Below are 57,671 nucleotides of genomic sequence, written 5' to 3'. Positions count from 1 at the left end.
ATGAATAAAAATATCCAAAGCTAAGCTGCCATAATTGGCAGCTTTTTATTTTTTTACAGCGCTGACAGGAGAGCCTCCAGCTTCTGCATTTGTGGACGATTTCGAATTCGGTACACAATCATACATTTTTTTTGGATTCATATAATGCTGTAAGGGGTGTAAACTCCACAGCGAAAACCGGAGGGATCTAAATGGTAAAGGTTACCGAGTTTCAAGTCAAAGATGTCGTCAATGTATCCGATGGGAAAAGGCTTGGGAACATTGAAGATTATGAAATTAATTTAACTACCGGTAAAATTGAGGCAGTCGTCATTGGGAGTGCTGGCAAAGTACTAGGTTTCTTCGGGAAGGACGATGAGGTTGTCATTCCATGGAGGAATATCCTGAAAATTGGGGAAGATGTTATTTTGGTCCGCTATAAGGACAGCGGCGAAGGTCTGCAGCACGACGATCGGGAAGAGTAGTATCATAACACTGTTGATTGCGGCATGTGTGTGGTAAACTAGACAAAAACATGTGAGGGATAAAGATATGGAGCCATTCATCTTAAAAAACCCGGAGTTTTTTATTTTAAAAGAATGGATGGAACGATTTCCTGGACTTGAGGCTGGGTTTACGACAAAAAATGGTGGAGTGAGCCAGCTGCAGGCTTTTTCAGGGTTGAATTTTGCTTTCCATGTGGGGGATGATCCGTCCTCCGTTTGCGAAAATCGCCTGCTATTGGCGAATAAGATTGATTTTCCCCTTCCTAGCTGGGTTGGCGCTGAACAAACACATGGCATCCAGATTGCAAAAATCGACAAAGCGGACCAAGGAAAAGGCTCCAGCGATTATCGCTCCTCGTTCCTGGCCACGGATGGTTTTTTGACGTTACAGCGAGGCATTCTGCTGACACTTTGTTTTGCGGATTGCGTACCTTTGTATTTTATAGAACCAGAAACGAAAATGATTGGCATTGCTCATGCTGGATGGAAAGGTACCGTCCACGGCATTGCAGCAGAGATGATTAGCAAATTTAAACAAAATGGGGCGAATTCGGACAAAATTTTGGTCATTATTGGCCCATCAATATGCAAAAAATGTTATATTGTTGATGAGAGAGTTATCAATTTAGTAAAAAATAGACTAGATGGTGTCGAGAAATTGCCATATAATCAAATTAGTGAAGGACAATATTCTCTCGATTTACAAGAATTAAACCGCGATATTTTAGTGAAGGCCGGAATCAAAGACGAGAATATTGAAACAACCGAATACTGTACCAGCTGTCATAGCGAGCATTTTTATTCCCACAGAAGGGATAAGGGAAATGCAGGCCGCATGATCGCATATATCGGGTGGAAGGAGGACAGCCGTCCATAATGAATGTCGCAAAAAATCTGGAGGTTATCCAGGATCAAATAGCAAATGCCTGCAAGGCTTCGGGCCGAAGTTGTGACGAGGTGAAAATTATTGCAGTAACGAAATATGTTTCCCCAGAAAGGGCACAGCAAGCGATCGATGCGGGGGTAATCCATCTCGGTGAAAACAGAGAGGAAGGATTGCTCGATAAAATCAGTCATCTGCGGGACAAGCCCATCTGGCACTTTATTGGGACTTTGCAAACAAGAAAAGTAAAGAACATCATCGATCATGTTACATATATCCATTCACTGGACAGGCTGTCGCTGGCAAAAGAAATAAATAAGCGAGCCAATTCAAAGGTAAAATGTCTCATCCAGGTGAATGCTTCTAGGGAAGAGAGCAAGCATGGCCTAGATCCCGAAGATGTCACAGGCTTTATTCAAGCATTGAAACAATATCCTCATATCGAGGTCAGCGGTTTGATGACGATGGCCCCCTTAACTGAAGATGAACAAATAATCAAGGATTGCTTCAGGAAACTGAAAACTCTTCGGGCAGAGGTCCAGCAGCTTGAACTGGATTATGCACCTTGTCATGAATTGTCCATGGGGATGTCTAATGATTTTAAAATAGCGGTTGAAGAGGGGTCCACTATGGTGCGAATTGGTACAGCCCTAGTAGGCAATGAATCGGAGGTGCAGTAATATGAGTTTAAAATCAAAAATAAAGACATTTTTTTTCCTGGAAGATGAATATGACTATAAAGATGAGGAAATGCTCGAGGAAGAAACGGAGCCCTTCAAGCCTAACAAGCAGGCTGTCCAGCAAAAACAGAATGTAGTAAGCCTTCAAAGCGTGCAAAAAGCATCTAAGGTGATCCTTATGGAACCAAGGATGTATGCCGAAGCACAGGAAATCGCTGACCATTTAAAAAATCGCCGGGCTGTCGTCGTGAACCTTCAGCGTATTGAACAAGACCAGGCGAGAAGGATTGTGGATTTTTTAAGCGGGACCGTGTACGCCATCAGCGGAGATATCCAGCGGATTGGCATGAATATCTTTTTATGTACCCCGGATAATGTGGAAGTGTCAGGGAATATTTCTGAGCTGATGCAAGAACGGGATAACCAAGAGTCGAGGTGGTAGGGTTAATGAATATAGTAATTGGATTAATCGCCCAACTAATAGGGATTTATCAATGGGCTTTGATAATTTATATTTTCATGTCATGGTTCCCTAATGCTAGGGAAACAGCAATCGGTCAATTTTTAGCGCGAATTTGCGAGCCATTCCTGGAGCCGTTTCGTCGAATTGTGCCTTCTATCGGCATGATTGACATTTCGCCAATTGTGGCATTCCTCGTATTGCGATTTGCCATTAGCGGCTTATACCAGCTGGCCACGTGGTTTTAATATCATCGATTTATCGGCAGGGTCTGATTTTAGGCCCTGCTTATTTTTCTATTAAAGGAGTGCCATATGAGTATTTACCAGCATTTCCGTCCTGAGGAACGGGAATTTATCGACCAGGTGATTAACTGGAAAGAATACGTTGAGCAAAATTATGCTCCTAAGTTGACTGATTTCCTGGATCCGCGGGAACAGCAAATTTTAAAAACCGTCATCGGAAAGCATCCTGATGTGAAATGGGAATTGTTTGGCGGGGCTTCAGGTACGGAGAGAAAACGGGCATTTCTGTTTCCGGCGTATTTGGCAGTAAACGAAGAGGATTTCCAACTTAAGCTGTTTGGCATCGAGTACCCTAGTAAGTTCGTGAACATCGAACATCGACAAGTACTCGGAAGCTTGATGTCCCTAGGTCTGAAGCGGGGAAAATTTGGCGATATCTTGATTGATGGAGATACCGTTCAATTTTTTGCTGTTTCTGAAATCGCCGACTATATTAGACTGCAGCTTGAATCGATTGGCAGAGCTTCCATCCGCTTGACGGAGCTTTCGCTGGAAAATGCTGTGACGATCGATGATGAATGGAATGAAATGAGCACGACTGTTTCATCTTTAAGACTAGACACAGTCTTGTCTGGTATCTTTAATCTTTCCCGGCAAAAATCCCAGCTTTTGATCCAGCATGGGCAAGTGAAAGTCAATTGGACAGCTATCGAAAATACAGCTTTTGAATGCGGTGAAGGAGACGTCCTCTCTGCACGTGGGTATGGGCGCGCGAAAATCATTACGGTCGAAGGGAAAACAAAAAAAGATAAATATCGGGTTATTGCCGGAAGAAAAAAATAATTATATAGTAAGGAAGAAGGGTTTTCAGCGTTTTTGTCGAATCATAGCTTTAAGTACATAGGATGAAATGAAATGGGAGGTGGCGTAATGCCTTTAACGCCGTTAGATATACACAACAAAGAATTTAATAAGGGATTTCGCGGATATGATGAAGATGAAGTAAATGAGTTTCTTGACCAGGTGATCAAGGACTATGAAATTATCATCCGAGAGAAAAAAGAACTTGAAGAAAAGATGAGTGAACTGAATTCAAGGCTTGGCCATTTCACAAATATAGAAGAAACCTTGAATAAATCCATTGTCATCGCGCAGGAAGCAGGAGAAGAAGTCCGCCGCAATGCGCTAAAGGAAGCGAAGCTGATCGTCAAGGAAGCGGAAAAGAACGCTGACAGAATCATTAACGAATCCTTATCCAAAGCAAGAAAAATCGCCTTGGAAATTGAAGAATTAAAGAAGCAGTCCAAAGTATTCAGGACAAGATTTAAGATGCTGATTGAAGCGCAGCTCGACATGCTTACTACCGATGATTGGGATCACCTGCTGGAATATGAATTGGATTCAACTGAATTGAAGTCCGCTGCAAGAGAAGAAGAAGATTCACTGGCTTGACGCAAGTACGCTATTTCGCATATAATTCATAACAAAGTGCATTACATGACAGAAACGATGACAGGGACAGTATGGCGTTCTAGCAGCTTGCTTTTTCAGCGAAATGGGGAAGGTGGAAGCCCATTGCAAGCGGATTGCCAGAAAATCACCCGATAGTTCCGAACTGAACATCCAAACAGGATCAGTAAGTACAGGCGTGACATTCGCGTTAAGAATGCTAAGAGGGCAGGATTAACACTTCTTGTCTATTTAGGGTGGTACCGCGGGAATAAAAACCTTCTCGTCCCTTTCCAGGGATGGGAAGGTTTTTTTATTTTCCGGAATCGTTATTTTCATGGATGCAACGGGAAAATTAGGAGGATCAATGGAATGGAATACAAAGACACTTTGCTCATGCCGAATACCGAGTTTCCAATGCGCGGGAACCTTCCAAACCGGGAACCGGAAATTCAGGCAAAATGGGAAGAAATGAAAATTTACGAAAAAGTCCAGAAGCATACAGAAGGCCGCCCGCTGTTCATCCTGCATGATGGACCTCCATATGCAAATGGCGATATCCATATGGGCCATGCATTGAATAAAATCTTAAAAGACTTTATCGTTCGCTACAAGTCAATGAGCGGTTTTTGTTCACCGTATGTTCCTGGATGGGATACACATGGTTTGCCGATTGAGCAGGCCCTGACCAACAAGGGAGTCAAACGCAAGGAAATGACTGTCGCTGAATTCAGGAAGCTTTGTGAAGAGTATGCATATGAGCAAATTCACAATCAACGAGAGCAGTTTAAGCGTCTTGGCGTCAGAGGCGACTGGGAAAATCCTTATATCACACTGAAACCAGAATATGAGGCACAGCAGATTAAGGTGTTCGGTGAGATGGCCAAAAAAGGGTATATCTACAAAGGGAAAAAGCCGGTTTATTGGTCACCATCCAGTGAATCTGCGCTTGCTGAAGCAGAAATCGAATATCAGGATAAACGTTCAGCTTCCATTTATGTTGCTTTCCCAGTAAAAGACGGTAAGGGTATTCTGGACCAGGATGTAGAAATTATTATCTGGACAACCACACCGTGGACTATTCCAGCAAACCTTGGTATTTCTGTACACCCTGACCTTACTTATGTGGTAGTGGAAGCAAATAAGAAGAAATATCTGGTTGCAGAAGGGCTGCTTGAGAGTGTTTCCAAGGAAATTGGCTGGGAAACTGTTTCTGCAGTCAAGAAAGTTGCTGGCAAGGAGCTTGAGGGCATTCTTGCAAAACATCCATTATATGGCCGTGATTCGCTTGTTATGCTTGGAGATCATGTTACGACGGATGCCGGTACAGGTTGTGTGCACACTGCGCCGGGACACGGGGAAGATGACTTCTATGTCGGCCAGAAATATGGTCTTGAAGTTTTATGCCCTGTCGATGATAAGGGTGTAATGACGGCCGAGGCAGAAGGATTTGAAGGTTTGTTCTATGACCAGGCTAATAAGGCAATCACGGAAAAACTGGAGGAAGTTGGTGCGTTGCTGAAGCTTAACTTCATCACACACTCTTATCCACATGACTGGAGAACAAAAAAACCGATTATTTTCCGCGCAACAGCCCAATGGTTTGCGTCCATTAAAGATTTCCGTGGCGAGTTGCTAAAAGCTGTCGAAGAAACAAAATGGGTTCCGGCATGGGGCGAAACGAGATTGTTCAATATGGTCCGTGATCGCGGTGACTGGTGTATATCTCGCCAGCGTGCTTGGGGAGTTCCTATCCCTGTTTTCTACGCTGAAGATGGGCAAGAAATCATCACAGATGAAACGATTGAGCATGTATCAAATTTGTTCCGTGAACATGGCTCAAACATCTGGTTTGAAAAAGAAGCGAAAGAATTGCTTCCAGAAGGCTTCAGCCACCCTGGAAGTCCGAACGGTCAATTTACAAAAGAAACGGACATCATGGATGTTTGGTTCGATTCCGGATCTTCTCACCAGGCAGTGCTTGTAGAACGCGATGATCTTCAGCGTCCAGCAGACCTCTACCTTGAAGGATCTGACCAATACCGCGGCTGGTTTAACTCTTCTTTATCAACAGCAGTTGCCGTAACAGGCAAGGCGCCATATAAAGGAGTACTCAGCCATGGTTTTGCTTTAGATGGCGAGGGCCGCAAGATGAGTAAATCAATCGGAAATGTTGTTGTTCCGGCCAAGGTCATGAACCAGTTAGGTGCTGATATCCTTCGGTTATGGGTTGCATCGGTTGACTATCAATCAGATGTACGTGTATCTGATGCGATCCTTAAACAAGTTGCTGAAGTATATCGCAAAATCCGCAATACGTTCAGATTCTTGCTTGGCAACCTGTCAGACTTCAATCCTGAAACGGATGCTATTCCATTCGAACAGTTGAGAGAAGTTGACCAGTTCATGCTTGTCAAACTGAACAAGTTAATCAACTATGTACGTAATGCTTATGATCACTATGAATTCGCAGGAGTATACCATGCGGTCAATAACTTCTGTACACTTGACTTGAGTGCCTTTTATCTTGATTTTGCAAAAGATGTCCTGTATATCGAAGCAGCAGATAATGCTGAGCGCCGTGCTATCCAGACGGTTCTGCATGAAAGCTTGCTTGCTTTAGTAAAGCTGACTGCACCAATCCTTTCTCATACTGCTGATGAAGTTTGGGCGTTTATCCCATCAGTGAAGGAAGACAGTGTCCAGCTTACGGATATGCCTGAAGCTAAAGAAATTGCCAATGCAAAAGAACTGGAGAAAAAGTGGAATGCATTCATGAAGCTTCGGGACGATGTTCTGAAAGCACTTGAAGCAGCAAGAAACGAAAAAGTGATCGGAAAATCATTAACTGCGAAAGTTTCTTTGTATGTCAACGACAGCACAAAAGAGCTTCTTGACTCCATCTCTGAAAACTTAAGCCAACTGTTCATTGTTTCAGGCTTTGAAATTGCCGGCAGCTATGACCAGGCTCCTGATAATGCGATCAAGCTGGAAAAAGCAGCCATCGTTGTAACAAAGGCTGAAGGGGAAACTTGTGAAAGATGCTGGATTGTCACGCCAGAAGTGGGCAAGGTGGAAGAACATCCAACCCTTTGCGATCGCTGTGCAACTGTAGTGAAAGAAAATTACTAAATAATGCCTACTCCGGGTTTTGAACCCGGAGTTTTTTTGCCAATAATCATTCTGCTTGGGAAATCCTGCAGTTCATGTAAAAAGTTAAGTTGAGTCAGCTTCATGCCTGTGGAAATAATAGCTGTAAACAGGAACGGGGGCAGATGTATGGACGGTAATCTTTATACTATTTACAATGAGCTCCGCGAAACGAGATCTGAATTGTTAACGTACCTGAACAATGGGAATAGAGATAAAAGAATTTTGCTGTATATTCAAGATGAACTTCGAGATATCGAAGCAGCATTGGAAAAAGTCGAAAATGGTGAATATGGAAAATGTGAAATATCCGGAGAATATCTTCCGTACGATTTTTTGCAGACAATCCCAACTGCTAAATCTGTAAGTGATATACACCAAATTGAACAATACGGCCGAAAACCGATATATTCGTGAGTTGTCGCTGGTGAAGAAGAACACATCGCCAAATTGTCCTGGAAAAAATCGCTTATAATTTCCAAGTCGCCAATAAAAATTGATTTTCGCCAATAACTGCCTCATTATCGCCAATAAAATAAATTTTTCGCGAATAAAACATCGGAAATCGCCAATAAAAATATTTTTTCGCCAATAAATAATTTTCACAGTTCCTTTCTGTGAAAATCGTGCTGATTTTAACCATCTTTCAATGTCATTAACAGCATTAAGCTTATAAAATCTGTCGTTTTACTCTTTTATGTGCTAAAATGCAAAGGTATATATGATGATATGGAGGTACCTTTGTGTTTTATTACATAATTGCGCTGTTTGTTATTATGCTTGATCAGCTTACTAAATGGTTGATAGTAAAAACTATGGAGCTTGGAGAGAGCATAAAGGTCATTGATAATTTCTTATATATTACTTCTCACCGTAACCGTGGTGCTGCATGGGGAATCCTGCAGGGACAAATGTGGTTCTTTTATCTCATCACGATTGCAGTGGTTGTTGGCCTCGTCATTTATATTCAAAAAGCGGCTAAAGGGAAGCGGCTGCTAGGAGTATCGCTTGGATTTATGCTTGGCGGGGCAATCGGGAATTTTATTGACAGGGTATACCGGAAAGAAGTGGTTGATTTCATCAATACTTATATTTTTGGTTACGATTTCCCAATTTTTAATATCGCGGATTCCGCCCTTGTCATTGGAGTGGGTTTGCTAATGGTCGATATGATTTGGGAAGAGAGAGAGGCGAAAAGAAAAGCTTATGGAGAAAATGGTACACATCATCCGTGAAGAACAGGCTGGTGACAGAATAGATAAGATCATTTCGACGCTTGATCCTGAGTGGTCAAGAAGCCAGGTTCAGCAATGGATCAAGGATGGCAGCGTCTTAGTTAATGGAACACAGGTGAAAACGAATTATAAAGGCAGTTTGAATGATAGCATCGAAATCATTATTCCTGAACCTGAGATACTGGATGTCATCCCTGAAGAGATGAACCTCGAGATTTTTTATGAGGATCCTGACGTGCTGGTTGTGAACAAGCCTAAAGGAATGGTAGTTCATCCTGCACCCGGACATCTGACAGGAACACTTGTGAATGGGTTGATGGCTCACTGCAAAGACCTATCCGGGATTAACGGAGTATTGCGTCCGGGCATTGTTCATCGGATCGATAAGGATACTTCAGGCCTATTGATGGTGGCTAAAAACGACATGGCCCATGAAAGCTTGGTAAATCAGCTTGTCGCAAAAACGGTAACCCGGAAATATAAGGCCCTTGTCCACGGCAATATTCAGCATGACCATGGCACAATTGACGCTCCGATTGGACGTGATTCTAAGGACCGCCAGAGCATGACGATCGTCGATAAAGGTAAGCATGCTGTCACGCATTTTAATGTACTCGAACGCTTCAAGGATTTTACCTTAGTTGAGTGCCAGCTCGAAACAGGGAGGACACACCAGATCCGGGTGCACATGAAGTATATTGGTTTTCCGCTTGTAGGTGACACGAAATACGGACCTAAAAAGACACTTGATATTGGCGGCCAGGCATTGCATGCAGGCTTGCTTGGTTTCGATCACCCGAGAACCGGAGAGTATCTCGAATTTGAAGCGCCAATGCCTGATTATTTTATAGACCTTGTACAGACTTTAAGAGAAAATGATTGACAAAGTTCTACATGTGTCTTAAGATAACTATAGTTTAATCAGTCCTTTAAGACAGTCCCGTGAGGCTGAGAAGGAAACGGATCAACAAAGGCATTGCGTTTGCCTTGTTGTAATTGACTCTACCCGTTTACCCTCTTGCCAAACAGGCAGGAGGGTTTTTTGAATAAGAAAGTATAAAAAAGACACTTCGAGAATTGTCCAGCTCCAGCGCCTAGCCCCTCGAGATGCTTGTCTAGTGTCTGTCGCCTCCTAGAAACTCCGAAACTTCAACTCCACCGGCTGAAGCAAAAAGCGCTTCTTCCGTTGGAGTCTCCAGTTTCTGCGTTTCTGGGCAGTCGGCTCTACTTTTCGGTTTCGGTCCGCCCAATGAAGTCAAAGAACGACTTCACCGGTCGGCCCTCCGAGGCACAGGACGTGCTAGACCCGCCAGCCACAGGACGTGGCGTTATCGGCGGGCAGCGCTTATCGGGGCTGACCAAGGTGCTTGCGCTTTTCTAGTAAGTCCGTTTTCAAACCACAGACAGAGAAGGAGTGAAAACAAATGACAGAAAAAGCGGTTGTGCTCGATCATCAAGGAATCCGCAGAGCATTGACGAGGATTGCCCATGAAATCATCGAAAGAAACAAAGGAATCGAAGACTGTGTGCTCGTCGGAATCCGCACGAGAGGGATTTTTATCGCCAAAAGACTGGCCGAGCGGATCCGGGAAATTGAAGGTGCTGAAATGCCCGTAGGAGTCCTTGACATCACCTTGTATCGTGATGACCTAACAAAAAAGACGGGTGACCAGGAACCGGAGGTAAAGGGTTCGGATATCCCAGTCGACATTTTGAATAAAAAAGTGATTCTCGTAGACGATGTCCTCTACACCGGGCGTACTGTCCGAGCTGCGATGGATGCCCTAATTGATATCGGGCGCCCGGCAACAATTCAGCTTGCAGTCCTCGTTGACAGAGGACATCGGGAGCTTCCAATCAGAGCAGATTTTGTAGGCAAGAACATTCCGACGTCAAGCTCTGAAAAAATTGTTGTCGAACTGCAAGAAGTAGACAAGGAAGAACGAGTAAGCATTTTTGATAAATAAATAATGCCCTTTTAAAAGCAGTCCAGAGAGGCTGAGAAGGGGGAACACAAAGCGATCGCTTTGTGGGGGCTTTTTTTGCCCAAACCCTCTTTGCAACATCTGGCAAAGAGGGTTTTTGTTTTTTAAAAAGAGAGGGGAATAAAAATGAGCAAACCAATTCTAGATATTAAAGATATCCCATCACCATTCCAATGGTTCACACTAAGCCTTCAGCACTTATTCGCCATGTTTGGCGCAACCATCCTAGTTCCATACCTGGTCGGCTTAAGCCCTGCAATCGCATTGATTTCAAGCGGTCTAGGAACAATTGCTTTCCTGATCATCACAAAATTCCAGGTACCTGCTTACCTTGGTTCATCCTTCGCCTTCATCGCACCTGTCATTGCAGCAAAAGCAGGCGGCGGCCCTGGTGCAGCAATGATCGGCACCTTCCTGGCCGGCCTCGTCTACGGAACGGTCGCGCTGATTATTAAAAAAGCGGGCTATCGCTGGATCATGAGATTATTGCCTCCTGTCGTTGTTGGACCAGTTATCATTGTCATTGGACTTTCGCTTGCGGGTACAGCAGTCAGCATGGCGATGAATGTTCCTGGAACGACCGAGTATAGTCTGCTTCACTTCTCTGCTGCTCTCGTCACACTTGCAGCAACAATCATCTTCTCGATTTATGGAAAAGGGATGATGAGCATGGTGCCGATCTTAGCAGGGATAATCGTCGGTTATGTATACTCCTTGGTAATTGGAATCGTAGACTTCTCAGTAGTCCAAAAAGCCGGATGGTTCGAGTTGCCTGACTTCATCCTCCCATTCGTTGACTACAAAGTGAAAGTAACAATGGAAATCGCACTTTTAATGGTACCGGTAGCAATCGTTACTTTATCTGAACACATCGGCCATCAGCTTGTCCTGAGCAAGATAGTCGGCAGGGACTATATTAAAGAACCTGGCCTGCACCGTTCGATTATGGGCGATGGTATGGCGACGATGATTTCCGGCTTGATCGGCGGACCGCCTAAAACAACTTACGGTGAAAACATCGGAGTGCTGGCAATCACTAGAGTATACAGTGTTTACGTCCTGCTGGGTGCTGCCATCATCGCTACAGTGTTCGGATTCATCGGGAAAATCACTGCTTTAATCAGCTCGATTCCTACACCAGTAATGGGTGGCGTATCGATCCTGTTATTCGGAATTATTGCATCGTCCGGTTTAAGAATGCTGGTAGACAGCAAAATCGACTTTGGCAATACGCGCAATCTCGTCATCTCTTCAGTCATCCTGGTCATCGGGATTGGCGGAGCATTCATTAAGGTATCAGAGCAGTTTCAGATCCAGGGTATGGCCTTAGCAGCAATCATCGGTGTCGTTCTGAACATAATCCTTCCTGGACGCCCAAATATAGAAGAAGACATGTTTGAAGAGGAAACGAAAAAAAAAACTGAAGAAAAGAACGATGTAGCATAGTTTCACCTTTTAAAAAAGTCCAGAGAGGCTAAAAAGGGTGTTATGGGCGAACCGGCTTATTCAACATGCACATAAATTCACGCACACAGCGGATTTATGCCGGCAAGTTCATGCAAAGCACCCTGTTGAACAGACAGGGTGTTTTTTTCTACATAAAAGGAGGCGGACTGATCATGAAATGGGAGCTGCTGACAACATCAAAATTGAGCGTGGATGAAATTCATGAAATTCTTGAAAGTGCGACAGGATTTGCTATTGGGGAGACATGGCAGCCGAAAGGAAAGGTTTTTATCAGCAATTTGTTTTTCGAGCCTAGCACACGGACGAAATCAAGTTTTGAAGTGGCAGAACGAAAGTTAGGTCTCGAGGTTATTCCCTTCGAGATGCAGACATCAAGTGTCTTAAAAGGCGAGACATTGTATGACACTGTCAGGACCCTCGAGGCAATTGGAACAGATGCAGTAGTAATCAGACATAGTGCGGACAATTACTTTTCCGAGCTTCATAAAGGAATATCCATTCCAATCATCAATGCTGGGGACGGAAGGGGGCATCATCCAACGCAATCCCTACTGGACTTGATGACCATCCATCAGGAGTTTTCCAGGTTCACGGGAATCAAAGTAGCGATCATTGGCGATATCCTCCACAGCCGGGTGGCAAGATCAAACGCCGATGCACTTACCAGGCTCGGGGCAAAGGTCATTTTCTCCGGTCCTGATAGCTGGATCAACTTACCTGAACTTCCTGAAGGATGCGAGTATATGGAAGTGGATGACGCTGTCCGCGAAGCAGACGTTGTAATGCTGTTGCGTGTCCAGCATGAACGCCATGATGGAAAAGTTCTTTTCGAAAAGGAAGCTTATCACCAACAATTCGGATTAACCGCCGGGCGGGAAAAATTGATGAAAAAAGACAGTATCATTCTCCATCCTGCACCGGTCAATCGCGGAGTGGAGATTGCAAATGAACTAGTGGAGTGTTCAAGGTCGAGGATCTTTAAGCAAATGGAAAATGGCGTGTATATAAGAATGGCAGTGCTAAAAAAAGCACTTCAAAACAAGAATGGGGGAATTGAGCATGTCCATGCTAATCAAAAATGGCAAACTGCTTACTGAAAACGGATTTGAAACAGTGGATATTTTCATAGAGAATGGAAAAATCTCAAAGATTGGCCCTCAACTCTCCTCCGATGCTGAGCAAATTATTGAAGCAGAAGGAAAGCTGGTGGCACCAGGGCTGATTGATCTGCATGTCCACCTGCGTGAGCCTGGTGGAGAAAAGAAAGAAACGATTGCTACAGGGACGCTTGCTGCAGCAAAGGGTGGTTTTACTACAGTGGCTGCCATGCCTAATACAAGACCTGTCCCTGACTCAAAGGCCCAAATGGAATGGCTGCAGGAAAGAATTCAGGAAACGGCTTCCATAAGGGTCCTGCCCTATGCGTCCATCACCGTTCGCGAACTTGGACAGGAGTTAACCGATTTTGCGGAATTGAAGGAAGCAGGAGCTTTCGCCCTGACTGATGATGGCGTAGGCGTTCAATCAGCGGGAATGATGCTGAAAGCGATGAAAAAGGCAGCGAAATTGGACATAGCGATCGTTGCTCATTGCGAAGACAATACATTGATCAATAAAGGCTCGCTCCACGAGGGGAAGAAAGCGGAAGAACTAGGAATTAATGGAATCCCGTCTGTTTGTGAGTCAGTACATATTGCAAGGGACATCCTTCTTGCTGAAGAGGCAGGCTGCCACTACCATGTCTGCCATATCAGTACGAAAGAATCCGTCAGGGCTGTCAGGGATGCGAAGAAATACGGCATTAAAGTGACCGCTGAAGTAACACCGCATCATTTGCTTTTATGTGAAGACGACATACTAGGAAACGATGCGAATTATAAGATGAACCCTCCGCTCCGGAGCAAAGAAGATCAAGAGGCTTTAATGGAAGGGCTGCTTGATGGCACGATCGATTTCATTGCGACAGATCACGCGCCACATACAAGGCAGGAAAAAGCAGAGGGAATCGAACTGGCGCCATTTGGAATTGTTGGGCTTGAGACTGCTTTCCCGCTATTATATACCAATCTTGTTGAAAAAAAGATGCTCACCCTAAAGGAACTCGTTGACTTTTTTACCATCAAGCCTGCAAAAGCATTCGGGCTCCCATATGGAGAATTGAAGCCAGGTGCGCTTGCAGATATCGTGTTGATTGACTTAAATCAAGAAGAGGAAATCAATCCAGATGAATTTTTATCAAAAGGAAGGAACACGCCGTTTGCTGGCTGGAACTGCAAAGGTTGGCCGGTTATGACGATTGCGAAAGGGAAAATAATCTGGGAAAAGGGAGTTGGTAAGGTATGAAGAAGCAGCTCATATTGGAAGATGGAACGGTGTTTGTAGGAGAAGGCTTTGGCAGCGATGCACAAACTACAGGTGAGGTGGTTTTCAATACCGGGATGACCGGCTATCAGGAAATCTTGTCTGATCCATCCTACTGCGGCCAAATCGTGACCTTGACCTATCCTTTGATTGGCAACTACGGAATCAATAGGGATGACTTTGAATCGATCACACCTGCAATTCAAGGATTGGTAGTCAAAGAACATACTGACTATCCTTCCAACTGGCGATCCGAAATGCCCCTGGATGATTATCTTAAAATGAAAAATATTCCTGGAATTGCCGGAATCGATACGAGGAAACTGACAAAAATTATCCGCCAGCACGGAACATTGAAAGGCATGATTTGCGGCCTGGAGGAAAATGCCGAGGAGATGGTCGCAAAACTGAAAAAGGAAAATCTTCCAAATGACCAGGTGAGACAAGTATCAACCAAGACAGCCTACCCTAGCCCTGGCCGCGGCAATAGAGTTGTACTAGTTGATTTTGGGCTGAAGCACGGGATATTAAGAGAACTGAATAACCGTAACTGCGATGTGATTGTCGTTCCATACAATACGACTGCTGAAGAAATTCTTAGTCTCAGTCCGGATGGCATCATGCTTTCAAACGGACCTGGCGACCCAAAGGACGTTCCGGAAGCAATCGAAATGATCCGCGAATTGCTTGGCAGGTTGCCGCTGTTTGGCATTTGTCTTGGTCATCAGCTATTCGCACTTGCTTGCGGAGCCAATACTGAGAAGATGAAATTTGGTCACCGGGGTTCCAACCATCCGGTGAAGGACTTACGGACAGGGAGGATTGCGATCACAGCCCAAAATCACGGATATACGGTAAAAGAAGAGTCAGTAATAGCAACCGACTTGGAGATCACCCATATTGCCTTAAACGATGGTACAATCGAAGGCCTTTCCCATAAAAAGGTGGCGGCATTCACGGTGCAGTATCACCCGGAGGCATCGCCAGGTCCAGAAGATGCAAATGAATTGTTCGATCAATTTATCGAGATGGTTGAAGCAGAAAAACAGGAGGTTGTCGCAGATGCCAAAGCGTAAAGATGTACACAGCATTTTAGTTATAGGTTCAGGACCGATCATCATTGGGCAGGCCGCGGAATTCGATTATGCTGGAACTCAAGCATGCATCGCATTGCGGGAGGAGGGCTACAAGGTTATCCTAGTCAATTCCAATCCGGCGACCATCATGACGGATACGGAAATCGCCGATGTAGTATATATCGAACCCCTTACACTGGAGTTTGTATCAAGAATCATTCGCAAGGAGCAACCAGATGCAATTCTACCGACCCTTGGCGGACAGACTGGTTTGAACCTGGCTGTTGAATTGGCAAATGCAGGCGTCCTGGAAGAATGCGGAGTTCAAATTCTCGGAACGAAACTAGAAGCGATCAACCAGGCGGAGGACAGGGAGCTGTTCAGGAGCTTGATGAACGAGTTGGGGCAGCCGGTTCCCGACAGTGAAATCATCCATAGCCTTGAAGAGGCGTATGTGTTTGTGGAACAGATCGGCTACCCGGTTATTGTTCGCCCTGCTTTTACAATGGGAGGAACCGGCGGCGGAATCTGCAGCAATGAAAAAGAATTGATTGAAATCGTGACTAGCGGCATCAAAAACAGTCCTGTCGGGCAATGCCTGCTGGAAAAGAGTATCGCCGGATTTAAAGAAATAGAATATGAAGTGATGCGAGACAGCAATGATAATGCAATTGTGGTCTGTAATATGGAAAACTTCGACCCGGTCGGCGTCCATACAGGAGATTCCATCGTCGTGGCGCCTAGCCAGACATTGAGTGACAGAGAATACCAGCTGCTTAGGAATGCCAGCTTGAAAATCATCCGAGCACTCAAGATTGAAGGAGGCTGCAATGTACAGCTGGCGCTTGATCCGGACAGCTTTCATTACTATGTTATCGAGGTGAATCCACGTGTCAGCCGTTCTTCCGCTCTAGCTTCAAAAGCGACTGGCTATCCAATCGCCAAACTTGCAGCCAAAATTGCGGTCGGACTGACCCTTGATGAAATGCTGAATCCGGTCACAGGCAGTACATATGCCTGCTTTGAACCAACACTGGATTATGTCGTGACTAAAATTCCGCGCTGGCCATTTGATAAATTTGAATCTGCCAATCGGACGCTTGGGACGCAAATGAAAGCCACCGGAGAAATAATGGCCATTGGCAGAAACTTTGAAGAGTCTTTGCTAAAAGCAATCCGTTCACTTGAAGCAGATGTCATCCATCTTTCACTGAATAATAAAGCGGAAATCGATGATGATTTGCTTGAAAAAAGGATTCGCAAAGCCGGGGACGAGCGCTTGTTTTATCTTGCCGAAGCAATTCAAAGAGGAATCCCCATCGAAACGCTGCACAGCTGGAGTAAAATTGATTTATTCTTCCTTTATAAATTAGCGGGGATAAAAGCTTTCGAGAAGGAGCTGGCAGCAAAGCCATTCGAGCTTAAAACAGCCAGGGCTGCAAAACAAAAAGGTTTTGCAGATCAGGTCATCGCCGAACTGTGGAATGTGACAGAAAAAGAAGTTTATCAATGGCGGATTGCGAATAAGCTGATTCCTGTCTTCAAAATGGTCGACACATGTGCAGCAGAATTCGAATCTGAAACGCCATACTTTTACGGCACCTATGAAGAAGAGAACGAGTCGATTGTGACGGAAAAGCCAAGCGTGATCGTACTTGGTTCAGGCCCAATCAGGATCGGTCAGGGAATCGAATTCGACTATGCTACCGTTCACTCTGTCAAAGCCATCAAAGAGGCAGGCTATGAAGCAATCATCATCAATAATAACCCGGAAACGGTCTCTACTGATTTTAGCATCTCTGATAAATTGTACTTCGAACCACTAACAATGGAAGACGTCATGAACATCGTGAACCTGGAGAAACCAATTGGCGCTGTCGTTCAATTCGGGGGTCAGACTGCTATTAATCTAGCTTCGAAACTAGTGGAAAGAGGGGTGAAAATTCTTGGCACAAGCCTTGAGGACCTTGACCGTGCCGAGGATAGAAATAAATTCGAACATGCTCTATCGGACCTGGACATTCCGCTGCCAAAAGGAAGTACGGCAAAATCAGCCGAAGAAGCCGCTGTAATTGCAACGGATATTGGTTACCCAGTCCTCGTCCGCCCATCCTATGTTCTCGGCGGCAGAGCAATGGAAATCGTCTATAAAGAAGAAGAGCTGCTTTACTATGTGAAAAATGCAGTAAAAATTAATCCGGATTTTCCGGTATTGATTGATCGATACTTGACCGGTAAAGAAGTAGAAGTTGATGCGATTTCCGATGGCAAAAATGTGTTCATTCCAGGGATCATGGAACATATCGAAAGAGCCGGTGTCCATTCAGGTGATTCAATTGGCGTCTATCCGCCGCAAAGCCTAAGTGAAGAAGTAAAACAAAAGCTAGTTTCCTATACAATTGACCTTGCTAGGGGATTGAACATCATAGGCTTGCTGAATATCCAGTATGTTATCACAAATGAAGACGTTTTTGTTCTCGAAGTCAATCCGCGTTCAAGCAGGACGGTGCCATTCCTGAGCAAGATCACGAATGTGCCGATGGCTAAAATTGCAACAAAAGTTATCCTCGGACAGAGTTTGGAAGACCAGGGATATCAAACGGGACTTTTACGTGAGCAAGAGGGTGTTTTTGTCAAAGTACCAGTATTCTCCTTTGAAAAACTGCGCAGGGTGGACATTACGTTAGGCCCTGAAATGAAATCAACAGGGGAAGTAATGGGTAAGGATACAACGCTGGAAAAGGCGCTATATAAAGGCATGATCGCTGCTGGAATGAAATTCAAGAAGTTCGGAAATTTGCTGCTGACAGTGGCGGATAAGGATAAAGAAGAGGCGCTGGCGTTAGCAAGAAGGTTCTCTAGTATTGGGTATCAGCTGATGGCTACCGAAGGCACGGCCCAATACTTGCAAACTAACGGAATCAAAGTCAAAACAGTCGGCAAAATTGGTTCTCCTGGCGATAACCTGATTGATGTTATCCGTAAAGGCGAAGCCCAGATAGTAATCAATACACTAACAAAAGGAAAACAGCCAGAACGAGACGGCTTCAGGATCCGTCGTGAATCGGTTGAAAATGGCGTACCATGCCTGACTTCACTGGATACAGCGAAAGCGATCTTAGGAGTGATTGAATCGATGACATTCTCAGCAGAGTCTTTAAAGCCGATGGACCGAGCCAAAGAAGGTGTCCTCTTATGATCAAGCAGGAAATTTGCAAAGTTGTCAGCAACAGGCAAATTGCTGACAACATCTTTGAACTAGTGCTCAGCGGTGGAATTTCCGCAGAAATGGGGCAGCCAGGTCAGTTTGTCCATGTAAAAACTGGCGGAGGATTTGATCCGCTTTTGCGCCGGCCGATCAGCATTGCTTCCATTAATGAAGGGACATTCACGATCCTTTTTAGATGGCAGGGAAGAGGCACTGCGCTGCTTGCCGAAAAAATCCCCGGGATGTCCGTTGATGTCCTAGGCCCGCTTGGCAATGGATTTCCGGTCCTGGAGACAAAGCCAGGAGAAACTGCGATTCTTGTTGGAGGAGGGGTTGGAGTCCCGCCGATGTACGAGCTGGCCAAACAGTTGGTCAAAAACGGAGTGAAGGTCATCAGCGTCATCGGTTTTCAATCAGCAAAGGATATTTTTTACGAACAGGAACTAGGGGAATTTGGCGAAGTATATGTAGCAACGGTTGATGGATCATACGGTCAGAAAGGGTTTATAACAGCCATTCTTAACGACCTTGAAGCAGACATTATTTACGCTTGTGGTCCGACTCCTATGCTAAGAGCCATCGAGAATGGGAACTATGCGGCGAAAACCTATCTGTCGCTCGAGGAACGGATGGGCTGCGGCATCGGCGCATGCTTCGCCTGTGTTTGCCACACGAAAGCTGATCCAAAAGGATTTTCCTATAAAAAGGTTTGCAGCGACGGACCTGTATTTAAAGCAGGGGAGGTGGTCATATGAGTGCACTATCGATCGAACTGCCTGGACTTAAGTTGAAAAATCCAGTCATGCCTGCTTCAGGCTGCTTCGGATTCGGAAGGGAGTTCAGCCAATTTTACGACCTGAGCTTGCTTGGCGCCATCATGATTAAAGCCACTACTCCCGAACCGCGCTTCGGAAACCCCACTCCCAGGGTTGCGGAAACTCCAGGCGGGATGCTGAATGCCATTGGCCTGCAAAACCCTGGTCTCAAAAAAGTGTTCAATGAGGAGCTTCCTTGGCTTGACCAATTCAATGTACCAATTATTGCAAACATCGCTGGTTCTACTGAGAATGATTACGTCACAGTCGCAGAACAACTCTCAAAGGCGCCGAATGTAAGCGCGCTTGAACTGAATATTTCCTGTCCCAATGTCAAAACTGGCGGAATCGCTTTTGGTACGGATCCGGAAATGGCAAAGGGGCTGACAAAAAAGGTGAAAGAAGTGTCAGAAGTGCCTGTATATGTGAAGCTCTCCCCTAATGTGACCGACATCGTAAGTATTGCGAAGGCAGTGGAAAATGGCGGAGCAGACGGACTGACGATGATCAACACATTGCTTGGAATGAGATTAGACTTGGCAACAGGACAGCCCATTCTTGCAAATAAAACGGGCGGGTTATCTGGTCCTTCTGTCAAACCAGTAGCCATCAGAATGATCTATGAAGTAAGCCAGCAAGTTTCGATCCCGATCATCGGCATGGGAGGCATCCAGTCAGCCGAGGACGTAGTCGAATTTTTCCTTGCCGGAGCAAGCGCAACGGCAGTTGGGACTCAGAATTTCGTTGATCCCTTCATTTGCCCGAAAATCATTCAAGAATTGCCCGAAGTCCTCGCTAAGCTTGGGGTAGATCATATTTCCGAGTTAACGGGAAGGAGCTGGAAGAAGAATGAAAGACTCGCTTATTATCGCCCTTGATTTTCCAAACAAAGGCCAGGTGCTGAATTTCCTTGAAGCATTCGAAAGCGAACAACTTTTTGTCAAGGTTGGCATGGAGCTGTTTTATTCCGAAGGGCCGTCCATCATCGAGGCGTTAAAAAAGCAGGATCATAAAATTTTCCTTGATTTGAAGCTTCATGATATTCCAAATACAGTGAAAAGGGCAATGAAGGTGCTAGCGAGTTTTGGTTGTGATCTTGTTAATGTCCATGCTGCTGGAGGCTCGGAGATGATGACAGCGGCGCTCGAGGGTTTGGATGCAGGCACACCATCCGGTCTTAAGCGTCCTGATTGTATTGCAGTAACACAGCTGACAAGTACATCTGAAGCCCAGGCCAAATCAGAACAATTCATCACTGGTTCCTTACAGGAATCTGTGTTGAATTATGCGGAATTAGCCAAACGGTCCGGATTGGATGGTGTTGTCTGTTCTCCTTTGGAAGCCGGGATGATTCATCACCGATTAGGATCGGAATTCCATACCGTGACACCAGGAATCCGTCCGCTGGAAAGCGAAATGCAGGACCAGAAACGGACCGCAACCCCTGCGTTCGCCAGAGAACAAGGAATCTCGGCAATTGTCGTTGGCAGGCCGATCACCCATGCTGCTAATCCACTTGAGAGCTATCTGAAAATCAAAAATGATTGGAAGGGTGTCAGATTATGAGAAAAGAAATAGCAGAATCTTTGCTTGAAATAGAGGCAGTAAGCTTGCAGCCAGATAACCCATTTACCTGGTCGTCTGGTCTGAAATCTCCGATCTACTGTGACAACAGACTGACCCTTTCTTATCCAGCTGTCCGCAGAAAAGTTGCTAAAGGATTGACGGATCTCATCGAGCAGCATTTCCCAGAGACAGAGATGGTTGCCGGTACAGCTACAGCTGGCATCCCGCACGCTGCCTGGGTAAGTGAACAGATGGATCTTCCAATGTGTTATGTGCGTTCAAAAGCAAAGGGACATGGAAAAGGCAATCAGATTGAAGGCAAGGTGATGGAGGGCCAAAAAGTCGTGGTTGTAGAGGATTTGATTTCAACTGGCGGCAGCGTTATCGAAGCCGTCCAGGCATTGCGGAACGCAGGCTGTCAGGTACTTGGTGTAGTCTCTATTTTTACATACGAACTGGCAAAAGGAGAGCATCAGCTGAAATCGGCCAATATAGAAGCGCACTCTTTGACTGACTTTAGTACACTGGCAAAAATAGCGGAACAAAAAGGATTGATTACCAAGGAGAACCTTAGTAGTCTGGAAGAATGGAAACAGAATCCAACTGACTGGGCAACAGCTAAAAACTTCTGATCCTCGCAAAAAAGAAGAGACCCTGCTAGGGCTGCAGGGTCTCTTTTGGTTTATCGTTTTAGCTTCAAGATCACATCTTCATCCGGTGTTACATAAACGGTCTGCTGCTGTTCATAAATGACAAAACCAGGTTTAGCGCCGGCTGGCTTCTTTACATGGCGAACCCGGGTAAAATCGACCGGAACTGAGCTTGAATTTCTGGCTTTACTGAAATAAGCAGCAATTTGTGCGGCTTCCTTGATCACATCTTCTGCGGGTTCCTTGCTTCGAATCACGACATGAGACCCGGGAATATCCTTTGTGTGCAGCCAGATTTCATCGCGGCCAGCTACTTTGTTTGTTAAATAATCATTTTGTTTATTGTTTTTTCCGACCAGAATTTCTGTCCCGTCAGTTGCACGATATTTTTCAAGGACGGGTTTTAGGTTTTGTTTCTTCTTATTGCCCTTTTTCTGTCGAGCCCGGATATACCCACCCTCGATCAATTCTTCCCTTATTTCTTCAATATCTTTTGGTGAAGCAGCTTCTACCTGCTGCAACAGGGAGTCAAAGTAGACAACCTCGTCCTGAGCGAGTTGAATTTGCTTCTTTACAATAGCAATGGAGTTCTTTGCCTTCTGGTACTTTGTGAAATATTTTTGCGCATTCTCAGATGGAGTTTTCCGCGGGTCCAATGGGATGGTCACGGTAGCCCCGTTTTCCTCATAATAATTTTCGACCGAGATTTCTTTCCTGCCCTTGTTGACTTTAAAAATATTTGCAGTCAGCAATTCTCCGTAAAGCTTGTGCTGTTCTGCCTTCTTCGCATCCTCCAGGGTAGCTTCCAGCTTCTTAATTTTCTTTTCGTTCTTTTCTTTTTCGTTCGAAAGCAAACGTTCCAAGTCATTTCCGTGCTGTTTGACTCTGTCGCGCTCCGCTTTTCCAAAATAAAAACGGTCAAGAAGCTGACTCAGTGTATCGAACGATTTTGTTTCTCCCTGTAAATGTTCCAGTGGAAGCATATAAAACGCCTCCTTATTGCTTCCGTATGTTACCGTCGGCTTGTAGTGATGTCCTTTTATCGCTTCCATCATCGTTACAAAGGCTTTAGGGAGAGTAGTCCGGTTGACAAGCCCTGCCTTGAAGATAATCTCTCTAGCTAGTACAGGTGATATCCCGGCAAAATTTGCAACCAGCTGCTTATCGATTTTTCCAGCGTTGAAATCAACCACACGGAGGACATCATCTTCCTCAGCCTCAAGAGGATTTAGTTTGTCCTGTTGAGGAGGCAGGATGTATTCCTGGCCAGGCAAGATCGCCCGGTGCGAATTGATCGCGGATGAAATATGCTTAATGCTGTCGAGAATAACGTTCCGGTTCTTATCTACGACAATGATATTGCTGTGGCGTCCCATGATTTCGACAATTAGGATTTTAGATGAAATATCGCCAAGTTCATTCCGGCCTTTCACCTCAAAAATAATCATCCGGTCGAGTCCAGACTGCCTGATATCTTCAATTATAAAGCCTTCAAGATGCTTGCGCAAAAGCATGCAGAACATGGGCGGCTCGTTTGGATTATCATATTGCTCATTGGTGATCTGAACCCTTGCATAGCTCGGATGAGCCGAGAGCAGCAGCTTATAGTTGATCCCATTTGCCCTCAAAGCAAGAATGATTTCGTTTTTATAGGGCTGGTGGATTTTATTGATTCTGCCTCCTTTAAGCAAGGAGGAAAGCTCATGTGTAGTTGCTCTAGTAAACAATCCGTCAAATGACATATAAATTACATCCTTTTCTATTTATCTGGCATGTCGTGGTAAAAGCAATATTGGAGCCCAAAAACAGCTGAATTCCGAAAAAGAGGTCACCAATACCATTTGGAGTCAGCGAGATACCTTCACGCTTCAAACTGGGACGGCCCTCTGAGGCACAGGACGTGGCGTCCTAGGCGGACAACGCTTGTCGGGGCTGACCAAGTCGCCTTCGCTTTTATATTGTCCAGCTGCGGCTCCTAGGAGTCTGTCCGACGGAGTGAAATCCACGTATTTTTATTCAAAATGAATGTTTTTATACAATAAAATGGATGCGTTCTCGCATAATTATACGCTAAAAAATTTTTATTGGACAGACTGCTAGCCCTCGAGACGTTTGTCTAGTGTTCCTAGAAACTCCGAAACTTCCACTCCACCGGCAGAAGCAAAAAGCGCTTCTTTGTCGGAGTCTCCAGTTTCTGTGTTTCTGGGCAGTTGGCTATACATTTCGATTTCAGTCCGCCCAATGAAGTCAAAGAGCGACTTCACTGGGCGGACTTCTGAGGCACAGGACGTGCTAGATCCGCCAGCCACAGGACGTGGCGTCCTAGGCGGACAACGCTTGTCGGGGCTGACCAAGTCGCCTTCGCTTTTATATTGTCCAGCTGCGGCTCCTAGCCCCTCGAGACGTTTCGGTCCGCCCAATGAAGTCAAAGAGCGACTTCACTGGGCGGACTTCCAACGCTTGTCGGGGCTGACCAAGTCGCCTTCGCTTTTATATCTATAAACATCTTATCATTTTTTTGGACAGGGCTGAATAAGCTTTCTTTAGAGTAGGACAAACAAGGAGGAAGTGTGATGGCCCCATGAAGTTCCATGAAATGAATGTACAAGAAATAGCAAATGCCTTAAGAACAAATTTTACAGAAGGATTGGATGAAAAGGAAGTAAAACGCAGAATTAACCAGCATGGGTATAATGCTTTGGCGGAAGGCGAGAAGCAATCCGCCCTGCTGTTATTCTTCAGCCAATTCAAGGATTTTATGGTGCTTGTCCTATTGGCAGCAACATTAATATCTGGTCTTCTTGGTGAGATGATCGATGCAATCGCGATCATTGCCATCGTATTGGTGAATGGCATCTTAGGTTTTTTCCAGGAAAGGAAGGCAGAGAAATCACTCGATGCCTTAAAGGAATTGTCAGCTCCACAAGTCAATGTATTAAGGGACGGGGAATGGGTGAAGATTCCTTCAAAGGAAATTGTACCTGGAGATGTCCTGAAATTCTCAAGCGGGGACAGAATTGGTGCGGATATTCGGTTGATTGAGGCCTGGAGTCTTGAAATAGAAGAGTCTGCACTAACTGGAGAATCATTGCCGGTTCAAAAAAACACCCAACCATTAAAGATCCCGAATCTTGGACTTGGTGATATGGAAAATATGGCGTTCATGGGCACAATGGTCACAAGAGGAAGCGGTATGGGAGTGGTCATCGCTACGGGAATGAAAACAGCGATGGGGCAAATTGCCGACTTGCTGCAAACCGCTGAAGTCCAGGAAACACCTCTTCAGCGCAGACTGGAACAGTTAGGGAAAATCCTCATTATCGCCGCACTATTCCTAACATTGCTGGTTGTTGGGATTGGAGTCCTCCAAGGCCAAGATCTGTACACTATGTTCCTTTCAGGAGTCAGCCTTGCCGTAGCAGCCATTCCAGAAGGACTTCCGGCCATCGTCACCGTTGCGTTGTCCCTGGGTGTCCAGAGAATGATCAAGAAGAATGCAATCGTTCGAAAATTGCCTGCTGTGGAGACACTTGGATGTGCATCTGTCATATGCTCGGATAAAACAGGAACGATGACTCAAAACAAAATGACGGTAACCCATTTATGGAGCGGCAACAAAACATGGAGAGTAGATGGGGTAGGCTATTCTCCTACAGGTTCATTTTTTGATAAAGACATAATCATTCATCCAAAGAGTGAAAAATCACTTCAACAGCTGCTAACCTTTGGAATGCTGTGCAATCATGCCGAAATGATAGAAAAAGAAGGAGAGTATTCTATCGATGGTGATCCAACTGAAGGGGCATTGCTAGTTGCCGCGATGAAAGCAGGATTTCGGAAAAATGTCTTGCTCGAGCAATTTGAAATTGTCAACGAATTTCCGTTTGATTCGAAGCGGAAAATGATGAGTATGATCGTAAAAGATAAAGTAGGAAGAAAGTTTGCTGTCGTTAAGGGAGCACCCGATGTTTTGATCGGATTAAGTAAATCCATCCTCTGGAATGAAAAGCAGCAGCGGTTAACGAAAGAGCTAACCGCAAATGTCCAGGAGGCGATTGACGAGCTAGCAGGAAATGCATTAAGAACCATTGCGATCGCCTTCAAGCCAATTCCACAAGGAACGATGATCCTAAGTGAAGAGGAAGCGGAACAAGATCTGATATTCATCGGGCTGCAAGGAATGATCGATCCGCCTCGCCCTGAAGTGAAAACAGCCGTAAAGGAATGCAGAGATGCTGGAATCAAAACAATCATGATTACCGGTGACCATGTCATCACCGCGAAGGCTATCGCCAAACAATTGGGAATTTTAACAAAAGGCAGCAAAGTGATAGAAGGAAATACGTTAGCTACGATGTCCGTCTCAGAACTGGAGGATTGTGTAGACGATGTTTCTGTTTTTGCCAGAGTGTCTCCTGAGCATAAAATGAAAATCGTTAACGCATTGCAAAACAGAGGACATATCGTCGCGATGACAGGGGATGGAGTGAATGATGCTCCGGCCATCAAAGCGGCCGATATCGGGGTGGCGATGGGGATTACAGGCACCGACGTCGCGAAAGAAGCCTCGTCTCTAGTACTTCTTGACGATAATTTCGCGACGATTAAAGCAGCCATCAAAGAAGGTCGGAATATCTATGAAAATATTAGGAAGTTTATTCGCTACCTTCTTGCCTCAAATGTAGGTGAAATATTGGTTATGCTTTTTGCAATGATTCTTGGATTGCCGCTCCCGCTCGTTCCGATTCAAATTCTCTGGGTAAATTTGGTTACAGATGGCTTGCCTGCAATGGCTTTAGGGCTTGATAACGCGGAAGACGATGTGATGAAGAGGGGGCCGCGACATCCTAAGGAAAGTGTCTTCTCTCGCGGATTAGGCTGGAAGGTCGTTTCGCGGGGTTTCTTGATCGGCTTGATGACGTTGATCGCATTCATCGTTATTTATCAAAGAAATCCTGAGGATCTTATGTATGCACAGACGATTGCCTTCGCAACGCTTGTCGTGGCACAGCTAATCCATGTGTTTGACTGCAGGAGTGAAAAATCGATCTTTGCTCGTAATCCATTTGGAAATAAATATTTGGTTTGGGCAGTACTTTCCTCGCTGATGTTGGTTTTGGTAGTCATTTATTCTCCTGCCTTGCAGCCAATATTCCATACCGTCCCGATTCTGCTGATTGACTGGCTGCTGATAATAGGCTTATCTGCCATTCCAACCTTTTTGCTTGCCGGAACATTTTATGCAAGAAAAACAAAGAGAAATATGATATAATCCGTTAGGTAATAGAGAAGCCTCTATTGCCTTTCTTTTTTTACATATAGTTCCTGTTCCATATGGACAGATTGGATGTGTCTGGAATGATCGTCAGTATGACTGGGTTTGGAAGGAGCAAGGCAGCAACGGAACGTTGCACGGTAACGGTGGAAGTAAAAACGGTCAATCACCGTTTTTGTGAATTCCATATTCGATTGCCGAGACAGCTTCTCAAAACCGAAGAAAAAATTAAAAAAAAACTTGGCGAACACATTAAAAGAGGAAGAGTCGAAGTTTTTGTCACTTTGGAGGGAGAAGGGATCGTCAGCCGAAGAGTACATATTGACTGGGAAGCCCTTGACGAATTTGTTGATAACATATCCGCGATTAAAAACAGGTACAGTTTAGCGGGAGATTTGGAAATCCGAGATATTGTCAACAGGGATGATATTGTTCACATTGAAGAAAAGGAAACCGATAATGATGAGTTGGATACGCTTGTGCTAACTGCAGTGGAAGAGGCGGGTTTAAAGCTAGTCGAAATGCGCAGATTAGAAGGTCAAGCTCTTCAAAGGGATGTCTTGAAATATATAGATCAGGTGTTAAAGCATCTTTCCCATGTAAAACAACTTGCCCCAGATGTTGTGGAGCAGTATCGTGAAAGGCTTAGAAAAAAGCTAGCTGACCTCATGGAAGCCAATGCAGCGGATGACAGGTTCATGACAGAAGCCGCTTTTTTTGCTGATAAAGCCGACATCAGTGAGGAAATTGCCCGCCTTGAAAGTCATGTGAGCCAATTCAATGAAATTTTGAAAGCGGACGAACCTCTTGGAAGGAAATTGGATTTTCTCCTGCAGGAAATGAATCGCGAAGTTAACACGATTGGCTCCAAAGCAAACGATGCTAGAATTGCCAGGGAAGTTGTCGAGATGAAAAGCCTCCTTGAAAAGGTTAAGGAACAAGTGCAAAATATGGAGTGAGTTTAGAAGGCGCCGTTAAGGGCCAAAATAATTAACTGATGATTGGGGGACCATCATGGCAATTAAGCTTATTAATATAGGCTTCGGCAATATAGTTTCTGCTAATAGAATCATTTCTATCGTAAGTCCTGAATCAGCTCCGATCAAACGGATTATCCAGGATGCACGGGACCGAGGATCGTTAATAGATGCAACATATGGAAGGCGAACCAGGGCTGTCATCGTGATGGACAGCGACCATGTCATTCTTTCTGCGGTACAGCCGGAAACAGTGGCAAACCGTTTGATTGATCGAGAGGATATTTTGGATGAAGGGTAGGACGTGTTCATGCAGGAAAAAGGATTGTTAATTGTACTTTCAGGACCATCCGGGGTCGGCAAAGGAACGGTTCGGAAAGAATTATTTTCCCAGCCGGATACCGCTTTCGAATATTCCGTTTCAGCAACCACCCGGCTTCCTCGTGAAGGAGAACGGAATGGAGTAGATTATTTCTTTAAAACAAGGGAAGAATTTGAAGAGATGATCAGGGACGACCAACTGCTCGAGTATGCAGAATTTGTAGGCAATTACTATGGAACACCTGTCGAGTACGTCCGCGCAACGCTTGATGCGGGGAAGGATGTTTTCCTTGAAATTGAAGTTCAGGGAGCGAGCCAGGTAAGAAGGAAATTTCCTGAAGGACTGTTCATTTTCCTAGCTCCGCCTAGCCTTTTAGAGCTGGAAAACCGAATTGTTACCAGGGGGACGGAAACAGAGGATATCATCAAAGGCAGAATGAAAGCGGCAAGGGAAGAGCTTGAGATGATGGAATTATATGATTATGTTGTGGAAAACGACCAAGTTGAAAGAGCGGCAGGGCGCATCAAATCGATTGTCATAGCTGAGCACTGCCGCAGAGAACGGGTGCAACACCGCTATAAAAAAATGCTGGAGGTAGATTAAATGCTGTATCCATCTATTGATTCTTTAATGACTAAAATTGATTCGAAATATTCTTTAGTGTCAGTTGCGGCCAAACGCGCACGCAGCATGCAGGTTCATTATGATCCGAAACTCGAAAAATACATTTCCAAAAAATTTGTTGGGAAAGCGCTAGAAGAAATCAACGCTGATAAACTTCACTTCAAAACAGCCGGAAGTCATGAAGAGTTGAATATCAACGAATAACACCGTGATAACAACCTTTTTTATTGGGTTGTTATTTTTTGTTGTTTAGGAAGTATGCAAGGAATATATCATCCCTCTGCCATGATTATTCTGCGAAAAAATGGTATAGTTCAATCATAATGATAGTATCTAGTTAAAATGGGGGTACTCTGACATGCTGAACGGAAAAAAGATTCTATTGTGCGTCACTGGGGGGATTGCTGTATATAAAAGCGCGGCGCTGACAAGCAAGCTGACTCAGGCTGGCGCAGAGGTAAAAGTAATCCTGAGTGAATCAGCAGCAAAATTTGTTACTCCGCTCACATTCCAGGCATTGTCCCGGAGTGAGGTGTATACCGATACATTTGATGAAAAAAACCCGCAAAAGATTGCACATATCCACCTGGCGGATTGGGCGGATTTAATCCTCGTTGCACCGGCCACTGCCAATATCATTGGCAAGCTTGCGAACGGAATTGCCGACACGATGATCTCCACAACATTGCTTGCCGCTGTTGCCCCCGTGTGGATAGCACCGGCTATGAATGTGCATATGTATCAACACCCAGCTGTGACGAAAAATATCGAAACTCTTAGGGGCTTCGATTACGAATTCATTGAACCAAGTGAAGGCTATCTGGCCTGTGGATACACAGGGAAAGGCCGCCTAGAGGAACCAGAGACAATTGTAGAGAAAGTCAGCCAATTTTTCCGAACCAAAAACTGGGGGCTTTCAGGAAAAACGGTTTTGATCACTGCCGGGCCTACAAGGGAAAAAATCGATCCAATCCGGTTTCTCACCAACCATTCAACTGGAAAAATGGGGTATGCGATTGCCGAGGAAGCGGTAAGGATGGGGGCGAAGGTCATCCTTGTTTCTGGTCCGGTATCGCTTGCTCCGCCAAAAGGGGCGGAGCTAATAGAGGTAGAAAGCGCCGAAGAAATGTACCGTGCTGCACTTGAGTATTTCGCGAAAGCAGATGCTTTGATCGGAACCGCTGCTGTCGCAGATTACCGGCCTAAATATATCCAGAAAGATAAGATGAAGAAAAAAGAAGGTGAACAGGCACTTGAGCTTGAACGGACGAAAGATATCCTTTTTGAACTAGGAAAAAGAAAAGAGGCTCATCAAGTCATCGTTGGCTTCGCAGCTGAAACCACTGAGATCGAAAAACATGCTATAGGCAAGCTCGCCAGGAAAAATGCTGATCTCATCATTGCCAACGACGTAAAACAGAAAGGGGCCGGATTTGGTGTGGATACTAATATAGTTACTATCTACAAAAAAGACGGCAGCAAGCTCGAACTACCTCTCATGGCCAAAACGGAGGTTGCCCGGCGGATCCTCTCGGAAGTCAGTCTACTTTTAAAACGGGATGATAGCCTATGAATATAGCGGGTGTTATTGTCGATGTACCTGCCAAGCAGACGGATAAAACATTTGACTATAAAATTCCTGATAAGTTCCTGGACGTCATTAAACCTGGAACAAGGGTCATCGTTCCTTTTGGTCCACGGAAAATCCAGGGATTTGTTACAGAGCTAAAAGATCAGTCAAGCTTCGCTAAGCTGCGTTCCATCATTGAACCACTGGATTTAACCCCGGTATTGAATGAGGAACTGCTGCTTCTTGGGGCGTGGCTGACAGAACACACATTAAGCTATAAAATTTCAGTTTACCAAGCGATGCTTCCAGCTGCGCTAAAGGCAAAATACGAAAAGAAGCTTGTTCTTTCGAAGGGGACAGAAAAAAGTGAATTACCAAATGATCTGGTCGATTTGTTTTTAGATCATCGAGAGATAAAGTGGGACGATGCAGTTGCAAAGGGGCTTGTTCAGAAACTGCAGAAGGAGGCAGCCGCCGGCAGGGTCGAGGTTGTCTATCAGGTGAAGGACAGGGTGCGCAAAAAAATGCTTAAGCATATTTCTCCTGCGTTGGAAACAGAGCAGCTGCAAGCAGCAAGAACAGAGCTTCCCTCACAGGCATCTGGACAGCAAGCAGTCATTGATTTCTTCCTGGAACATCCTGAGCCCGTGGAACAGCGCCTGCTTTTGACGACTTTAGGAATCTCTCAAGCAACCGTTCAGTCACTTTTGAAGAAGGGAATCGTGAAGACGGAAGAGTTGGAAGTCTACAGAGACCCTTATTCGGAAAGAAAATTTGAAAAGAGAGTTTCCCTTAAGCTGACGGTTGAGCAGGAAACTGCAATCAGACCGATACTTTCTTCGATTGAAACGGAGCAGCATGAAGTCTTCCTATTATATGGAGTAACAGGCAGCGGCAAAACGGAAATCTACCTTCAGTCGATCCAGGAAGTCTTGCGCAAAGGAAAAGAAGCAATTGTGCTAGTGCCAGAAATATCATTGACCCCGCAAATGGTCACCCGGTTCAAGGAGCGGTTCGGTGATCTCGTTGCCGTGATGCACAGCGGCCTATCGGCAGGGGAGAAATATGATGAGTGGCGGAAAATTCAACGCAAAGAAGTCAAAGTAGTCGTAGGAGCACGGTCAGCCATTTTTGCTCCATTCGAGAACATTGGCATTATCATCATTGATGAAGAGCATGAAACAAGCTACAAACAGGAAGAAAACCCACGCTATCATGCCAGGGATGTTGCGATTCAAAGGGCTAAAACATTTGCGTGTCCGGTCGTTCTCGGCAGCGCAACACCGTCACTTGAATCCTTCGCCAGAGCGCAAAAGGGGCGATATACCTTGCTGTCTCTTCCAAAAAGGATGAACAATCAAGCGTTGCCTGCAGTTGAGATTGTCGATATGCGGGAAGAACTTCGGTCTGGAAATCGCTCGATGTTTTCGGTAAGGCTGTTTGAAAAAATAAAGGACCGGCTTGAAAAAAAAGAACAGATGGTCCTGTTTTTAAATAAGCGCGGCCATTCTTCTTTTGTTATGTGCCGCGATTGCGGTTACGTGATGAATTGTCCACATTGCGACATTACACTGACCTACCATCGATATAATGAACAGATGAAATGCCATTATTGCGGGTATGAAGACAAGGTACCGACTGTGTGTCCTGAATGCCATAGTGAGCATATCCGTTATTTCGGCACCGGAACCCAAAAAGTGGAGGAAGAGCTGCTCAAACTGATCCCAGAAGCTCGGATTATCAGGATGGATGTGGATACGACTGGACGGAAAGGGTCACACGAAAGACTGTTGAATGCATTCCAGGATGGACAAGCCGATATTTTGTTGGGGACGCAAATGATTGCCAAAGGGCTAGACTTTCCGAACATAACGCTTGTAGGTGTACTTTCGGCAGACACGATGCTGAACCTCCCGGATTTTCGATCTTCAGAAAAAACATTTCAGCTTTTGACTCAGGTCAGCGGTCGTGCTGGAAGGCATAAGCTTCCGGGTGAGGTAGTTATCCAGACTTATTCCCCCGAACATTATAGTGTGGAGCTGGCAGGAACCCAGGATTACGACCGATTTTATCAGCAGGAGATGTTGATGCGAAAGGGTCATCAATATCCTCCGTTTTATTATTTATCGCTTGTGACAGTCAGTCATGAAGAATTGATGAAGGCAGTAGCGGTTACCGAGAAAATTGCCCAATTTATTCATTCCAGACTATCTAAGGATGCAGTAGTGCTCGGACCGGTTGCGTCGCCGATCCCTCGCATCAATGATAGATATCGCTATCAATGTTTGATAAAATACAAAAAGGAGCCAGAACTAAGCACTGCGTTAAAATCGATACTGGAGCATTATCAGCAGGAAATGGGATCAGGCGGGCTGCAGATTTCCGTTGACCTGAATCCTTATATTATGATGTAGTGCTTTTTATGAAAACAGGAAAGTTTACAGCTAAGGCTGTTGGAACAAGCTAATAATGCAAATGGAATTTTTGGAGGATTTATTTTGGCAGTAAGAAAAATAGTAATCTTCCCAGCAGAAATATTGGAGCAGGAGTGCGAAACAGTCACGTTATTCGATAAAAAGCTTTCCAAACTGCTGGATGATATGTACGAGACAATGATCGAGTTTGATGGAGTCGGCCTTGCCGCTCCACAAATTAATATAAAGAAACAGATTGCGATTGTCGATATTGACGATGAGCATGGCACAATGGAGCTGATCAACCCAGTGGTTCTTGAAACTAGCGGGGAGCAGACCGGGCCAGAAGGGTGCTTGAGCTTTCCGGGAGTATACGGAGAGGTAACCCGGCCTAATTATGTGAAGGTGAGGGCACAAAACCGGAAAGGACAGACATTTGAAATCGAAGCAGAGGAGTTTTTAGCAAGGGCGATTCTGCATGAAATCGATCATCTGCACGGTGTGTTGTTTACCACGAAAGTGTTGAAATATATGGAAGAAGCTGACTTAGAGGAGTTGAACCAGGAATGACAAGAATTGTATTTATGGGAACTCCGGACTTTTCCGTACCGATTTTGCGAAGGCTAGTTGTGGAAGGCTATGAGGTAGTCGGTGTGGTCACACAGCCTGATCGCCCTGTTGGCAGAAAGCGACTACTGACTGCGCCGCCGGTAAAAACAGAAGCGCTGAAGCATGGCATCCCTGTTTACCAGCCGGAAAAAATCCGTCAAAAGGAAGAACTGGAGAAAATCTTTGCCCTTGAACCAGATTTAATCGTCACTGCTGCCTTTGGACAAATATTGCCAAATCAGCTGTTAAAAGCACCAAAGATGGGCTGTATTAATGTCCATGCTTCGCTATTGCCAGAACTGCGAGGCGGAGCACCAATCCATTATGCGATCATAGAGGGAAAAGAGAAAACGGGAATTACGATTATGTATATGGTTGAAAAGCTGGATGCAGGGGATATTCTGGCACAAGTGGAAGTTCCCATCACAGAAACAGATACGGTAGGGTCTTTGCATGATAAAATGAGCGTTGCCGGGGCGGACCTCTTATCTGAGACGATTCCGAAGCTAGTACGCGGAGAAATTACTCCGATCCCGCAAAAGGAAGACGAAGCGACTTTTGCCTGGAATATCAAGCGGGAACAGGAGAAAATTGATTGGACCAAATCAGGAAACGCTATCTACAACCATATCCGCGGCATGAATCCATGGCCGGTTGCTTATACGACAATGGATGGGGCAGTAATGAAGATATGGAGTTCTTTAAGGACGAACTACAAAGGAAGTGAGCAAGCGGGTACCATCGTCAGACTGGAAGACGACGGTTTTATAGTGGCAACTGGAGATGATATTGCGATTAAGATTACCGAGCTCCAGCCATCTGGCAAGAAAAAGATGGACGCTAGGCAATTTCTGTTGGGGGCAGGGGCGAACTTAGAGCCCGGCGTAAAGTTAGGAGATTAACATGAGCAAAAAGAAAAATGTCAGGGATGCCGCATTGCAACTCCTGGAAACGGTTGAAAAGAACCAGGCTTACAGCAATTTGCTTCTAAATAATGCAATAAAAACAAATGAAATTAGTGCAATTGATATCGGCTTGCTGACTGAATTAGTTTATGGGACTTTACAGCGCAAAATGACCCTTGATTTCTACCTTAAGCCATTTATCGAGAAAAATAAGAAATTGCAAACATGGGTCGTCAATTTACTTCGCATGACCGTTTATCAAATGGTGTATTTAGATAAAATACCAGATAGAGCAGCAATTTTTGAAGCAGTTGAAATTTCGAAGCGGCGCGGACACAAAGGCATTGCGAGCCTGGTGAACGGTGTTCTTCGCAGCATTCAGCGAAACGGACTTCCTCAACTTGCTACGATAATCGATCCTGCAGAAAGAATTTCCATTGAGACTAGCCATCCATTATGGTTAGTCAGGAGATGGGTCGTCCAGTTTGGGATAGAAAAGACAAGGGAAATGTGTGAAGTGAATTTGACTGTTCCCCTGCAGACAGGAAGAGTCAATTTGACAAGGATTTCCCGTGAGGAGTGCCTAGCGTTGCTCGAGGAAGAAGGCTTTGAAGTGGAACCAAGCCCAATCCTGCCGGAAGCCATTAAATGCCTCCGCGGCAATCTCGCCTCTTCCAAAGCATTTCATTATGGTTTATTGACAATTCAGGATGAGAGTTCTATGCTAGTTGCCCACGCACTTGGAATAGAGGAAGAAGAGATCATCCTCGATGCATGTGCTGCCCCTGGGGGGAAATCAACTCATATTGCAGAAAAGCTTGGAAATAGCGGCAAAGTAATCTCCCTAGACCTTCACGAACATAAGGTGAAGCTGATTTCCCAAACGGCTGAACGACTTGGGCTAGGAAATATCGAGGCGCAAAAAATGGATAGCCGAGAGGCGGCGCAAAAATTTCAGCATAAATCGATGGACCGTATTTTACTCGATGCCCCCTGTTCAGGACTAGGTGTAATGAGACGAAAGCCTGACATGAAATACACGAAGAAAGAACAGGATCTCAGTCAGCTGAAAGCCATTCAGCTAAGCCTTCTAGAATCAGTAGCGCCATTGCTGAAAGAGGAAGGTACGCTTGTTTATAGTACATGCACAGTGGATCGGGAAGAAAATCAGGAAGTGATAGACATATTTTTGCGCAAGCATCCTGAATTCTCGGGAGATCCAACACTTGCAGAAAGAATGCCAGAGGCAATCAGGCCATTGATCAATGACTTCGAGGTTCAAATCCTTCCTCAGGACTTTGGCTCTGATGGGTTTTACATTGCGTGTTTGAGAAAGAAGGTAGAATAATGAAACAGGAAAAAACAACAGGAACTATAGCGACAGAAGCAACAGTCAAGAGATCCATTTATTCCCTTCAACTGAATGAATGGAGAGACTGGCTGAAGGAGCAAGACGAAAAGCCTTTTAGGGCGGAACAGATTTATGACTGGCTTTACAAAAAAAGAGCAGCATCGTTCGAGGATATGTCGAATCTTTCAAAGTCTTTACGGGACAAATTGGAACAGCATTTTGTGCTGACAACACTCCATACGATCATCCAGCAAACATCATCTGACGGAACAATCAAGTTCCTGTTTGAACTGCATGATGGGGTTTCAATCGAAACCGTGCTTATGAGACATGAATATGGAAATTCAGTTTGCGTCACTACTCAGGTTGGCTGCCGAATTGGCTGTACTTTTTGCGCTTCTACACTTGGAGGGTTAAAAAGGAACCTCGAGGCAGGAGAAATTGTTGCCCAGGTCGTAAAAGTACAACAAACTCTCGATGAAACAGATGAGAGAGTGAGCTCCATTGTCATCATGGGAATCGGTGAACCATTTGATAACTATGACCATATGCTTGCCTTCCTAAAAATCATGAATCATGAGAAAGGCATGAATATCGGCGCTCGTCATATTACCGTTTCAACAAGTGGTATCATACCGAGGATTTACCAATTTGCTGATGAAAATATGCAGATTAACTTTGCGATTTCTCTGCATGCTCCAAATACGGAGTTGCGCAGCAGATTGATGCCAATCAACCGAGCCTATAAGCTTCCCGATTTAATGGATGCGGTCCGCTATTATGTGAACAAAACAGGTCGCAGAATTAGTTTTGAATATGGGCTATTTGGCGGAGTGAATGATCAGGTGGAGCATGCGGAGGAGCTTGCCCAGCTCGTAAAAGGATTGAAATGCCATATCAATTTGATTCCCGTAAATTACGTACCTGAACGTGATTACGTAAGAACACCTAAGAGACAGATCTTTCAATTTGAACGCACCCTTCGCGACCTCGGAGTGAATGTGACAATAAGAAGAGAACAAGGGCATGACATTGAAGCAGCTTGCGGACAACTTCGGGCAAAAGAAAGAAAAGAAGAGACGAGGTGACAAGATGAAGGCTGTTTTCATGACAGACAGGGGAAAAATCCGCCTGCATAATGAAGACAATGGCGGCATCTTTATGAACCCTCACGGACAGCGCCTTGCCATCGTAGCAGATGGCATGGGCGGCCACCGTGCAGGAGACGTAGCTAGTGAAATGACAACCCAGCATTTAAAACTGCTCTGGGAAAAGTCAACAAGAATACATACAGCAGAAGAAGCAGAACAATGGCTGCGGGAAGCGGTAGTGCAGGTTAATCAAGAAATTTTCCAGCATTCCTTGCATCATACAGAATGTGAAGGCATGGGCACGACAATTGTCGCCTCCATCTGTACGAATCTGTTCGCAACAGTGGTGAACATCGGTGACAGCCGCTGTTATTTGCGGAATGAATCAGGGTTCAAACAGTTAACGGAAGACCATTCTCTTGTCAATGAACTCGTTCGTTCTGGACAAATTTCAAAGGAAGATGCAGAGCATCATCCGCGTAAAAATGTGCTCTTAAGAGCCCTTGGAACCGAAGAATTAGTGGAGATGGACATTAAGACGATCATATTTGAAGAAGAGGATGTGCTGTTGCTTTGTTCAGACGGACTTTCCAATAAAGTCAGCCAGGAAGAAATGGCAAGCATCCTTTCTGACACTAATTTGTCTCTGGAAGAGAAAGCCGAAGAATTTATCAAAATGGCCAATCAGTATGGCGGCGAAGATAATATTACTCTTGCAATCGTCGAATACCAGGAATTCAACGAGGGCAGGTGAAAAATATGATCAACGGAAAAAGAATCAGCGGTCGATATAAAATCAAGGGAATGATTGGCGGCGGCGGGATGGCAAATGTCTATCTTGCGCATGATATGATCCTTGACAGGGATGTTGCAGTCAAAATGCTTCGTCTTGATTTTGCCAATGACGAAGAATTCATTCGCAGATTCCACAGAGAGGCTCAGTCCGCAACGAGCCTTACCCATCCGAACATCGTTAGTATATATGATGTGGGAGAAGAGGACGGACTGTATTATATTGTAATGGAATATGTCGAGGGTCAGACACTGAAACAATACATACAGCGCCATGCTCCAGTTCCAGTTACGGAAGCTCTTGAGATAATGAAACAGGTGACATCCGCAATCTCTCATGCTCATCACAATCACATTGTTCATCGTGATATCAAGCCACATAATATTTTAATAGATAAAAACGGGATGGTTAAGATCACGGACTTTGGCATTGCAATGGCATTGAGCGCTACGAGTATTACCCAGACGAATTCGGTGCTCGGGTCTGTGCACTATCTGTCACCAGAACAGGCCAGAGGCGGCATGGCAAATAAAAAATCAGATATTTATTCAATCGGGATCGTTATGTTTGAATTGCTTACAGGCAGACTCCCTTTTTCAGGTGAATCGGCCGTATCCATCGCATTGAAGCATCTTCAATCAGAAACGCCATCTTTAAAAAGATGGAATCCGGAAATTCCCCAGAGTGTTGAAAATATCGTGCTCAAGGCGACTGCGAAGGATCCATTCCATCGATACGACAATGTCGATGAAATGGAAGATGATTTACGGACATCGCTTGATGATAGCCGTTTGAACGAAGGCAGGTTTATTATACCGGTGGATGATGAAGCTACGAAAGCGATTCCTATTATTACAAATGACCGGCCTTATCATAATTCAGATGAAACTATTATCCGTAAAGATGCTCAAAATGCATTGGAACAGGCAACGAAAGAGAAAAAAAACCGGAGAAAGAAATGGCCCGTTATTTTAACTGTGCTGTTTTTGCTCATCCTGACTTCGGGTATTGTCATGGTGACTTTGGGTCCAGAGCTGTTTGGGCCAAAGGATAAGAAAGTGCCGGACGTAAGTGGCATGGAACTAGAAAAAGCAGTCGCTGAACTCATGTCCACTGGTTTTATTATTGGAGACAAAAAAGAGGTGAGCGATGAAGAAATTGAAGAAGGAAATGTTATCAGAACTAATCCGGAAGCTGGTAAAATGATCAAAGAAGGAAATGAAATTGACTTGTATATCAGTACCGGAAAAGCAGAATTGGAAATGTCGGATTACACCGACAGGAACTACGACGATGTAGTCAAACTGTTAGAAGGAAAAGGCTTTAAAGACATCCAAAAAACCGAAGAGCATGACGACAGCGAGCCTGGTACAATTCTGGAACAATATCCTCCCGGCGGGGAATTTGTCGTTCCGGCAGACACCATATTAGAATTCAAAGTCAGTATTGGGCCAGAATTGGTTCCTCTCGGTAATTTAAAGGAATACAATCAACGAAACCTCGATCTGTATGCGGACACCACCGGACTTATAATAGAGAGTTCGGAGGAGTTTCATGACACAGTACCGGCTGGATTGGTTATTTCCCAAAACCCTGAAGCAGGAACAGAGCTCCCGCCAGGAAGTAAGGTAAGCGTTGTAATTTCAAAAGGGCCAGAACCTGTTCCAAAAGAAAAAACGCTTGAAATTACAGTACCATACCAGCCTAAAGAAGAAGGAGTTCCACAGAAGATCACGATCTATATAAATGACGTAAACCATACCGATGAAACTCCAGTCAACACGATTGACATCACTGAGGACACATTGGTGAGTCTTGATTTCCTAATTGCGCCTGGCAAAAAGGGAGAGTATCGAATCCTGCGGGATGGAGAGATTTTTGATAGTGGTAGCGTTGATTATCCAGAAGACTAACAGACAGGGAGTGTTGCTATGCCTGAGGGCAAAATTATCAAGGCGCTGAGCGGTTTTTATTATGTTTCCAATGAGAATGGGGTAGTTCAATGCCGCGGGAGAGGAATTTTCCGTAAGAATAAAATTACCCCCCTTGTTGGCGACGAGGTGGTTTTTCAAGCCGAAAATGACAAAGAAGGCTATATCCTCGAAGTGAAAGAACGGAAAAATGAGCTTGTTCGTCCACCAATTGCAAACGTGGACCAGGCTATCCTTGTTTTTTCGGCAGTAGAGCCTGAATTCAGTACAGCACTGCTTGATCGGTTCCTTGTCCTAGTTGAATATAATCATATTAAGCCTATCATTTGCATTACAAAAATGGATTTAACGAATGACGAGCAAAAATCAAGGCTTGATGGATTTGCAGGAGATTATCGAAATGCTGGATATGAAGTCATTTTTACTTCCTCAGAAACTTCTGAGGGCCTTGAGAAGTTAAGCCCCCACATCGAAGGCAAGATATCTGTTTTCGCAGGGCAGTCTGGTGTTGGAAAGTCGTCTCTGCTCAATGCCATCAGACCTGATCTCGACTTGAAAACGGACGTTATCTCCTCGCATCTTGGACGAGGAAAGCATACAACAAGGCATGTGGAGTTACTCTCGATTAAAAACGGTCTTGTAGCTGATACACCGGGCTTCAGTTCTCTGGAATTCACCGATCTGGAGGTCGAGGAATTGAACGCATGCTTTCCTGATATCGCTCAAATTAGTGAGGATTGTAAATTTCGAGGCTGTCTTCATATGGCTGAGCCTAAATGTGCTGTCAAAACAGCAGTCGTGTCAGGTACACTACCTGAGTACAGATATGAGCATTACAAAGATTTTTTGTTAGAAATAAAAGATAGAAAGCCGAGGTATTGATCATGGTTAAAATTGCACCTTCCATTTTATCGGCAGACTTTTCTCGACTTGGCGAAGAAATAAAGGATGTCGAGCGAGGCGGGGCCGATTATATTCACGTCGATGTAATGGATGGCCATTTCGTGCCAAATATTACAATTGGGCCACTGCTTGTCGAAGCAATCAGGCCAGTGACAAAGCTTCCCCTTGATGTTCACCTAATGATCGAGAATCCGGATCAGTATATCAAAGCATTTGCCAACGCGGGTGCTGACTATATTACCGTTCATGTGGAAGCGTGCCGGCATCTTCACCGGACGATCCAATTGATTAAATCGACAGGGGCAAAGGCAGGTGTCGTTTTGAATCCTGCCACACCGGTAGAAAATTTGAGGCACATCATCGAGGATGTTGACATGGTACTGCTCATGTCAGTCAATCCTGGTTTTGGCGGACAGAAGTTTCTAACTTCTGTCCTTCCAAAAATCAGAGAAGTCAAGAAACTGGCTGATTTGTATCATCCAGAGCTGGAAATTGAGGTCGACGGTGGAGTGAACGAGGAGACAGCCAAGCTTGTGGTGGAAGCAGGGGCAAATGTTCTGGTCGCAGGTTCGGCAGTCTTCAACAACAAAGACAGAGAAGCAGCAATCGCTAGTTTAAGACCATAAGGAAAAGCCAGCCTAAAGAAAGGCTGGCTTTCCTACTATAAACAAAAAAGAAGATAGAGGTGTTATTGTCATGAAAATTAACCTTGTTGCCGGTGGGCCACAGAATCTTATACCGGATTTCCATCAATATGAAGAGGAAAACGCAATCTGGGTTGGAATTGATCGCGGAGTATTCTATTTATTGGAAGCAGGCGTAAAACCCGCCGCAGCTTTTGGGGATTTTGACTCCGTTTCCGAAGCAGAAATGGCGTCCATTGAAAAGGCAGTTGCTGATCTAAAGAAATTCAAACCGGAAAAAGATGAGACAGACATGGAGCTTGCGCTAAATTGGGCACTAGATCAGCACCCAGAGTCGATTTCCATTTTTGGGGCGACAGGGGGACGCCTTGATCACTTCATGGCCAATACCCAACTTCTGGTCAGACCGCTTAAGGAGGAGACTTCTGTCCACATCCAGATCATTGATACAAAGAATATTTTGTATGTAACGACACCTGGAAGTTACACCGTTCAAGCAATGGATAATTTTAAATATATCTCCTTCCTTCCCATTACACCGATTGTCTCCGGACTGTCGCTTGAAAATTTTAAATACCCATTAAATGATTGTCATATTCCGTTGGGGTCGACACTATGTATTAGTAATGAACTTATAAGAGGTCATGGTACTTTTTCATTTTCCGAAGGCATATTATTAGTTGTAAGAAGCAGGGATTGAAATGTCTGCACTTAGCTCAGGGTTCTTCCCGTGTGAGGAATTCTTCCCTGGAGGAGCAAATTTTAAATACCCTTGAATATACTATAGGGATGTAGAAAGAAGTCTGGTTTGGCGAGAGATGGTGAGGAGGGACGGTATGAGATTCTATACAATCAAACTGCCTAAATTTTTAGGTGGACTCGTTCGGGCAATGTTAGGAGCGTTTAAAAAGGATTAAAGCGGCTAAAGTTGAAAGATAAAAGAAAAAAATTGTTGATTTTAGCATCCTTTTAGGCAGGGTGCTATTATTTTGGCCTCATTTGGGAAAAATAAACACAACCGGCCGGCGGAAAAGAACAAAAATAAAAAAGGCATCCTCTAGTGGATGCCATGCAACTTTTCTGCTGGCTGCTGGAGCGAGCAGAAAAACTGCGATTTTAAATGATTTAAACGCGTTCTACTTTACCTGATCTTAAAGCTCTTGCAGATACCCAAACACGCTTCGGCTTACCGTCTACGAGAATACGAACTTTTTGAAGGTTAGCACCCCATGTACGCTTATTTGCGTTCATTGCGTGGGAGCGTGCGTTCCCAGAATGAGTTGATTTACCAGTTACTACACATTTACGTGGCATATGATTTCCCTCCTAACTGACAAAAGCTGTTACTATATTTCTGCAATAATTTGCATATCGTCAGAATGGTAATTGAAATAGGATAACCTTTTCTCTGACATACTTTAATAATTTATCATAGAAATTTCCCATTTGCAATACTTCCGGCAAAAGCTATAAAGAAAAAAACCTTGACATATAGGTTGATTTCTTGCTGAATAATAAAGGGAAGGACAGAATAACTTTAAAAATGGATTGGCTTATAGTAAAATAAACGGTAGCATACTGCTATTTTTCCAAAGGGGGAACGAATCGTGTCCATCGAGCTAAAAACGAAGTACGGACAAATTGATATATCAAATGATGTCATTGCAACAATTGCGGGCGGTGCAGCAGTTGATTGTTATGGGATTGTCGGGATGGCTTCTAAGAATCAGATCAAGGACGGATTAACAGATATTCTGCGTAAGGAGAATTTTACACGTGGAGTCATCGTTCGCCAGGAAAATGAGGAAGTACATATTGATATGTATATTATTGTGAGCTATGGAACGAAAATTTCCGAGGTTGCTAACAATGTCCAGTCAAAGGTAAAGTACACGCTTGATAAAACAGTCGGACTGGCTGTAGACTCGGTCAATATTTACGTTCAAGGAGTTCGTGTAACGAACCCGTAAGAGGAGGAAGGATTTGTGTCCATTAATGTTCTAGACGGAAAACGTTTTGCGGAGATGGTGATTCAGGGGGCCAACCACCTGGCTGCGAATGCCAAATATGTCGATGCATTGAACGTCTTCCCTGTTCCTGATGGTGATACGGGAACAAATATGAATTTATCGATGACTTCCGGTGCTAAGGAAGTAAAGAACAATGTACAGGAACATATCGGAAAGGTAGGTTCCGCGCTTGCGAAAGGTCTGCTAATGGGTGCGCGAGGAAACTCAGGAGTCATCCTTTCGCAACTATTTCGCGGTTTTTCCAAAGCGATTGAAACAAAGCCAACTATCACATCGCTTGAATTTGCAGCTGCATTAAACGCGGGTGTAGAGACTGCTTATAAAGCGGTTATGAAGCCGGTAGAAGGAACCATCTTAACCGTAGCTAAAGACGCAGCAAAGCATGCTGTTGCCGTTGCGCCAAACCACGATAACATTGCCGGACTGATGGAAGAGGTTCTTAAAGAAGCGAAAGCTTCGCTGAATCGCACACCCGATCTGCTGCCAGTCTTAAAGGAAGTAGGAGTGGTAGATAGTGGCGGTCAAGGCCTTGTTTTCGTTTATGAAGGCTTTCTTGCAGAATTGAAGGGAGAAAAGCTGTCTGACTCCCCATCTGCGATGCCGAAAATGACGGAGCTTGTTAGCGCCGAGCATCATAAGAACGTTCAGAGCCACATGAATACGGAGGATATCGAATTCGGCTATTGTACGGAATTTATGGTTAAGCTTGACGGGAAAGGAACATTCTCTGAGGAAAATTTCCGCCAGGACTTGAGCAAATTTGGCGATTCTCTTCTTGTCATTTCCGATGAAGAAGTGGTGAAAGTACATATCCATTCAGAACAGCCTGGTGATGTTTTGTCATATGGACAAAAATACGGCAGCCTCATTAATATGAAAATCGAAAATATGCGTCAGCAGCACTCAGATATAATCAGTGAATCGACAACACCTTTGCAAACCCAGGATAAGGAATCGAGGAAAGAAAAGCAGGAGTACGGAATTGTCGCTGTCTCCATGGGTTCGGGACTGGCCGACCTTTTCCGCAGCATTGGTGCAAACGCCGTGATTGAAGGCGGCCAGACGATGAACCCAAGCACGGAAGACATTATTAAGGCGATCAAAGAGGTTCATGCACGCAAGGTAATCATCCTGCCTAACAATAAAAACATTATCATGGCTGCTGAACAGGCCGCAGAGGTAGCAGAGGAAGAAGTAGTAGTCATTCCTACGAAGACTGTCCCGCAAGGAATGACAGCATTGCTCTCCTTCAATCCTTCCGCCGATCCTTCCACAAACAAGGAAGCGATGACAGAAGCGATCCAGCATGTAAAAACAGGTCAACTGACGTATGCAGTCCGTGACACCAGCATCGATGGACTTGAAATTGAAACTGGTGATTTTATGGGGCTTGCTGATGGGAAAATTGTGGTAAAGGATCGCGAAAAAGTGAAAGCAGCAAAGAACCTACTGGACGAGATGCTCGATGAAGACACGGAAATTCTCACTATTCTAAAAGGAGAAGACGCTTCAGATGAAGATGTTGATTCCATCATCGAGTATATTGAAGGAAAATATGGAGAGGTTGAGATCGAAGTTTATAATGGGAAACAGCCATTATACGCTTTCATCTTTGCGATTGAATAATCATTTTTCGGCTGGAGAATGAAAATGGCAATAAGCGCTAACAAATAGAAGGGGACTCCCCTTCTTTTTCGCTGTTTACCAGGAAATTATAGGAGGATCGCCTTAGCGAACGAAAGGAAAATTTGAAAATAGCAAACGGAGGGAGGGGGAGCGGCAGCACCGCTTGGCCGAAAGCTGAAAAGCCAAGAGTTCGGCACACCGCTTGACTAATGTGAATGAACAATTAAACCAACCAGTTACAGTAATAAAAGGAATTGGCAATGAAATGGCGGAAACTTTGGCAGATATGCGCATTACGACCGTTGGTGATTTGCTTGAATACTTCCCTTACCGGTATGAAGATTATCGCCTGAAAGATTTGGCAGAAGCAAAACATGACGAAAGAATCACGGTGGAAGGCAAGGTACACAGTGAGCCAGCACTCGTTTATTATGGAAAGAAAAAGAATCGACTTTCTGTCAGATTGCTAGTTGGTCGATACTTAATCATCATCACTTTCTTTAACCAGCCTTATTTAAAACAAAAAATAATCGTCGGAGAGACAATTACAGTTACCGGAAAGTGGGATCAGCACCGACAGACGATCACTGCCAGTCACATGACATCAGGAGAAAATGCTCAAAGCCAGGATTTTGAACCAGTATACGCGGTTAAGGGAAAAATGACAGTACCCACGATCAGAAGGCTAATCAAACAGGCTTTTGCTAAGTTCGGACAGGAAATAAACGAAATATTACCAGCAGAGCTTCTGCAAAAATACAAGCTTCTTAACCGTTCAGATGCCTTAAGAATGATGCATTTTCCTTCAGGTTCAGATGAGATGAAGCAGGCAAGAAGAAGGTTTGTTTACGAAGAGTTTCTGTTATTTCAGCTTAAAATGCAGTCATTACGAAAGCTCGAACGAGAGCAGAGTCCTGGTATTGCGTTTTCTTATCAATTAAGCAAGCTGAAGGAATTCGTCACCGGGCTGCCATTTCCGTTAACGGGAGCACAAAAACGGGTCGTCAATGAGATTCTCGGTGATATGAAATCGCCTTACCGTATGAATCGCCTCCTTCAAGGGGATGTCGGTTCAGGAAAAACAGTGGTTGCCGCGATTGCTCTTTTTGCTGCAAAAACAGCTGGTTATCAAGGAGCATTAATGGTACCAACGGAAATCCTTGCTGATCAACACTCGATGTCCTTGAAACAGTTGCTTGAGCCATTCGGAGTGAAAACTGCTTTGCTGACAAGTTCGGTAAAGGGAAAACGCCGAAGAGAGCTGCTTGAATCGCTAAAGAATCAGGAAATTGATGTCTTGATTGGTACGCACGCCTTAATTCAGGATGAAGTTGACTTTCACAGCCTGGGTCTTGTCATTACCGATGAACAACATCGATTCGGGGTGGAACAAAGGCGGGTGCTTAGGGTAAAAGGAGAAAATCCGGATGTCCTGTTCATGACCGCAACTCCCATCCCGAGAACATTGGCAATCACAGTCTTTGGCGAAATGGATGTCTCAGTGATCGATGAAATGCCGGCCGGACGCAAATCAATCGAAACGTATTGGGCAAGGCATGAAATGCTGGAGAGGGTGCTCTCCTTCATGGAAAAGGAACTGGGAAAAGGCAGGCAGGCGTATGTCATTTGTCCGTTAATTGAGGAGTCAGACAAGCTAGATGTCCAAAACGCAATCGATGTCCATAGCTCCTTGAGTTTCTTTTTTAAGGACCGTTTTCAAGTTGGTTTAATGCACGGACGGCTCCCTTCCGATGAAAAGGACCAAATTATGAAAGCCTTTAGTAAAAATGAAGTGCAAGTGCTCGTCTCTACTACCGTTGTAGAAGTCGGCGTAAATGTCCCGAACGCAACGGTTATGCTCATTTATGATGCAGAAAGATTTGGTTTGTCCCAGCTCCACCAACTTCGAGGCAGGGTTGGCCGCGGCAGTGACCAATCCTATTGCATTTTGCTCGCCGATCCGAAAAGCGAAGTTGGGAAAGAACGCATGAAAATCATGTCTGAAACGAATGATGGTTTTGTTCTAAGCGAAAAGGACCTGGAACTGCGCGGACCCGGGGATTTTTTCGGAAAAAAACAAAGCGGTCTCCCAGAATTCAAAGTAGCGGACATGGTCCATGACTATCGTGCGCTAGAAACAGCGAGAAATGATGCGTCCCTACTGGTCCAATCTAAAGCTTTTTGGCAAAGTGAAAAATACCGATCATTGCGTGAGTATTTGGCAGAATCAGGCGCCCTGGCAAACGAAAAACTGGATTGATCAAAGCCATTCTGCTTTTTTAGAAGAATGATAGGTGGAAGAAGTGATCTGATCCGCTTGGACCCGATTTTTCTTGTTGCAATCTTTTTTTATAGTATATATACTACTATTAGTACCTAGTCTTAATAGCTCGGGCGGTGTTTTAAGATGAAACGCAATAAAAAAGAACGGCAGTCATTGTTAACTGATACAATAAAAGACAATCCATTCATAACAGATGAAGAGCTGGCTGAAAAATTTGCTGTCAGCATTCAAACGATAAGACTTGATCGACTCGAATTGTCTATTCCCGAACTCAGGGAGAGGATCAAGAGCGTAGCAGAAAACCGGTTTGAAGACGAAGTTCGTTCATTGCCGCTAGAAGAAGTAATTGGAGAAATTATCGATATGGAACTTGATCAAAGTGCAATTTCCATACTTGATATAAAAAAGGAACATGTTTTCAAACGAAATAAAATTGCCAGAGGACATCATTTATTTGCCCAGGCGAATTCATTAGCGGTTGCTGTGATCAATGATGAGCTAGCGCTAACCGCAAAGTCGACTATCCAGTTTACCAGATCGGTAAAAGAGGGGGAGCGGGTTATCGCCAAAGCACGGGTCACAAAGATTGATCCGGAAAACGGGCGGACGATGGTGGAAGTGATGAGTTACGTAAATAATGAACTCGTCTTTAAAGGCGAATTTGTCATGTACAGAGCAAATAATGAAATGTAAGGGATGAAAAGCGATGAGGCTAGCAGTAGATGCAATGGGTGGGGACAATGCACCAAAAGAAATCGTCCTCGGTGCAATGAAAGCAGTGGAGCATTTCAAAGACATACATATCCTCCTAGTAGGAGACGAGAAGAAAATCAGGGAGTATTTGACAGCGGAAGAAAGAATTGAAATTCTCCATACCGAAGAGGTCATCCTCGGAACGGATGAACCTGTAAGGGCTGTTCGCCGAAAAAAGAATGCTTCTATGGTGCTCGCAGCGCAACAGGTAGCTGATGGAAAAGCAGACGCCTGCATTTCAGCGGGAAACACTGGAGCGCTGATGGCAGCAGGTTTGTTTGTAATTGGCCGGATCGAGGGCATAGAACGGCCAGCACTTGCGCCAACCCTTCCAACAATTGGGGGAGAAGGCTTTCTGCTGCTCGATGTTGGTGCGAATGCGGACGCAAAGCCCGAGCATCTTGTCCAATATGCGATCATGGGCTCGATCTACAGTCAGAAAGCAAGGAAGATTGAGCGCCCGAGGGTTGGATTGCTGAATATCGGCACAGAGGAGAAAAAGGGCAATGAATTAGTAAGGAACACATTTGAATTACTGAAAAATGCAGATATCCATTTCATCGGCAATGTTGAATCAAGAGACTTGCTGGAAGGTGTCGCGGATGTGGTCGTGGCGGACGGATTTACTGGCAATATGGTGTTGAAGACAATCGAAGGAACGGCAATGTCTGTCTTTAAAATGCTGAAATCAGCATTGACATCAAGCTTCAAAAGCAAGCTGGCTGCTGCAATCCTAAAGCCAGACCTAACACAATTGAAAAAGAAAATGGATTACACCGAATACGGGGGTGCCGGATTGTTCGGATTGAAAGCTCCGGTCATTAAGGCACACGGCTCATCGGATGCGAATGCCGTTTTTAACTCCATCCGGCAGGCAAGAGAAATGGTGGAAAATGATGTTGCAGGCACGATCAGGACGGCAGTTGAAAAAAGATAGAGCAACAATCAGTAGGAACAAATGGATAAAGTAAACGATAAAGGGGAATCTTTCATGGGGAAAATCGCATTTTTATTTCCAGGCCAGGGATCACAAACTGTCGGCATGGGGCAGGCACTTGCTGCATCAGAGCAAATAGTTTCTGAAACATTTAAAAAAGCGGATGAAGTCCTTGGGGAGTCTTTGAGCAAATTGATTGCGGAAGGACCACAGGAACAACTGACGCTTACAGTAAATGCCCAGCCTGCACTGCTTACAACCAGCATTGCTATCCTGAAATATTTCAGCCAGTTTGGAATCAAGCCAAGCTTCACCGCAGGCCATAGCCTTGGAGAATATACGGCACTTGTTGCTTCAGAGGTGTTATCCTTTGAGGATGCTGTATACGCAGTCCGAAAACGCGGAGAATTTATGGAAGCAGCAGTGCCGAATGGAGAGGGCACAATGGCAGCTGTTTTGGGAATCGATCGCGACAAGCTTCAAAGGGTGACCGAAATCGTATCAGCAGACGGCAATCCAGTTCAGCTCGCTAATTTAAATTGCCCGGGACAAATTGTAATCTCTGGTTCTAAACAAGGAGTGGAAGAGGCTTCAGCAAAGGCAAAAGAAGCAGGTGCAAAAAAAGTGATTCCGTTGGATGTGAGCGGGCCATTCCATTCTTCGTTAATGAAACCGGCAGCAGAGAAATTTGCGTCTGTGCTTGATACTATAACTCTTACGGATGCCTCCATTCCGGTGATCGTTAACGTGACGGCAGAACCGATTACAGAAGCAGCAGAGATCAAAAAAAGACTGGTAGAGCAGCTTTATTCCCCTGTCCTTTGGGAGGACTCTATAACAAAGATGCTTGAACTCGGTGTCGATACTTTTGTAGAAATTGGACCAGGTAAAGTGTTGTCAGGTCTTGTGAAGAAAGTGAACCGGTCTGCAAGGACATTTGCAATCTATGATGCAGAAACTTGTGAGGCGGCCGTTGCAGCATTGAAGGAGGAAACGGAATGAGACTAGTAGGAAAAGCAGCAATTGTCACAGGTGCTTCACGTGGAATCGGTCGGGAAATTGCATTGGAACTTGCTAGGGAAGGTGCTTCTGTCGCTGTCAACTATGCAGGCAGTGAAGGAAAAGCACTTGAAGTGGTGGATGAAATTAAAGCGATGGGCCGGGATGCATTTGTGATTCAGGCTGACGTCTCTAGCGCAGACTCCGTGACTAATATGGTGAAGGAAGCGGTCGAACGTTTCGGCAAGCTTGACATACTTGTAAATAATGCGGGTATAACAAAAGATAATCTATTGATGAGAATGAAGGAGTCCGAGTGGGATGATGTCATCAATATCAATCTGAAGGGTGTTTTCCTTTGCACAAAAGCAGTCACGAGACAAATGATGAAGCAAAGAAGTGGCAGGATCATTAATATTTCCTCGATTGTCGGCGTGAGCGGAAACCCTGGGCAGGCTAACTATGTTGCGGCAAAATCAGGGGTAATTGGATTGACGAAAACCACTGCGAAGGAACTCTCCTCAAGAGGAATTACAGTGAATGCTATTGCACCAGGTTTTATCACGACAGACATGACTGATAAGCTTCATGAAGACGTAAAGTCAGAAATGCTGAAACAGATTCCGTTGGCACGTTTTGGAGAACCAAAAGATATTGCCCGAACTGTTATCTTCCTTGCTTCTGAAGATAGTGCCTATATGACCGGCCAAACCTTGCACGTCGATGGCGGAATGGTCATGTAGAAGTCTGTTCCACCTGAAAAAGGACGGAACTTAATAAAAAATAAGGACAGCCATTTATTATTTATATAAAATCATCTATAATGGCTTGAGGGGAGGTGAACGAGCATGGCAGACGTTTTAGAACGCGTAACAAAAATTATTGTTGACCGTTTGGGAGTAGATGAATCTCAAGTAACTTTAGAAGCATCTTTTAAAGATGATCTAGGTGCTGATTCCCTTGATGTTGTTGAATTGGTTATGGAATTGGAAGACGAATTTAACATGGAAATATCCGATGACGACGCTGAGAAAATCGGTACAGTTGGTGACGCTGTGAATTACATAAATAGCCAAGTGTAATGGTACGATTCACTGAGAAGCTCCGTTTTTTAAAACGGAGCTTTCTTCCAGTTTTTTTCTTTTTGGCTATTGTTTTTTGTAAAATGGAATTGTAATCCGGCAATTTATCAAAATCAGCTTTAATTTATGAGCAAGGTGGAATTAATCATGCGCAATAGTAGCAGAGAAAGAGAAAAGATGAAAATCCGCGCAAAGGAGATGAAATTCAAAGAATTCCAAGATAGAATTGGAATTCATTTTGATAGTGAAAAATTATTGAAGCAGGCTTTTACCCATTCATCTTATGTGAATGAGCATCGCAGGAAGCCCCATGAGGACAATGAGAGACTAGAATTTCTCGGGGACGCTGTCTTGGAACTGACTGTATCACAATTTTTATTTAAAAAATATCCGATGATGAGCGAAGGAGAATTAACAAAACTTCGGGCGGCTGTCGTTTGTGAACCATCGCTTGTGGACTTTGCTAATGAACTGGACTTTGGTGGACTAGTTTTACTTGGAAAAGGCGAAGAAATGACAGGTGGCAGGACAAGGCCAGCGCTCCTGGCCGATGTGTTCGAAGCCTTCATCGGCGCTATGTACCTTGATAAAGGAATTGATACAGTTACTACATTTTTGGAAGGGATCGTTTTTCCAAAAATCAATGCCGGTGCTTTTTCTCATGTGATGGATTTTAAAAGCCAGCTTCAAGAACTTGTTCAGCGAGATGCAACAGGCTCGCTGGACTATAAGATCATGAAGGAGATTGGACCAGCGCACAGCAGAGAGTTCGAATCCCGCGTTTACCTTAATGGCAAAGAATTGGGTGCAGGTACTGGCCGCTCCAAGAAAGAAGCGGAGCAGCATGCTGCTCAGATGGCGCTTGAAAAGCTGAAGTCCCACATGGAGGCTTCGCCTGAACGGTACGGAGATTAGGACAAAGTATCTTAACGACATTCATTTTTTACAAAAGCCTGATTTCCGTTATTTTCATCTCGTAATGGCTACCTCTTGCAATTTTCCAAAAAGCTTTGCTTGGAGAATCGAGATGGTTGTGCCTAACACATCTTAGAATAAGTGAAATGGAAAGGGAGAGCCCTATTGTTTTTAAAACGATTAGAAGTGGTCGGATTTAAATCGTTTGCCGAGAGAATCTCTGTTGAATTCGTTCCTGGCGTGACCGCAGTCGTGGGACCAAATGGGAGCGGAAAAAGCAATATCACCGATTCGATTCGCTGGGTTCTTGGAGAACAATCAGCCCGTTCGCTGCGAGGTGTGAAAATGGAAGATATCATTTTCGCCGGCAGTGAGTCACGAAAGCCGCTGAATTTTGCTGAAGTCACTTTAACCCTTGATAATGAAGACCAATCACTGCCGCTTGATTACAACGAAGTAAGTGTTACTAGGCGTGTGTATCGATCTGGAGACAGTGAATATTTAATAAATAAACAAAATTGCCGACTGAAGGATATTGTGGAGTTATTCATGGATTCCGGACTTGGGCGCGAAGCCTTCTCGATCATCAGCCAGGGAAGGGTGGAAGAAATTCTCAACAGCAAGCCGGAAGAACGAAGAACGATCTTTGAAGAAGCGGCCGGAGTCCTAAAGTATAAATCGCGAAAAAAAAAGGCAGAAAGCAAGCTGTTTGAAACCCAGGAAAACTTAAACCGTGTAACAGACATCATCCATGAGTTGGAGACCCAGGTAGAGCCGTTAAAAATCCAGGCATCGATTGCAAAGGATTATCTCCAGCAAAAAGAAGAACTGGAACAAATTGAAGTAGCGCTGACCGCTTATGAAATAGCGGATCTTCATGGACGCTGGGAGCAGCTTTCAAGACAACTGGAACTGCATAAGGAAGATGAACGAAACCAGTCTGCGATTCTTCGCAGTAAAGAAGCTGAAATCGAAAAAATGCGCGATCAGTTAGTTTCGCTCGATGAATCGGTCAGTGATCTACAGAATGTCCTTCTGCATGCTAGCGAGGAACTCGAAAAGCTGGAAGGCAGGCGGGAAGTACTTAAGGAGCGCAAAAAAAATGCCTCGCAAAATAAAGGTCAGCTTGAGAAGTATATAGCGGAATTGACATTGGCGATTGCCAGCCTTGAAGAACAAAAGGCGAATTATAAGCAATCAGTTGCTGAATTGGCAGCGGAGGCTGGATTGCTGCAAAGACAACTTCAGGAAAAACAGGAGCAATTAACGCTTTATAGCGAAGATGTTGAGGTTAAGATCGACTCCATCAAAAGTGACTACATCGAGGTGCTTAACGAACAGGCAGGAGCCAAAAACGAAAAAGTTTATATGGAGCAGCAACTGCAGCAGCTTGCTGTCAAGGGAGCCAGACTGGATCAAGAAAATGATCGATTCGTATCGATCCGCGAGGAAATCAATGAAAGAAAAGCTGAAATCGAAAATAACGCAGCTTCCTTACAGCTGGAATTGGAAGAACAGGTCAAGCTTTATTTTCGCGAGCAGAAGCAACTGGAATCGCTAAGAAGTAATTACGAGAAGCAAGAGAAAATATTGTATCAAGCATACCAATTCATCCAGCAGGCGAAATCGAAGAAAGAAATGCTGGAGGAAATGGAAGAAGACTATTCCGGCTTCTATCAGGGAGTCAAAGAAGTGTTGAAAGCTAGGAATACCCAACTGCAGGGGGTAGAAGGAGCCATTGCCGAATTGATCCAGGTGCCTAAGCAATTTGAAACCGCAATGGAAACGGCACTTGGCGGTGCTATGCAACATATTGTCGTCCAGACGGAAGAAAACGCAAGAGCTGCCATCCAGTTTTTAAAACGGAAATCATTTGGCCGGGCAACCTTCCTACCTCTCAGCATCATCAAGGGCAAGTATCTGACTGGTGCCCAGCTATCCCTTCTTTCAGGACACAGTGCCTATATCGGCACTGCTGCTGATTTGATTCAATATGATCAAAAATATGCCGAGGTGATAAAAAACCTGCTCGGGAATGTCATGATTGCAAGAGATTTGAAGGGTGCCAATGAAATAGCGAAAATGCTGCAATATCGCAGCCGGATTGTAACCATTGAAGGCGACGTAGTCAACCCTGGTGGATCGATGACGGGAGGCGCAGTGAAACAAAAGTCCTCATCCCTTTTAAGCCGTAAAGGTGAATTAGAGGACTTGACCAACAAGCTGGCTGACATGGAAGAGAAAACCAGGGCGCAGGAATTGCGGGTAAAAGCATTAAAGGCTGATATGCAATCTAGTGAAGCAAGGCTTGCAGAACTCCGGAAAACTGGAGAAGAGCTTCGCTTCAAACAGCAGGCTCTTAAAGGCGATCTTCGGGAAGTTGAGTTGGAACAGAAAAACAGTAATGAACGGTTATCGATCTATGATTCTGAAAAGACCCAGCTTGATACAGATAAGGCAAAGCTGCAAACAAGGCTGGCAGAACTGGATGAGCTGCTGGAGAAGTATCGTCAGACACTCGTTCAACTCGATAAGGAAATAGAAAGATTGACAGAGCTAAAAAAAACGAATACCACCTCCAAGGAGACGCTTGTTTCTGAAATCAGTGATTTGAAAATCAGCTTGGCTGCAAAGAGAGAACAGCTTTCGCATATGAAGGAAAAACTAGATTCGGCAAGCTTGCAGGCAGATGAACAATCAGATAAATTATCCGAGCTGAAAGAAGATTTGTCTCTTCTTTCTTCAGAGATGACGGATAGTTCCTCTGGAGAAACGAATTTGGAAGAAGCAGCAAAGCATAAGCTGCAGGATAAAAATGAGACGCTGAAGCTAATCGCCACCAGAAGGCAGGAGCGACATGAGCTTCAGAACAGACTTATCGATGTGGAATTGGAGTCTAAGGAGTTAAGAAGGCTGCAAAAAGGCGTCAATGAAGCACTTAAGGATGAGGAAGTGAAATTAAACAGACTCGATGTGGAGCTGGACAATAAGCTTGCTCATCTTCGCGAAGAGTATCTGCTTTCCTATGAAGCTGCGAAAGAACAGTATCCACTGACGATCCCGGCTGAGGAAGCCAGACGAAAAGTGAGGCTCATCAAACTGGCAATAGAAGAACTGGGAACGGTCAATCTTGGCGCAGTAGAGGAATACGAACGAGTATCTGAGCGTTATGAATTCCTGCTAGAGCAAAAGAACGACCTCCAGGAAGCAAAGGACACGCTTTTCCTAGTCATCGAGGAAATGGACAAGGAAATGAAGAAGCGTTTTGAGCAGACATTCACTGGTATCCGCTCTCATTTCGAAACTGTGTTTCAAGCGTTGTTTGGCGGCGGAAGAGCAGACTTGCGGCTGACTCATCCGGATGACATGCTGAACACTGGGGTTGAAATTGTTGCCCAGCCACCAGGAAAAAAGCTTCAGAACCTAAGTCTGTTATCTGGCGGTGAGCGTGCATTAACAGCGATCGCTCTGTTATTCTCGATCCTCAAGGTTCGGCCTGTCCCATTCTGCATTCTCGATGAAGTCGAAGCGGCATTGGATGAAGCGAATGTATATCGATTCGCCCAATATTTGAAAAAATACCGTGAGGAAACACAATTTATCGTTATCACCCACCGAAAAGGAACAATGGAAGAAGCGGATGTCCTGTATGGTGTCACAATGCAGGAATCGGGCGTCTCAAAACTTGTATCCGTCCGGCTGGAGGATTCAAAAGAACTTGTAAAAATGGAATGAGAAAGGCGATGGACTATGAGTTTTTTCAAAAAATTGAAAGAAAAATTATCGTCCCAGACTGAGAGTGTCTCAGAGAAATTTAGAGAGGGCCTGACAAAAACGAGGGATAATTTTACTAGTAAAGTGAATGATCTAGTATCCCGGTATCGTAAAGTGGATGAGGAATTTTTTGAAGAGCTTGAAGAAATCCTCATCCAGGCAGATGTTGGATTTGAAACGGTGATGGAATTAGTCGAGGAACTGAAGAAAGAGGTTAAGCGACGCAATATCCAGGATACGAAGGAAGTCCAAGCTGTCATTTCCGAGAAACTTGTTGAAATGTACGAAAATGGAACGAATGACGGATCATTCCACCTGAACATTCAGGAAGATGGATTGACGGTTATCCTATTTGTTGGAGTCAATGGTGTCGGCAAAACTACGACGATCGGCAAGCTTGCCCATAAACTCAAGAGGGAAGGTAAGAAGGTCCTTCTTGCTGCTGGAGATACATTCCGCGCTGGTGCGATTGAGCAGCTCGAAGTCTGGGGCGAGCGTGTAGGAGTGGATGTGATCAAGCAGGGGGAAGGGTCAGATCCTGCTGCGGTCATGTATGATGCGATCCAATCTGCGAAATCAAGGAAAGCTGATATTCTGATCTGTGACACTGCTGGCAGATTGCAGAATAAGGTCAACCTTATGAAAGAGCTTGAAAAAGTAAAGCGTGTCATTGAACGCGAAGTACCGGGTGCGCCGCAAGAAGTCTTGCTCGTACTCGATGCAACTACGGGCCAGAACGCACTGATTCAGGCGAAGACATTTAAGGAAGCAACCGACGTAAGCGGCATTGTGCTGACGAAGCTTGATGGAACGGCCAAGGGTGGGATCGTGCTGGCGATTCGCAAAGAGCTCCATATTCCAGTGAAATATGTCGGACTTGGCGAAAAAATGGATGACCTGCAGGAATTCAATGCAGAAAGATATGTTTATGGTCTATTCGCGGACTTAGTAGAAGCAGAAGCAGCTGAAGAATCTTGATTTACAGGCAAATTGCTGTAAAGAACTTTTCTTGACAGCGAAGAAAAACGTGTGTAAACTCTTAATGTAAAGGTATTTCACTTAACATGGGGGAATCCGAATGCTTGAGAAAACACACCGCATGAATTATTTGTATGATTTTTATCAGGCATTGCTGACTCCAAAGCAAAGCAGTTATATGGCACTATACTATCTTGATGATTACTCACTTGGGGAAATTGCCGCGGAGTATGATGTTAGCCGGCAGGCTGTATACGATAACATCAAACGCACGGAAGCGATGCTCGAGGAGTACGAAGAAAAATTATTGCTGTTTGACAAATTCCAGAAACGAGTCGAGCTGATTGAAAAAATGAAACAGCTTATCGGGAATGACGAAAACAGCCATGTTCTTACTGAAATGATAGCCGAGCTTGAGAAACTAGACTAGGGAGGCACATGCTATGGCATTTGAAGGATTGGCCGACCGACTGCAAAATACAATGCAAAAAATCCGCGGCAAAGGAAAGGTTTCCGAAGCGGATGTAAAAGAAATGATGCGAGAGGTCCGTCTGGCTCTTCTAGAGGCTGACGTTAACTTTAAGGTAGTAAAGGATTTCGTGAAAAAAGTTACTGAAAGAGCAGTTGGCCAGGAAGTCGTGAAAAGCCTGACTCCAGGCCAGCAGGTCATCAAGGTTGTGAAAGAAGAACTTACTGAGTTAATGGGTGGGGAACAAAGCAAGATTACTGTTTCCAATCGCCCGCCGACCGTCATCTTGATGGTCGGGCTTCAAGGTGCAGGTAAAACGACGACGACCGGAAAACTTGCCAATCTTCTTCGCAAAAAATACAATCGAAAGCCATTGCTTGTAGCTGCGGATATTTACCGTCCAGCGGCGATCAAGCAGCTTGAAACGCTGGGCAAACAGCTTAGCATGCCGGTATTTTCCCTAGGCGACCAGGTAAGCCCCGTCGAGATCGCAAAACAGGCGATCGCCAAAGCAAAGGAAGACCATAATGACTATGTGCTAATCGATACTGCTGGCCGACTCCATGTGGATGAAAAACTGATGGATGAGCTGAAGCAGATCAAAGAGCTTTCCAAGCCAGACGAAATCTTCCTTGTTGTCGATGCGATGACAGGGCAGGATGCTGTCAATGTGGCTCAAAGCTTCAATGAACAGCTTGGC

General features: G+C 44.7%; 54 protein-coding genes, 1 pseudogene and 1 other annotated feature (2 of these 56 running past the window's edge). Of the genes and pseudogenes, 52 read left to right on the top strand and 3 right to left on the bottom strand.

Features of this window, described 5'->3' with window-relative positions; all coding sequences use genetic code 11:
- The 22 genes and pseudogenes from sigG to pyrE all read left to right on the top strand — a co-directional run.
- A protein-coding gene (gene sigG, locus J2S25_RS03770) for an RNA polymerase sporulation sigma factor SigG (RefSeq protein ID WP_044396331.1) crosses the window boundary here: on the top strand, positions 1-24 show its end. 756 nt of this gene lie to the left of the window's left edge; only the last 24 of its 780 coding nucleotides appear in the window; its start codon lies off the left edge, out of view; its stop codon occupies positions 22-24.
- Between the two features lie 167 nt (positions 25-191).
- Entirely contained in the window at positions 192-464 is a 273-nt protein-coding gene (locus tag J2S25_RS03765) for a YlmC/YmxH family sporulation protein (RefSeq protein WP_044396329.1), read from the top strand.
- A gap of 67 nt (positions 465-531) precedes the next feature.
- Complete coding sequence (gene pgeF, locus J2S25_RS03760; RefSeq protein WP_044396327.1) at positions 532-1,362, top strand: peptidoglycan editing factor PgeF; 831 nt, start codon at positions 532-534, stop codon at positions 1,360-1,362.
- The gene (locus tag J2S25_RS03755; protein ID WP_044396324.1) at positions 1,362-2,048 is read left to right on the top strand and encodes a YggS family pyridoxal phosphate-dependent enzyme; all 687 of its coding nucleotides are present in this window, start codon (positions 1,362-1,364) and stop codon (positions 2,046-2,048) included. The genes pgeF and J2S25_RS03755 overlap by 1 nt, the downstream gene beginning before the upstream one ends.
- A gap of 1 nt (position 2,049) precedes the next feature.
- Positions 2,050-2,490 (top strand): cell division protein SepF, encoded by a 441-nt coding sequence (locus J2S25_RS03750; protein WP_044396321.1) that lies wholly within the window; start codon positions 2,050-2,052, stop codon positions 2,488-2,490.
- Between the two features lie 5 nt (positions 2,491-2,495).
- Complete coding sequence (locus J2S25_RS03745; protein WP_044396319.1) at positions 2,496-2,756, top strand: YggT family protein; 261 nt, start codon at positions 2,496-2,498, stop codon at positions 2,754-2,756.
- Between the two features lie 66 nt (positions 2,757-2,822).
- On the top strand, positions 2,823-3,596 hold the full coding sequence (locus J2S25_RS03740) for a YlmH family RNA-binding protein (protein WP_044396317.1): 774 nt from the start codon (positions 2,823-2,825) through the stop codon (positions 3,594-3,596).
- An 87-nt stretch (positions 3,597-3,683) separates the two neighbouring features.
- Positions 3,684-4,205, top strand: a complete 522-nt coding sequence (locus J2S25_RS03735; protein WP_044396315.1) for a DivIVA domain-containing protein — start codon at positions 3,684-3,686, stop codon at positions 4,203-4,205.
- A 48-nt stretch (positions 4,206-4,253) separates the two neighbouring features.
- Positions 4,254-4,496: a binding site (T-box leader), on the top strand.
- 78 nt (positions 4,497-4,574) lie between these two features.
- Positions 4,575-7,334 (top strand): isoleucine--tRNA ligase, encoded by a 2,760-nt coding sequence (ileS, locus tag J2S25_RS03730; protein ID WP_044396312.1) that lies wholly within the window; start codon positions 4,575-4,577, stop codon positions 7,332-7,334.
- Between the two features lie 147 nt (positions 7,335-7,481).
- The gene (locus tag J2S25_RS03725) at positions 7,482-7,769 is read left to right on the top strand and encodes a TraR/DksA family transcriptional regulator (RefSeq protein ID WP_044396309.1); all 288 of its coding nucleotides are present in this window, start codon (positions 7,482-7,484) and stop codon (positions 7,767-7,769) included.
- A gap of 326 nt (positions 7,770-8,095) precedes the next feature.
- Positions 8,096-8,587 carry a signal peptidase II gene (lspA, locus tag J2S25_RS03720; protein WP_044396306.1) on the top strand — a complete coding sequence of 164 codons (492 nt, stop codon included), beginning with the start codon at positions 8,096-8,098 and terminating at the stop codon, positions 8,585-8,587.
- Positions 8,559-9,470: an RluA family pseudouridine synthase gene (locus J2S25_RS03715; protein ID WP_307191238.1), complete on the top strand. Its 912-nt coding sequence runs from the start codon at positions 8,559-8,561 to the stop codon at positions 9,468-9,470. Before lspA ends, J2S25_RS03715 begins: the two co-directional genes overlap by 29 nt.
- Positions 9,471-10,011: 541 nt before the next feature.
- Positions 10,012-10,554, top strand: a complete 543-nt coding sequence (gene pyrR / locus J2S25_RS03710; protein ID WP_044395425.1) for a bifunctional pyr operon transcriptional regulator/uracil phosphoribosyltransferase PyrR — start codon at positions 10,012-10,014, stop codon at positions 10,552-10,554.
- Between the two features lie 144 nt (positions 10,555-10,698).
- Positions 10,699-12,018, top strand: coding sequence for a solute carrier family 23 protein (locus J2S25_RS03705; protein ID WP_307191237.1), 1,320 nt, complete (start codon positions 10,699-10,701; stop codon positions 12,016-12,018).
- 173 nt (positions 12,019-12,191) lie between these two features.
- Positions 12,192-13,136, top strand: coding sequence for an aspartate carbamoyltransferase catalytic subunit (locus J2S25_RS03700; protein ID WP_044395428.1), 945 nt, complete (start codon positions 12,192-12,194; stop codon positions 13,134-13,136).
- Positions 13,099-14,382 (top strand): dihydroorotase, encoded by a 1,284-nt coding sequence (gene pyrC / locus J2S25_RS03695; RefSeq protein WP_044395430.1) that lies wholly within the window; start codon positions 13,099-13,101, stop codon positions 14,380-14,382. Before J2S25_RS03700 ends, pyrC begins: the two co-directional genes overlap by 38 nt.
- Positions 14,379-15,496: pseudogene (locus J2S25_RS03690) on the top strand (carbamoyl phosphate synthase small subunit). Before pyrC ends, J2S25_RS03690 begins: the two are co-directional and overlap by 4 nt.
- Positions 15,463-18,675 (top strand): carbamoyl-phosphate synthase large subunit, encoded by a 3,213-nt coding sequence (gene carB / locus J2S25_RS03685; RefSeq protein ID WP_044395434.1) that lies wholly within the window; start codon positions 15,463-15,465, stop codon positions 18,673-18,675. Before J2S25_RS03690 ends, carB begins: the two are co-directional and overlap by 34 nt.
- A complete protein-coding gene (locus tag J2S25_RS03680; RefSeq protein WP_307191236.1) occupies positions 18,672-19,439 on the top strand; it encodes a dihydroorotate dehydrogenase electron transfer subunit in 768 nt (255 codons plus the stop codon). The genes carB and J2S25_RS03680 overlap by 4 nt, the downstream gene beginning before the upstream one ends.
- Positions 19,436-20,377 carry a dihydroorotate dehydrogenase gene (locus J2S25_RS03675; RefSeq protein ID WP_044395437.1) on the top strand — a complete coding sequence of 314 codons (942 nt, stop codon included), beginning with the start codon at positions 19,436-19,438 and terminating at the stop codon, positions 20,375-20,377. Before J2S25_RS03680 ends, J2S25_RS03675 begins: the two co-directional genes overlap by 4 nt.
- On the top strand, positions 20,349-21,065 hold the full coding sequence (gene pyrF / locus J2S25_RS03670) for an orotidine-5'-phosphate decarboxylase (RefSeq protein WP_307191235.1): 717 nt from the start codon (positions 20,349-20,351) through the stop codon (positions 21,063-21,065). The genes J2S25_RS03675 and pyrF overlap by 29 nt, the downstream gene beginning before the upstream one ends.
- Entirely contained in the window at positions 21,062-21,697 is a 636-nt protein-coding gene (gene pyrE / locus J2S25_RS03665) for an orotate phosphoribosyltransferase (RefSeq protein WP_044395441.1), read from the top strand. Before pyrF ends, pyrE begins: the two co-directional genes overlap by 4 nt.
- A 50-nt stretch (positions 21,698-21,747) precedes the next feature.
- On the opposite strand, the gene J2S25_RS03660 is transcribed toward pyrE, so the two are convergent.
- Both J2S25_RS03660 and J2S25_RS03655 read right to left on the bottom strand, forming a co-directional pair.
- Positions 21,748-23,457, bottom strand: coding sequence for an Rqc2 family fibronectin-binding protein (locus J2S25_RS03660; RefSeq protein WP_044395443.1), 1,710 nt, complete (start codon positions 23,455-23,457; stop codon positions 21,748-21,750).
- 354 nt (positions 23,458-23,811) lie between these two features.
- Positions 23,812-24,144, bottom strand: a complete 333-nt coding sequence (locus J2S25_RS03655; RefSeq protein WP_307191234.1) for a hypothetical protein — start codon at positions 24,142-24,144, stop codon at positions 23,812-23,814.
- Positions 24,145-24,296: 152 nt separating this feature from the next.
- Between J2S25_RS03655 and J2S25_RS03650 the strand changes: the two genes are divergently transcribed.
- From J2S25_RS03650 to spoVM, 17 genes are all read left to right on the top strand, one after another.
- Complete coding sequence (locus J2S25_RS03650) at positions 24,297-26,987, top strand: calcium-translocating P-type ATPase, SERCA-type (protein WP_307191233.1); 2,691 nt, start codon at positions 24,297-24,299, stop codon at positions 26,985-26,987.
- An 86-nt stretch (positions 26,988-27,073) separates the two neighbouring features.
- Entirely contained in the window at positions 27,074-27,949 is an 876-nt protein-coding gene (locus J2S25_RS03645) for a YicC/YloC family endoribonuclease (protein ID WP_307191232.1), read from the top strand.
- A gap of 55 nt (positions 27,950-28,004) precedes the next feature.
- On the top strand, positions 28,005-28,268 hold the full coding sequence (gene remA, locus J2S25_RS03640; RefSeq protein WP_044394301.1) for an extracellular matrix/biofilm regulator RemA: 264 nt from the start codon (positions 28,005-28,007) through the stop codon (positions 28,266-28,268).
- Between the two features lie 9 nt (positions 28,269-28,277).
- Positions 28,278-28,892, top strand: a complete 615-nt coding sequence (gmk, locus tag J2S25_RS03635) for a guanylate kinase (RefSeq protein WP_044394342.1) — start codon at positions 28,278-28,280, stop codon at positions 28,890-28,892.
- Complete coding sequence (rpoZ, locus tag J2S25_RS03630; protein WP_044394302.1) at positions 28,893-29,117, top strand: DNA-directed RNA polymerase subunit omega; 225 nt, start codon at positions 28,893-28,895, stop codon at positions 29,115-29,117.
- 154 nt (positions 29,118-29,271) lie between these two features.
- Positions 29,272-30,486 carry a bifunctional phosphopantothenoylcysteine decarboxylase/phosphopantothenate--cysteine ligase CoaBC gene (gene coaBC, locus J2S25_RS03625; protein ID WP_307191231.1) on the top strand — a complete coding sequence of 405 codons (1,215 nt, stop codon included), beginning with the start codon at positions 29,272-29,274 and terminating at the stop codon, positions 30,484-30,486.
- A complete protein-coding gene (gene priA / locus J2S25_RS03620) occupies positions 30,483-32,897 on the top strand; it encodes a primosomal protein N' (RefSeq protein ID WP_307191230.1) in 2,415 nt (804 codons plus the stop codon). Before coaBC ends, priA begins: the two co-directional genes overlap by 4 nt.
- Before the next feature lie 84 nt (positions 32,898-32,981).
- Positions 32,982-33,467 (top strand): peptide deformylase, encoded by a 486-nt coding sequence (gene def / locus J2S25_RS03615; RefSeq protein ID WP_044394305.1) that lies wholly within the window; start codon positions 32,982-32,984, stop codon positions 33,465-33,467.
- Complete coding sequence (fmt, locus tag J2S25_RS03610; protein WP_307191229.1) at positions 33,464-34,408, top strand: methionyl-tRNA formyltransferase; 945 nt, start codon at positions 33,464-33,466, stop codon at positions 34,406-34,408. The genes def and fmt overlap by 4 nt, the downstream gene beginning before the upstream one ends.
- A 1-nt stretch (position 34,409) precedes the next feature.
- Positions 34,410-35,759 (top strand): 16S rRNA (cytosine(967)-C(5))-methyltransferase RsmB, encoded by a 1,350-nt coding sequence (gene rsmB / locus J2S25_RS03605; RefSeq protein WP_307191228.1) that lies wholly within the window; start codon positions 34,410-34,412, stop codon positions 35,757-35,759.
- A complete protein-coding gene (gene rlmN / locus J2S25_RS03600; protein WP_307191227.1) occupies positions 35,759-36,850 on the top strand; it encodes a dual-specificity RNA methyltransferase RlmN in 1,092 nt (363 codons plus the stop codon). The genes rsmB and rlmN overlap by 1 nt, the downstream gene beginning before the upstream one ends.
- 4 nt (positions 36,851-36,854) lie before the next feature.
- Complete coding sequence (locus J2S25_RS03595; protein ID WP_044394310.1) at positions 36,855-37,607, top strand: Stp1/IreP family PP2C-type Ser/Thr phosphatase; 753 nt, start codon at positions 36,855-36,857, stop codon at positions 37,605-37,607.
- Positions 37,608-37,612: 5 nt separating this feature from the next.
- The gene (pknB, locus tag J2S25_RS03590; RefSeq protein WP_044394311.1) at positions 37,613-39,559 is read left to right on the top strand and encodes a Stk1 family PASTA domain-containing Ser/Thr kinase; all 1,947 of its coding nucleotides are present in this window, start codon (positions 37,613-37,615) and stop codon (positions 39,557-39,559) included.
- Positions 39,560-39,577: 18 nt separating this feature from the next.
- Positions 39,578-40,459 carry a ribosome small subunit-dependent GTPase A gene (gene rsgA, locus J2S25_RS03585; protein WP_044394312.1) on the top strand — a complete coding sequence of 294 codons (882 nt, stop codon included), beginning with the start codon at positions 39,578-39,580 and terminating at the stop codon, positions 40,457-40,459.
- 2 nt (positions 40,460-40,461) lie between these two features.
- On the top strand, positions 40,462-41,106 hold the full coding sequence (gene rpe, locus J2S25_RS03580; protein ID WP_044394313.1) for a ribulose-phosphate 3-epimerase: 645 nt from the start codon (positions 40,462-40,464) through the stop codon (positions 41,104-41,106).
- Positions 41,107-41,176: 70 nt separating this feature from the next.
- Positions 41,177-41,824, top strand: a complete 648-nt coding sequence (locus J2S25_RS03575; RefSeq protein ID WP_044394314.1) for a thiamine diphosphokinase — start codon at positions 41,177-41,179, stop codon at positions 41,822-41,824.
- Positions 41,825-41,960: 136 nt separating this feature from the next.
- A complete protein-coding gene (gene spoVM, locus J2S25_RS03570) occupies positions 41,961-42,041 on the top strand; it encodes a stage V sporulation protein SpoVM (RefSeq protein WP_023614935.1) in 81 nt (26 codons plus the stop codon).
- 208 nt (positions 42,042-42,249) lie between these two features.
- On the opposite strand, the gene rpmB is transcribed toward spoVM, so the two are convergent.
- The gene (gene rpmB, locus J2S25_RS03565) at positions 42,250-42,438 is read right to left on the bottom strand and encodes a 50S ribosomal protein L28 (protein WP_044394323.1); all 189 of its coding nucleotides are present in this window, start codon (positions 42,436-42,438) and stop codon (positions 42,250-42,252) included.
- Positions 42,439-42,731: 293 nt separating this feature from the next.
- Here rpmB and J2S25_RS03560 point away from each other — a divergent pair, with 293 nt between their 5' ends.
- From J2S25_RS03560 to ffh, 13 genes are all read left to right on the top strand, one after another.
- Positions 42,732-43,094, top strand: coding sequence for an Asp23/Gls24 family envelope stress response protein (locus J2S25_RS03560; RefSeq protein WP_044394325.1), 363 nt, complete (start codon positions 42,732-42,734; stop codon positions 43,092-43,094).
- A gap of 15 nt (positions 43,095-43,109) precedes the next feature.
- Entirely contained in the window at positions 43,110-44,780 is a 1,671-nt protein-coding gene (locus J2S25_RS03555) for a DAK2 domain-containing protein (RefSeq protein ID WP_044394327.1), read from the top strand.
- A 211-nt stretch (positions 44,781-44,991) separates the two neighbouring features.
- The gene (gene recG, locus J2S25_RS03550; protein ID WP_044394343.1) at positions 44,992-47,040 is read left to right on the top strand and encodes an ATP-dependent DNA helicase RecG; all 2,049 of its coding nucleotides are present in this window, start codon (positions 44,992-44,994) and stop codon (positions 47,038-47,040) included.
- 147 nt (positions 47,041-47,187) lie between these two features.
- Complete coding sequence (gene fapR, locus J2S25_RS03545; protein ID WP_044394329.1) at positions 47,188-47,757, top strand: transcription factor FapR; 570 nt, start codon at positions 47,188-47,190, stop codon at positions 47,755-47,757.
- Between the two features lie 13 nt (positions 47,758-47,770).
- The gene (gene plsX / locus J2S25_RS03540) at positions 47,771-48,754 is read left to right on the top strand and encodes a phosphate acyltransferase PlsX (protein WP_044394331.1); all 984 of its coding nucleotides are present in this window, start codon (positions 47,771-47,773) and stop codon (positions 48,752-48,754) included.
- Between the two features lie 54 nt (positions 48,755-48,808).
- Entirely contained in the window at positions 48,809-49,756 is a 948-nt protein-coding gene (fabD, locus tag J2S25_RS03535; protein ID WP_044394332.1) for an ACP S-malonyltransferase, read from the top strand.
- Complete coding sequence (fabG, locus tag J2S25_RS03530) at positions 49,753-50,496, top strand: 3-oxoacyl-[acyl-carrier-protein] reductase (protein ID WP_307191226.1); 744 nt, start codon at positions 49,753-49,755, stop codon at positions 50,494-50,496. Before fabD ends, fabG begins: the two co-directional genes overlap by 4 nt.
- A 105-nt stretch (positions 50,497-50,601) precedes the next feature.
- A complete protein-coding gene (locus J2S25_RS03525) occupies positions 50,602-50,835 on the top strand; it encodes an acyl carrier protein (protein ID WP_044394334.1) in 234 nt (77 codons plus the stop codon).
- A 147-nt stretch (positions 50,836-50,982) separates the two neighbouring features.
- On the top strand, positions 50,983-51,750 hold the full coding sequence (gene rnc / locus J2S25_RS03520; protein WP_044394335.1) for a ribonuclease III: 768 nt from the start codon (positions 50,983-50,985) through the stop codon (positions 51,748-51,750).
- A gap of 165 nt (positions 51,751-51,915) precedes the next feature.
- Positions 51,916-55,485, top strand: a complete 3,570-nt coding sequence (gene smc, locus J2S25_RS03515; protein WP_307191225.1) for a chromosome segregation protein SMC — start codon at positions 51,916-51,918, stop codon at positions 55,483-55,485.
- Positions 55,486-55,500: 15 nt separating this feature from the next.
- Entirely contained in the window at positions 55,501-56,502 is a 1,002-nt protein-coding gene (ftsY, locus tag J2S25_RS03510; RefSeq protein WP_044394337.1) for a signal recognition particle-docking protein FtsY, read from the top strand.
- A gap of 100 nt (positions 56,503-56,602) precedes the next feature.
- Positions 56,603-56,932, top strand: a complete 330-nt coding sequence (locus J2S25_RS03505) for a putative DNA-binding protein (RefSeq protein WP_307191224.1) — start codon at positions 56,603-56,605, stop codon at positions 56,930-56,932.
- A 13-nt stretch (positions 56,933-56,945) separates the two neighbouring features.
- Positions 56,946-57,671, top strand: partial view of a signal recognition particle protein gene (gene ffh, locus J2S25_RS03500; protein WP_044394339.1) — the 5' portion only. It continues 627 nt past the right edge of the window; the window shows 726 of its 1,353 coding nt (coding positions 1-726); its start codon is at positions 56,946-56,948; its stop codon lies beyond the right edge, outside the window.

The sequence above is a fragment of the Mesobacillus stamsii genome (assembly GCF_030814065.1).
GTDB lineage: Bacteria > Bacillota > Bacilli > Bacillales > Cytobacillaceae > Mesobacillus > Mesobacillus stamsii.
The sequence above is the reverse complement of the archived record's forward strand: the minus strand, read 5'-3'. Positions and strand labels throughout refer to the sequence as shown.

Bases quoted from the DNA above. Each gene is read 5' to 3' on its own strand.
- J2S25_RS03765 (WP_044396329.1), top strand. From the start codon at position 192: ATGGTAAAGGTTACCGAGTTTCAAGTCAAAGATGTCGTCAATGTATCC.
- pgeF (WP_044396327.1), top strand. From the start codon at position 532: ATGGAGCCATTCATCTTAAAAAACCCGGAGTTTTTTATTTTAAAAGAA.
- J2S25_RS03755 (WP_044396324.1), top strand. From the start codon at position 1,362: ATGAATGTCGCAAAAAATCTGGAGGTTATCCAGGATCAAATAGCAAAT.
- J2S25_RS03750 (WP_044396321.1), top strand. From the start codon at position 2,050: ATGAGTTTAAAATCAAAAATAAAGACATTTTTTTTCCTGGAAGATGAA.
- J2S25_RS03745 (WP_044396319.1), top strand. From the start codon at position 2,496: ATGAATATAGTAATTGGATTAATCGCCCAACTAATAGGGATTTATCAA.
- J2S25_RS03740 (WP_044396317.1), top strand. From the start codon at position 2,823: ATGAGTATTTACCAGCATTTCCGTCCTGAGGAACGGGAATTTATCGAC.
- J2S25_RS03735 (WP_044396315.1), top strand. From the start codon at position 3,684: ATGCCTTTAACGCCGTTAGATATACACAACAAAGAATTTAATAAGGGA.
- ileS (WP_044396312.1), top strand. From the start codon at position 4,575: ATGGAATACAAAGACACTTTGCTCATGCCGAATACCGAGTTTCCAATG.
- J2S25_RS03725 (WP_044396309.1), top strand. From the start codon at position 7,482: ATGGACGGTAATCTTTATACTATTTACAATGAGCTCCGCGAAACGAGA.
- J2S25_RS03715 (WP_307191238.1), top strand. From the start codon at position 8,559: ATGGAGAAAATGGTACACATCATCCGTGAAGAACAGGCTGGTGACAGA.
- pyrR (WP_044395425.1), top strand. From the start codon at position 10,012: ATGACAGAAAAAGCGGTTGTGCTCGATCATCAAGGAATCCGCAGAGCA.
- J2S25_RS03705 (WP_307191237.1), top strand. From the start codon at position 10,699: ATGAGCAAACCAATTCTAGATATTAAAGATATCCCATCACCATTCCAA.
- J2S25_RS03700 (WP_044395428.1), top strand. From the start codon at position 12,192: ATGAAATGGGAGCTGCTGACAACATCAAAATTGAGCGTGGATGAAATT.
- pyrC (WP_044395430.1), top strand. From the start codon at position 13,099: ATGTCCATGCTAATCAAAAATGGCAAACTGCTTACTGAAAACGGATTT.
- carB (WP_044395434.1), top strand. From the start codon at position 15,463: ATGCCAAAGCGTAAAGATGTACACAGCATTTTAGTTATAGGTTCAGGA.
- J2S25_RS03680 (WP_307191236.1), top strand. From the start codon at position 18,672: ATGATCAAGCAGGAAATTTGCAAAGTTGTCAGCAACAGGCAAATTGCT.
- J2S25_RS03675 (WP_044395437.1), top strand. From the start codon at position 19,436: ATGAGTGCACTATCGATCGAACTGCCTGGACTTAAGTTGAAAAATCCA.
- pyrF (WP_307191235.1), top strand. From the start codon at position 20,349: ATGAAAGACTCGCTTATTATCGCCCTTGATTTTCCAAACAAAGGCCAG.
- pyrE (WP_044395441.1), top strand. From the start codon at position 21,062: ATGAGAAAAGAAATAGCAGAATCTTTGCTTGAAATAGAGGCAGTAAGC.
- J2S25_RS03660 (WP_044395443.1), bottom strand. From the start codon at position 23,457: ATGTCATTTGACGGATTGTTTACTAGAGCAACTACACATGAGCTTTCC.
- J2S25_RS03650 (WP_307191233.1), top strand. From the start codon at position 24,297: ATGAAGTTCCATGAAATGAATGTACAAGAAATAGCAAATGCCTTAAGA.
- J2S25_RS03645 (WP_307191232.1), top strand. From the start codon at position 27,074: ATGATCGTCAGTATGACTGGGTTTGGAAGGAGCAAGGCAGCAACGGAA.
- remA (WP_044394301.1), top strand. From the start codon at position 28,005: ATGGCAATTAAGCTTATTAATATAGGCTTCGGCAATATAGTTTCTGCT.
- gmk (WP_044394342.1), top strand. From the start codon at position 28,278: ATGCAGGAAAAAGGATTGTTAATTGTACTTTCAGGACCATCCGGGGTC.
- rpoZ (WP_044394302.1), top strand. From the start codon at position 28,893: ATGCTGTATCCATCTATTGATTCTTTAATGACTAAAATTGATTCGAAA.
- coaBC (WP_307191231.1), top strand. From the start codon at position 29,272: ATGCTGAACGGAAAAAAGATTCTATTGTGCGTCACTGGGGGGATTGCT.
- priA (WP_307191230.1), top strand. From the start codon at position 30,483: ATGAATATAGCGGGTGTTATTGTCGATGTACCTGCCAAGCAGACGGAT.
- fmt (WP_307191229.1), top strand. From the start codon at position 33,464: ATGACAAGAATTGTATTTATGGGAACTCCGGACTTTTCCGTACCGATT.
- rsmB (WP_307191228.1), top strand. From the start codon at position 34,410: ATGAGCAAAAAGAAAAATGTCAGGGATGCCGCATTGCAACTCCTGGAA.
- rlmN (WP_307191227.1), top strand. From the start codon at position 35,759: ATGAAACAGGAAAAAACAACAGGAACTATAGCGACAGAAGCAACAGTC.
- J2S25_RS03595 (WP_044394310.1), top strand. From the start codon at position 36,855: ATGAAGGCTGTTTTCATGACAGACAGGGGAAAAATCCGCCTGCATAAT.
- pknB (WP_044394311.1), top strand. From the start codon at position 37,613: ATGATCAACGGAAAAAGAATCAGCGGTCGATATAAAATCAAGGGAATG.
- rsgA (WP_044394312.1), top strand. From the start codon at position 39,578: ATGCCTGAGGGCAAAATTATCAAGGCGCTGAGCGGTTTTTATTATGTT.
- rpe (WP_044394313.1), top strand. From the start codon at position 40,462: ATGGTTAAAATTGCACCTTCCATTTTATCGGCAGACTTTTCTCGACTT.
- J2S25_RS03575 (WP_044394314.1), top strand. From the start codon at position 41,177: ATGAAAATTAACCTTGTTGCCGGTGGGCCACAGAATCTTATACCGGAT.
- spoVM (WP_023614935.1), top strand. From the start codon at position 41,961: ATGAGATTCTATACAATCAAACTGCCTAAATTTTTAGGTGGACTCGTT.
- rpmB (WP_044394323.1), bottom strand. From the start codon at position 42,438: ATGCCACGTAAATGTGTAGTAACTGGTAAATCAACTCATTCTGGGAAC.
- fapR (WP_044394329.1), top strand. From the start codon at position 47,188: ATGAAACGCAATAAAAAAGAACGGCAGTCATTGTTAACTGATACAATA.
- plsX (WP_044394331.1), top strand. From the start codon at position 47,771: ATGAGGCTAGCAGTAGATGCAATGGGTGGGGACAATGCACCAAAAGAA.
- fabD (WP_044394332.1), top strand. From the start codon at position 48,809: ATGGGGAAAATCGCATTTTTATTTCCAGGCCAGGGATCACAAACTGTC.
- fabG (WP_307191226.1), top strand. From the start codon at position 49,753: ATGAGACTAGTAGGAAAAGCAGCAATTGTCACAGGTGCTTCACGTGGA.
- J2S25_RS03525 (WP_044394334.1), top strand. From the start codon at position 50,602: ATGGCAGACGTTTTAGAACGCGTAACAAAAATTATTGTTGACCGTTTG.
- rnc (WP_044394335.1), top strand. From the start codon at position 50,983: ATGCGCAATAGTAGCAGAGAAAGAGAAAAGATGAAAATCCGCGCAAAG.
- ftsY (WP_044394337.1), top strand. From the start codon at position 55,501: ATGAGTTTTTTCAAAAAATTGAAAGAAAAATTATCGTCCCAGACTGAG.
- J2S25_RS03505 (WP_307191224.1), top strand. From the start codon at position 56,603: ATGCTTGAGAAAACACACCGCATGAATTATTTGTATGATTTTTATCAG.